At 63.6% G+C, this 54861-nt stretch carries 32 protein-coding genes and 1 rRNA gene; 19 read left to right on the forward strand and 14 right to left on the reverse strand.

Annotated features, from left to right (window positions below; all coding sequences use genetic code 11):
* Window positions 1–112 precede the first annotated feature (112 nt).
* The 3 genes from KA354_17295 (at window position 113) to KA354_17305 (ending at window position 6026) form a co-directional block, all read left to right on the forward strand.
* Window positions 113–1408 carry a hypothetical protein gene (locus KA354_17295; protein MBP7936398.1) on the forward strand — a complete coding sequence of 432 codons (1296 nt, stop codon included), beginning with the start codon at window positions 113–115 and terminating at the stop codon, window positions 1406–1408.
* A 219-nt stretch (window positions 1409–1627) separates the two neighbouring features.
* Window positions 1628–3826 (forward strand): alpha-N-acetylglucosaminidase, encoded by a 2199-nt coding sequence (locus tag KA354_17300; GenBank protein ID MBP7936399.1) that lies wholly within the window; start codon window positions 1628–1630, stop codon window positions 3824–3826.
* Between the two features lie 52 nt (window positions 3827–3878).
* Complete coding sequence (locus KA354_17305; protein MBP7936400.1) at window positions 3879–6026, forward strand: hypothetical protein; 2148 nt, start codon at window positions 3879–3881, stop codon at window positions 6024–6026.
* A gap of 378 nt (window positions 6027–6404) precedes the next feature.
* On the opposite strand, the gene KA354_17310 is transcribed toward KA354_17305, so the two are convergent.
* Window positions 6405–7373, reverse strand: a complete 969-nt coding sequence (locus KA354_17310; GenBank protein MBP7936401.1) for a hypothetical protein — start codon at window positions 7371–7373, stop codon at window positions 6405–6407.
* Window positions 7374–7579: 206 nt separating this feature from the next.
* On the opposite strand from KA354_17310, the gene KA354_17315 reads away from it, so the two are divergent.
* The 6 genes from KA354_17315 (at window position 7580) to KA354_17340 (ending at window position 16713) form a co-directional block, all read left to right on the forward strand.
* Window positions 7580–9721, forward strand: coding sequence for a hypothetical protein (locus tag KA354_17315; GenBank protein ID MBP7936402.1), 2142 nt, complete (start codon window positions 7580–7582; stop codon window positions 9719–9721).
* A 69-nt stretch (window positions 9722–9790) separates the two neighbouring features.
* Window positions 9791–10762: a hypothetical protein gene (locus KA354_17320; GenBank protein MBP7936403.1), complete on the forward strand. Its 972-nt coding sequence runs from the start codon at window positions 9791–9793 to the stop codon at window positions 10760–10762.
* 13 nt (window positions 10763–10775) lie between these two features.
* Entirely contained in the window at window positions 10776–12104 is a 1329-nt protein-coding gene (locus KA354_17325) for a hypothetical protein (protein ID MBP7936404.1), read from the forward strand.
* Window positions 12104–13285, forward strand: a complete 1182-nt coding sequence (locus KA354_17330) for an ABC transporter ATP-binding protein (GenBank protein ID MBP7936405.1) — start codon at window positions 12104–12106, stop codon at window positions 13283–13285. The genes KA354_17325 and KA354_17330 overlap by 1 nt, the downstream gene beginning before the upstream one ends.
* Before the next feature lie 6 nt (window positions 13286–13291).
* The gene (locus KA354_17335; GenBank protein MBP7936406.1) at window positions 13292–14677 is read left to right on the forward strand and encodes an ABC transporter permease; all 1386 of its coding nucleotides are present in this window, start codon (window positions 13292–13294) and stop codon (window positions 14675–14677) included.
* A gap of 2 nt (window positions 14678–14679) precedes the next feature.
* Window positions 14680–16713, forward strand: a complete 2034-nt coding sequence (locus KA354_17340) for a hypothetical protein (protein ID MBP7936407.1) — start codon at window positions 14680–14682, stop codon at window positions 16711–16713.
* 37 nt (window positions 16714–16750) lie between these two features.
* On the opposite strand, the gene KA354_17345 is transcribed toward KA354_17340, so the two are convergent.
* The 5 genes from KA354_17345 to KA354_17365 form a co-directional block, all read right to left on the reverse strand.
* Window positions 16751–17995: a hypothetical protein gene (locus KA354_17345; GenBank protein ID MBP7936408.1), complete on the reverse strand. Its 1245-nt coding sequence runs from the start codon at window positions 17993–17995 to the stop codon at window positions 16751–16753.
* Window positions 17996–17999: 4 nt separating this feature from the next.
* Window positions 18000–19085 carry a polysaccharide deacetylase family protein gene (locus KA354_17350; GenBank protein ID MBP7936409.1) on the reverse strand — a complete coding sequence of 362 codons (1086 nt, stop codon included), beginning with the start codon at window positions 19083–19085 and terminating at the stop codon, window positions 18000–18002.
* 180 nt (window positions 19086–19265) lie between these two features.
* Window positions 19266–20459: a 2-oxo acid dehydrogenase subunit E2 gene (locus tag KA354_17355; protein ID MBP7936410.1), complete on the reverse strand. Its 1194-nt coding sequence runs from the start codon at window positions 20457–20459 to the stop codon at window positions 19266–19268.
* The gene (locus tag KA354_17360) at window positions 20456–20704 is read right to left on the reverse strand and encodes a hypothetical protein (GenBank protein MBP7936411.1); all 249 of its coding nucleotides are present in this window, start codon (window positions 20702–20704) and stop codon (window positions 20456–20458) included. Before KA354_17360 ends, KA354_17355 begins: the two co-directional genes overlap by 4 nt.
* 98 nt (window positions 20705–20802) lie before the next feature.
* On the reverse strand, window positions 20803–21852 hold the full coding sequence (locus KA354_17365; GenBank protein ID MBP7936412.1) for a DNA topoisomerase IV subunit A: 1050 nt from the start codon (window positions 21850–21852) through the stop codon (window positions 20803–20805).
* A gap of 905 nt (window positions 21853–22757) precedes the next feature.
* Between KA354_17365 and KA354_17370 the strand changes: the two genes are divergently transcribed.
* Window positions 22758–25058 carry a hypothetical protein gene (locus KA354_17370; protein ID MBP7936413.1) on the forward strand — a complete coding sequence of 767 codons (2301 nt, stop codon included), beginning with the start codon at window positions 22758–22760 and terminating at the stop codon, window positions 25056–25058.
* 117 nt (window positions 25059–25175) lie between these two features.
* Here KA354_17370 and KA354_17375 read toward each other — a convergent pair whose 3' ends face one another.
* Window positions 25176–26909, reverse strand: a complete 1734-nt coding sequence (locus tag KA354_17375; GenBank protein MBP7936414.1) for a DNA topoisomerase VI subunit B — start codon at window positions 26907–26909, stop codon at window positions 25176–25178.
* 31 nt (window positions 26910–26940) lie between these two features.
* Here KA354_17375 and KA354_17380 point away from each other — a divergent pair, with 31 nt between their 5' ends.
* The 4 genes from KA354_17380 (at window position 26941) to KA354_17395 (ending at window position 31551) form a co-directional block, all read left to right on the forward strand.
* Window positions 26941–27240, forward strand: a complete 300-nt coding sequence (locus KA354_17380; protein ID MBP7936415.1) for a hypothetical protein — start codon at window positions 26941–26943, stop codon at window positions 27238–27240.
* A gap of 218 nt (window positions 27241–27458) precedes the next feature.
* A complete protein-coding gene (locus KA354_17385; protein ID MBP7936416.1) occupies window positions 27459–29165 on the forward strand; it encodes an endonuclease/exonuclease/phosphatase family protein in 1707 nt (568 codons plus the stop codon).
* Between the two features lie 29 nt (window positions 29166–29194).
* Window positions 29195–30487, forward strand: coding sequence for a Gfo/Idh/MocA family oxidoreductase (locus KA354_17390; protein MBP7936417.1), 1293 nt, complete (start codon window positions 29195–29197; stop codon window positions 30485–30487).
* A 29-nt stretch (window positions 30488–30516) separates the two neighbouring features.
* Window positions 30517–31551: a uroporphyrinogen decarboxylase family protein gene (locus KA354_17395; GenBank protein MBP7936418.1), complete on the forward strand. Its 1035-nt coding sequence runs from the start codon at window positions 30517–30519 to the stop codon at window positions 31549–31551.
* A 102-nt stretch (window positions 31552–31653) separates the two neighbouring features.
* Here KA354_17395 and KA354_17400 read toward each other — a convergent pair whose 3' ends face one another.
* The gene (locus KA354_17400; GenBank protein MBP7936419.1) at window positions 31654–33501 is read right to left on the reverse strand and encodes a hypothetical protein; all 1848 of its coding nucleotides are present in this window, start codon (window positions 33499–33501) and stop codon (window positions 31654–31656) included.
* 378 nt (window positions 33502–33879) lie between these two features.
* Between KA354_17400 and KA354_17405 the strand changes: the two genes are divergently transcribed.
* From KA354_17405 to pbpC, 4 genes are all read left to right on the forward strand, one after another.
* The gene (locus KA354_17405) at window positions 33880–35343 is read left to right on the forward strand and encodes a glycosyltransferase (protein ID MBP7936420.1); all 1464 of its coding nucleotides are present in this window, start codon (window positions 33880–33882) and stop codon (window positions 35341–35343) included.
* Window positions 35344–35369: 26 nt separating this feature from the next.
* Window positions 35370–36164, forward strand: coding sequence for a class I SAM-dependent methyltransferase (locus KA354_17410; protein ID MBP7936421.1), 795 nt, complete (start codon window positions 35370–35372; stop codon window positions 36162–36164).
* A gap of 258 nt (window positions 36165–36422) precedes the next feature.
* Window positions 36423–42050, forward strand: a complete 5628-nt coding sequence (locus tag KA354_17415; GenBank protein MBP7936422.1) for a hypothetical protein — start codon at window positions 36423–36425, stop codon at window positions 42048–42050.
* 90 nt (window positions 42051–42140) lie between these two features.
* Window positions 42141–44147 carry a penicillin-binding protein 1C gene (pbpC, locus tag KA354_17420; protein ID MBP7936423.1) on the forward strand — a complete coding sequence of 669 codons (2007 nt, stop codon included), beginning with the start codon at window positions 42141–42143 and terminating at the stop codon, window positions 44145–44147.
* A gap of 220 nt (window positions 44148–44367) precedes the next feature.
* On the opposite strand, the gene KA354_17425 is transcribed toward pbpC, so the two are convergent.
* Complete coding sequence (locus tag KA354_17425; GenBank protein ID MBP7936424.1) at window positions 44368–45741, reverse strand: excinuclease ABC subunit UvrC; 1374 nt, start codon at window positions 45739–45741, stop codon at window positions 44368–44370.
* A gap of 265 nt (window positions 45742–46006) precedes the next feature.
* Between KA354_17425 and KA354_17430 the strand changes: the two genes are divergently transcribed.
* Complete coding sequence (locus KA354_17430) at window positions 46007–46180, forward strand: hypothetical protein (GenBank protein ID MBP7936425.1); 174 nt, start codon at window positions 46007–46009, stop codon at window positions 46178–46180.
* Window positions 46181–46593: 413 nt separating this feature from the next.
* On the opposite strand, the gene KA354_17435 is transcribed toward KA354_17430, so the two are convergent.
* The 5 genes from KA354_17435 to KA354_17455 all read right to left on the reverse strand — a co-directional run bounded on the left by KA354_17435 (window position 46594) and on the right by KA354_17455 (window position 54727).
* Window positions 46594–48167, reverse strand: a 16S ribosomal RNA gene (locus KA354_17435).
* Window positions 48168–48878: 711 nt separating this feature from the next.
* The gene (locus KA354_17440; protein ID MBP7936426.1) at window positions 48879–50024 is read right to left on the reverse strand and encodes an Mrp/NBP35 family ATP-binding protein; all 1146 of its coding nucleotides are present in this window, start codon (window positions 50022–50024) and stop codon (window positions 48879–48881) included.
* Window positions 50025–50141: 117 nt separating this feature from the next.
* Window positions 50142–51068, reverse strand: coding sequence for an alpha/beta hydrolase (locus tag KA354_17445; GenBank protein MBP7936427.1), 927 nt, complete (start codon window positions 51066–51068; stop codon window positions 50142–50144).
* A gap of 75 nt (window positions 51069–51143) precedes the next feature.
* Window positions 51144–53735 (reverse strand): hypothetical protein, encoded by a 2592-nt coding sequence (locus KA354_17450; GenBank protein MBP7936428.1) that lies wholly within the window; start codon window positions 53733–53735, stop codon window positions 51144–51146.
* Complete coding sequence (locus KA354_17455) at window positions 53732–54727, reverse strand: hypothetical protein (protein MBP7936429.1); 996 nt, start codon at window positions 54725–54727, stop codon at window positions 53732–53734. The genes KA354_17450 and KA354_17455 overlap by 4 nt, the downstream gene beginning before the upstream one ends.
* Window positions 54728–54861 lie beyond the last annotated feature (134 nt).

Below are 54861 nucleotides of genomic sequence, written 5' to 3' on the forward strand. Positions count from 1 at the left end.
GCGACAACGTGCGATACATTCGTCGAATCCGTTCGATCACTGTTGCATCCTGCATCCACCCAATATCGGAACAACGCGATCGAACCTATCAACAATTGTTCAGGTTATTCTTTTGCGGGCCCTTAGCGCGGGCGGCGTCCCCGTCATTCCCGACGGACAGGTTGTGGTCCCCGCGGGACAGAACAGCGTCGAACTGGCGGTGAAGGCCCTCGACCTGGGCGGTACAAACCTGGTGGCCTCGGCTCCCGAGGCGCTGTTCGGCTGCACGGCGGTCTTCCGAGTGCGGCTGGGCGACCAGGGCATCATTATCGTCGACGATCACTTCGACGATAATCCCAACGGCATCCCGAGTCTGGACGCCAGCGCCTTGGCAGCCAACGACAAGGGTCCGGGCGGCGGATGGAGCCCGTACACGTCGGGCAAGAGCCAGCGTGAGCGGGGCACGAACTGGGAAACCCTGAGTGACGGCGGCGACTGGAGCCTGGCCGCTCTGAACGGGCTAAACGAAGACGAGTTCAAGTTCATGACCGACCAGGGTGTTCGCCTCGAGTGGGTGATCAGCAGCGTCACCGTGACGGCGGACAACCCGACGCCGTACGCTCAGCACCCTACCGGCGAGACCTCCGACGTTCGACACGAGTTCGGAATCGTCTCCGCCATCCGACCCAACAGCGGCAGCAACGAGCTGTACACCAACACCTCGGGTGGTCTGTACGTGAACGTGTATTACTCGGCCATCGGTGCTCCGCCGACGCAGAACATCACCGTGACCGGAAGCGTGCGGGTGGTCAACAACACCCACACCGGCGGCGATGAGGAGACTCTCACCGGGCTCGAGACCGTGGCGACCTTCACGCTTACCGGAATCGCCAGCATCACCCCGAGTAATCCCCTGTCGGTCACCATCGAGGCCGACAAGGACGGCTGGGAGATCGGCTTCTCATCGAACGCGAATCCGACCTACGTGATCAGTCCCCAGTCGCCCGGCGTCACGACGGTTCCGGTCGCGAAGTTGGCTGGGGGCTGGGACGTCAACTCGCTCAACGACGCGGAAATCACCAGCGAGTTCGTGAGCGGGGCCTTCGCCTACGCCCACTTCCAGAACATGGGCATCGGTCGCGGCTCCAGCTGGGTGGACCGCGCCAGGGTGTGCATCGGCTGCAAGCTGACTACAGACTGCCCCGACCCGTTTGCGGACGCCGATCGGGACGGCGACGTGGACCAGCTGGACTTCGGCCTCATGCAGCTGTGCTTCACGGGCGAAAACGGCGGCACGCCCCAGGGTTGCCGGTGCTTCGACCGGGATGAGGACGGCAGCATCACCGCGATCGATTTCGGCGCTTTCCAGAACTGCGCCACGAGTAGCGGGCCGATGATCGCGGCCGACGCGACCTGCGACGATAACTGACCCAGGTAACGAGCCCCGCTCGGCGCCGGGGTTCTCGTGAGCCTGTGCAGTTCGGCATCTCGGCTGCTCCTGAGGGTAGCCGAGATGCTTGTTTTTGCGCCCGGCTCGGCCGCAACACGGCCGGCCGAGGCTGCGGCCGGGCTTCGTTCCCGAAGGCTTGCCGGTGTGGTAAGGTAGGCGGCAACATGGACATCCGTTTTCCCTCGAGGAGTCGCCGCGATGAAGCGAGTCCCTGCAATCCTCCTGGTGCTCCTGGCCCTCTGCACCCCGACCGCGGCTCAAGCTGCCGGGCCGGAAGCGGCGGCCAGGGGCGTACTGACGCGGCTGCTGCCCGCCGAGGCCGAGCACTTCGAGCTGACGATCATTCCCCAGGCGGACGGCCGCGATGTTTTCGAGATTGAGAGCAGGAACGCGAAGATCGTCCTCCGCGGCTCCAGCGGGGTGTCGATCTGCTCGGCCCTCAACTGGTACTTGAAGTACCATTGCCACGCAAGCGTCTCCTGGACGGGCAACCAGCTCCGGCTGCCCACCCCGTTGCCCGTCGTCCAGGGGGTGATCCGCAGGCCCAGTCCGCACCTGTACCGCTACTTCTTCAATTACTGCGCCTTCAGCTACAGTCTCGCGTGGTGGGACTGGCCCGAGTGGGAGCGGATGATCGACTGGATGGCCTTGAACGGCGTCAACGCACCGCTGGCTATCACCGGCCAGGAGGCCACTTGGCAGGCGGTGTTCCGCGATCTGGGCCTCGCCGACACCCAGATCGCGGAGTTCATCGCCGGCCCGGCGTACCTGCCGTTCGGCTGGATGGGCTGCGTGGACGGCTGGGGCGGCCCGCTTCCGCAGCACTGGATCGACCGGCATCGCGAACTGCAGATCAAGATTCTCACCCGCGAGCGGGATCTCGGCATGACCCCCATTCTGCAGGGCTTCACCGGGCACGTTCCCAAAGCCATTCAGGAGCAGTTCCCGATGGTGCGGCTCCAGCAGGCCTCGCCCTGGTGCGGATTCCCGGCCACGTGGTTCATCGACCCGATGGACCCGTTCTTCCAGCAGGTTGGCAAGGCCTTCATCGAGGAACAGACCCGCCAGTACGGGACGGATCATCTCTATGCGTCCGACACTTTCATCGAGATGTCCCCCCCGAGCAACGATCCGGCGTATCTGGCGGGCATGGGTCGCGCAGTTTACGGGGCCATGGCGTCTGCCGATCCCGAGGCCATCTGGTTTCTCCAGGGATGGATCTTCCCCAACAATCCGAGCTTCTGGAAACCACCCCAGGCCAGGGGGCTGTTCAGCGGCATACCCAAAGACCGACTGGTCTTGATCGAGATGACCGGCGACACGTGGAAGAAGACCGAGGCTTTTTACGGCCAGCCGTGGCTTTGGGCTCTCATCCAGGACTTTGGCGGAGTGGTCAGCCTGCACGGCGACCTGGGCGGCTTGCTCGACCAGCTTGAGGCGGCCACGGCCGCCGACAAGGACCGCCAGCTACGCGGGATTGGCATCATCATGGAGAGCCTGGGCTACAACGCCGTCTTCGACGACCTGCTGCTGGAAATGACGTGGCGAACGGAGAAGCCGGAGATCGGCCCATGGCTTGCCGACTACGCCCACCGTCGCTACGGGCGGAGCACGGCCGGCGCCGAACAGGCATGGAACCTGATGTTGACCGGCCCTCACCGTCGTCCACGGGCGGCCACGGCGGTGATCTGCGATCGCCCGACCCTCCAGCGGAACGCCGCATCTACCAGCACCGATCCGAACAGCCACATGGTCGGACTGGTCAGCGCCATTCAGCGCCTGCTGGAGTGTGAAGGGAAGATCGGTGACCAGGACACGTTCCGATTCGACTTGGTGAACATGACCCGGCAAGCCCTCAGCAACGAGAGCTGGATCCTGCACGGTCGGCTCGTCAACGCCTGCAAGGCCAAGGACCGGCAGAGGCTGGCCGACGCGGGCCGGCGATTCCTGGAGTTGATCCGCGACATGGACGAGTTGCTGGCCACCCGACGCGAGTTTCTGCTGGGTCCCTGGCTGGCCGACGCCAAACGCTGGGCCACCCGCAGGGAGGAGCGGCGGCTTTATGAATGGAACGCCCGAAACCAAATCACTCTCTGGGGCTCGAAAGATTCTCCGCTGAACGACTACGCCCAGAAGCAGTGGTCCGGCCTGCTCACCGGCTTCTATCTGCCGCGATGGCAACAGTTTCTGGCTCGGCTGGACAAGGCCCTGGAGGAAGGCAGGGAAACCGACATGGCCGCTTGGGAACGCGACATTCGCGCGTGGGAGGAGAAGTGGACGCGCGGTACAGAGGCGTACTCGACCGAGCCCTCGGGGGATTCGTTGGCGGTGGTCAGGAGGCTGTGCGCCAAGTGGTTCATGGATCCGTCTCGGGCGGACAGCAGGCCCCCCCGTTGACGAGAAGGCAAACGGAAGCGACAACGGAGTCGAAATCGAGCGAGGTTCAAGCATGATCACCGTCCATCTGGTCTTTAACGCCCACATCGATCCGGTCTGGCTGTGGCCTTGGCAGAGCGGACTTGACACCTTGCTGGCGACTTGTCGAAGTGCGTGCGACCGGCTCGACGCTCATCCGGACCTGCATTTCGTGCGCGGGGAGGCCTGGGCTTACCGCGAGGTCGAGCGCATCGACCCGGCACTGTTCGAGCGGATCCGGGCCCACGTCAAGGGTGGGCGCTGGCACATCGTCGGCGGGTGGTGGCTACAACCCGACTGCAATGGGCCGAGCGCCGCTGGCTTCGAGCAGCAGATTGCGCTCGGCAAGGAGTTTTTCCTCGATCGTTTCGGGCAGTTTCCTCGCGAGGCCTATAACGTGGACAGCTTCGGCCACGCGGCAACGCTCCCGGCTTTCATGCGGGCCGCGGGACAGGACCGCTACGTGTTCATGCGGCCGCAGCGACAGGAGATGGCTCTGCCGGCCCGGCTGTTCCGGTGGCGGGGCGATGCGGACAGTCCCGAGATCATTGCGTTTCGGGTCGCCCGGGCCTACACCGTTCGGGAAATCACCGTCGAGCACGTCAGGGCTTCGCTCGAAGGCCTCCCGACGGGCATTGACCACACGATGTGTTTTGTCGGGATCGGCGACCATGGGGGAGGGGCCACCGAGCAGCAGATCGCCTGGTGCCGTGAGCACCAGACCGCCATCGAAGGCTGCAGGCTGGTTTTTTCTGCACCAAACCTGTTCTTCGACGCGGTGGCGGACCAGACAGACAAGCTGCCCCAGGTCGTCGGCGAGCTGCAGCACCACAGCATTGGCTGCTACAGCGTACATCGGGCGGTCAAGCTCGGCGTCCACAAGGCCGAGCGCCGGCTGGCCCAGGCCGGCGTGGTACGCAAGCTGGACCCCCACCCCGAGCCGCAAGTCGACGAGCGGCTCAAGGAAGCCTGGCGATGGGTGTGCTTCGGGCACTTCCATGACATCTATGGCGGAACGTGCATTCCATCCGCCTACGAACAGGTTCATGCCCAGCTCGGATTCGCGCAGGCGGTGGCCGACGAGACCCTCCAGCGTGGTTTGCGGCGAATCGGCACCACCCTGCCCGACGACCGGATGCAGCGCATCGTTCTGCTGAACGCGTCGGATGCGCCGTTCGAAGGCTATGTGACCCACGAGCCCTTTCTCGAAGGCTCAGCCTGGCAGCCACATTGGCGACTGATCGACGAGGCCGGGCAGCTGGTGCCTCACCAGCGCGTGGCCACCGAGTGCCTGGTCCCCAACGATCCGGCGTACTTTCTCAGGATGGTCTTCCGCCTCACATTCAAGCCCGGGCAGATGCGAACGCTGCGAATCGACCCCGAAGGCGGCCTGGCCACCACCCCGGCCAACTACTCAGGAACGAAGGTCATGGGCGAACGCATCACCAACGATCGCGGCGTGTCCGTCAATCTGATCGCCGATGACGAACTGACCTTCGAAGACCGCACCGAGCTGCCGCTGCCGAAACTGCAGCTCATCTCCGATCCCACGGACACCTGGAGCCACAACATCGATCGGTACAGCAGCGACGTCCTGGCCAAGCCGCACTGGCACGAGAGCCAGATCGTCGACGCCGGCCCGGTGATGGCCTCCCTGGTCGCGGACGGCCATGTGGCCGATAGCCGACTGCTCAGCGAGTTCCGCGTCTACGCCGGCGAACCGTTCGTCGAATGGCTGCTGCGCGTCCACTGGTGCGAACGTCGGAAACTGCTCAAACTGAACTTCCCCCTCTTGGACACGATCAGGAAGCGTTATGACGGTATCCCGGGCGGCGAGATCGTCCGGTTGCCGGACGGCAAGGAACGGCCGGTACGCGACCGCACGCTGATCGAAATGAGCGACGGGCGCAAGCTGGGGCTGGTCTTTCCCGAAGTCTTCGCCCTGGACGCAACGCCGAACCTCCTGCGACTGACCCTGCTGCGCAGCCCGATCATGGCCCACCACGCTCCCCACAACGGTCAGGATCTTCGGGCGGTGTATGCTGATCAGGGCATCCACGAGTTCCGGTTCCGGTTCTTCTGCGGACCAGACGTCAACAGCGAGCTGCTCGATGCCCACGCCATGATGATGCACCGGCCACCGCTGGCGGCGGATCTGACCCGAGGCATGGGAGTGGCCTGAGCGCCGTCAGGAAGATGCCGAGGGGGCATGCTCGGACCTCGGTGCCCGAGGAGTCAAGCGAGCCTGACCAGCCGATCCATGGGCTACAAGCGGGCCGGCATGGCCGGGAGGAGTGGATCGGGCCAACGCTCGGGGCAACTCCAGTGGGTATCCTGCCGGCCCACTCCCAGAGCCCCCCGAAGAACTCCACCCAGAGCATGGCAAGCAGAGCGATACGTTGACCGCCTCAATAACCCCTCGGACTGCTTGCGTGACGACACGGCGGCCGGAATCCACCGCCAGGCCCGCGACCTGGGCCGGACGCGAGCCGATGGCCGTGGAGGCCGGCCTCGGGGCCTCGGAGCAGAGAACCGCCCATCAGGCCATTCATCCGGGCGATCAGCCGACTTCGCGCTTTTGGAAAGCGGCGATGGCAACGAGGAGGCCGGCCATTACCAGGCACATGGCATACCCGAACGACATGCCGACATAGCCCAGCGTGATCTTGGTGTCCTGGGTGAGGGCATCGGTCACCCAGAGGAAGGCTAGGTTAGGCGAAAGCCAGTAGGCGATCCGGGCCCAGAGATGGGTGTCCCGGTACTGGCCGAACATCGCGTCGGAAAACAGCCCCAGAAAGAGCACGCCGAGGCAGATGGCCAGGGTCAACACCTGGCCGCACCGGGTCGATGCGGCCAAGGCGACGGACGTCAGCATGAGGATCATGGCAAAGACGAGGGCGAGAGCCCCGAGCAACTGCCCGTCGATGAAGTCCTTGCCGAACTGCTGAAACTGCCAATCAGGATCGATCAGAGCCACCAGGGCCAGAACCAGACCCATCAGGGGCACGGCAATGGCAATCGCGGTTGACGAGAACTGCATGTCGTACATATAGTTACAAAAAGCCGCGATCAGGATGGACAGGACCAGGGCTCCGCACCCGAAGAGGATCACCGGCAAATCGTATTGATCGCTGGCCCGCTCCATGACTTTGTGCCGCATGGTCAGCAGGAAGACAATCCCCGTCAGGTAGAAGGCCACGGCCAGAGCGGAAGCGAGCCCGATGAACTTGGCGGTGACGAACAATGGTCTGGGCACCGGCTTGCTGATGACCGTAAGAACGGTCTTATTCTCGATTTCGAGCGACAAAATCCCTGCGGCGCTGAAGGCGGACAAAAACAAACCGGAGATCAGCAACGTAGAAAGGCCAAGGTCTTTCAGGAGCTTATTGTCGTCCTGTAGGGTAAATCCGCTGATTCCGACGCACAAGACAAGGGCGCCGGCGGTCACCAGGAGCAGGACGCCGTAGATCGGCTGGCGAACTGTCTCGGTGAAGCTGTTGGTGACGATACCGAGGAATTTCGTGGGCATCGGGCTTCCGCTGATTGACAACCGTCGAGCAGGTCTATGACCGCCACCTGCAGGGACGTCCCGGCGGCTTGGCAGTCTGACCGGCTTATTGTAAAGTACGACGCTCCGTCGTCCACTGGTCGGCGGAAAAAAGGGTATGGGGCGGATGAGCCTTGTGGCAGTCCGCCCCCCGTTCTGCAGCAATCTCTCATAGAGACATGTAGCGTATGATGCAAGAGCGACCGGAAACCCGAGCCCGCAGCGTAGCCTTGATCGGCATGATCTTCCAGATTGTCCTGGCCGCCTTCTACACCATCCTGGCGGTCTGGAGTCAATCCCAGGCCATGTGGGCACTGACCCTCCTCACCTCCCTCGGCATCGTCATCTGGCTCACCCTCCTACTGGTTTACCATCAGCGTGTGGCCGTCCAGGAGGAAGCCCTGGAGACCGACCAATTGCGTCGGCAACAAGCGAGCGGCCAGGTGGGGGAGGCGATCTTCGACGTCACCAGCGAGGAAATGCTCCTGGCCCGGCGTCGGCTACGGTGGATGTACCGCTGGCTGGTTCCCGCGGCGGCACTCGTCATCATCGTGGCCCTCGTCGGGGCCGGACTGCTGGGCTGGTCCTGGGGGCTGTTTAAGCCGATCTCGGCCACGACGTGGAAGGATGTCCAGCACAGCAACGTGCTGATGTGGTTCCTGGGCGGCGCCGCCTTTCTGAGTTTCCTCCTCTCCCGGTACGCGGTTGGCATGGCCAAGTATCTGGAGTGGCAGATGCTCCGGGCTGGAGCGAGCTACCTCATGGGGGTCACGCTGGCTTCGGTAGCCCTGGCCGCCACGCTCGGAGCTATCCATTTTGTCCAGAACCCCTATCCTGAGCACGTTCTGGCCTATGCACTGCGGTTTCTGATGCTGGTGCTGGCGGCCGAGTTTGCCCTCAATCTGCTGCTGGACTTCTACCGCCCGCGCTCGCCGGACGAAGTACCCCGGCCCTCGTTTGACAGCCGTCTTCTGGGCCTGTTCACCGAGCCGGGTGGGATCGCCCGCTCGATCGCCGACGCGATCAACTACCAGTTCGGCTTCGAGGTCTCGTCGACATGGTTCTACAAACTCCTCGAGCGATCGGCGGTGCCTCTAGCGGGCTTCGCCGTGCTGAGTCTGGTGCTGGCCAGTTCACTGGTGTTCGTGTCGGCGGACGAGGTGGTCGTGGTTGAGCGATTCGGTCGGCGACTGCCGGGTGACCTCGAGCCGGGGCTGCACTTCAAGCTGCCCTGGCCGGTGGATCGAGCCTACTCGGTCGGCATCCACGGCGTTCACGAGTTGATTGTTGGGGTGAAGCAGCAGGAGGATCCCAACGTCCAGGACAACCTGATTCTTTGGACCAACCAGCATGCTCAGGAGGCTCACCTGAAGGTCCTGGTCGCCACGCCCAAGCTGGCGGGTTTCATGACCGCACCAGGTGGCGACGCGGACAGGAAGCCGGCCTCGCCGGACGCTTCGGCGAACGAGTCCAGTGCCATGAGCGAGGCCAGCGAGGCGGTATCGGTAAGTATGCTCCGCGTGGCCATGACCATCCAGTACGAGATCAAGGAGGCGTATCAGTGGATCACCACCTATCGTGATCCTGAGGCGGCCCTGAAGGCCCTCGCCCATCGGGAAATCACCCACTACTTTGCGAACGTGGACGTCATAGGGGTGTTGGGCACGCAGCGAGGACCGATCGAGAAGGCCCTCTGGGAGTCGATGCAGAAGACCGCCGATGAATCCAATCTGGGCATCAGGATCGTATTCCTGGGACTCCAGGGCGTTCACCCACCGGAGGACACCGCCGCTACCTTCCAGGAAGTCATTGGCGCCGAGCAGAAGAAGAACGCTACCATTCGTACTGCCTGGGCGGACTACAACAAGCGGCTCTCGCAAGTGGCCGGCGATGTTGGGCGAGCGGAACAGCTCGCCAAGGCCATCGAGAAGATGAACCGCCTCGATTCGGATCCTGACGCGACGCCGGCTGACCGCGAGACCGCTCAGGACCAAGTCCAGCTCCTGTTCTTCGGAAGTGAACCGAAGAGGATTCGCCCGGTCGGAGGCAGCGCCCAGAGCCGGATCGCCCAGGCAAGGTCGGAGAGATGGAAGATGGAGAACGAGGCTCACGCCCGGGCGGTGGCGTTTGCCCAGGAGATTGCCAACAAGCAGGCGGCGCCGGAGGCCTACTATACAAGACGCTACCTGCGAACCGTGGCCGAGTCGGTCAAGGGCATTCGAAAGTACCTCCTGGCCGCCGAAGGTGAGATTTCCACACGGGTGTTCAATCTGGATATCAAGGACCCGGCAAACGCACCCATGGACTTGGCCGTAGAGAAGCAGCCGTAAGGAGTGTTGACGTGAGATCCCTGCCCCCTCTGATCGTACCAGAGGAGGCCGATATGGAGAGATGCAACGATGAAACGTAGCTGGCCTTCATTGATCAGCGGCGCCGTATTGGCAAGCATGCTCATCCTGTACATGGTCGCCTTCCAAGTCCGATTCTCCGAGGTCGCGGTGGTTCGCACCTTTGGCCAGATCAAGGAAGGCGGGGTCATCAAGGAACCTGGGCTCTACTGGAAATGGCCCTGGCCGATTCAGAGGGTGGAGCGATACGACAACCGCATCCAGACCACGTCGACCACGGGCGAGGAAACGCCCACGCGGGACGGCAAGAACGTGATCGTCACGAGCACCGTGAATTGGCGGATCGACGACCCCAAGCAGTTTAGCATCCGCTGCAAGAGCATGAAGGAAGCCGAGAACTTCGTCAAACTCCGCGTCCGTAACGATCAGAAAACGGTCATCGGAAAGTACGACTTCCGCAATTTCGTCTCCGTCGAGCCGAGCGAGCTGAAACGCGACGCGATCGAGCTGGAAATCGGCAAAGCGGTAGCGATGGTTGCCCAGGAGCTGTACGGCCTCCGCGTCGAGCGGGTGGGCATCGAGACGTTCCAGGTGCCCCAAGAGGTCAGCAAGTCCGTCATTGAAGCGATGAAGAAAGAAAGGCAAGCCAAAGCTCAGCAGTACACCAGCGAGGGTGAGTCGGAAGCTAAGCAGATCAAGGACACCGCTGAGAGCATCGCCGGGACTATCACCACATTCGCCGATCGCAAGGCGGCCGCGATCGTAGCCGAGGGCCAAAAGAGAGCGGTGGAATACAACCGGGTATTCCGAGAGGACCCGGAACTGGCCAAGTGGCTGCTCCAGGTTGAGAACATCCCAGTGGCCCTGGGCGATCGAGCCACACTGGTCATTGACCAGCCGATCTTCACGGAGATATTCCGCGAGACCGGATCGGCCGGCGTGCCGTCGCCCCAACCAGCCGAGGGCCCTGCCGGCCAGACGGCCCTTCCCGCGGCGATTCCAGTCATCGTGGACAGCAAGTGAACAACGGAGCAAGATGACCTTGGCTCATATTCACGACCATCATCATGAGGATCAGCCGCTGGGCGAGTGCTGCGGCCATGGGCCGGAGAACCAAGCCTTGGCGGTGATCGAAGAACCCCTAGATCCGGCTAACCAGTCGCTCTCCGATGCGTTAAGGCTGAGCTTCTGGTTTCTCAAGCTGGTGATGTTCTGTCTGATCATCGGCTTCATGCTCAGCGGCCTGGTGTGCGTCGACCAAGGCGAGGTCGTGGTCGTCACACGGCTGGGGCAGCTAGACGGTGAACCGCGGAAGCCGGGACTGGGTTGGGCGTGGCCCTATCCGATTGGCGAGAAGACCAAGGTCAGCACCACGTTGCGCAACCTGTCGGTGGACAGTTTCTGGCTCAACCTCAGCGAGGCCGACAAGGCTAAATCCTTGAGCGAAGTTAACGCCCGTTCGCCGGGACTGGACCCGAAGGTTGACGGCGCTCTCCTGACCAACGACCTGACCGGCGATCTGGCCATCATGCACATGCAACTCAACATCCAGTACCGCGTCAGTGACGAGACGCGAATTCGAGCAGCGGAGACTGATCCCGCGCGCCGCATATCCGATGTCATTCTCTTCGTCGAGAACGTCGGCAATGAACAAGCCTTCCTGCGAACCGTGATCCAGAACGCAGCCGTAGCCGAAGCCGCCAAGACCACGGTTGACGTGTTGTGGAAGGACGCCGGTCGGGTAGCATCCGCGGTTCAGGTCCGCGCCCAGGCCATGCTCGACCAGCTGGAAACCGGCATTCAGTTGGAGAAAGTCGCGGCCCCACAGTCGTACTTTCCCCTCCAGGCTCGGGAGGAGTTCAACAGCGTAACCAACGCGATGAACCAGAAAAGCACGCTGATCAGCGAGGCCGACGGCGAGCGCACCAAGAAGCTGCTCGGCGTGGCCGGTCCGGCCTGGGAACCGCTGAGCGAGGCCATCCAGTCGCTCGACCAGGCGACCGACACCGCGGCCAGAGACAAGGCCATGAGCCAGATCGACGAGATCCTGGAAAAGAGCGCGACCGGCGAGGCGGGCGGCAAGATCAAGCTCGCCCAGCGCGACCGCGAGAAGGTCATCGCTGATACGCGGGCCGAGGTCTCCCGATTCCAGGCCTACCAGGCGGAGTACCGCAAGGACCCCGACCTGGTCCGCAAGCAGCTCCGAGCCGGGATGCTCAGGAGACTTTTTGACGATCAGGACGTCATCAAATGGTGGCTGCCGCCGGGCAACAAGCAGCTGATCATCTCCATCAACAAGGACCCCAAGGATATCCGGGACGCCGAACGGCGGAGACTGGCAGAGGAGGCGAACAAGCCCAAGTGATGTCAACTGACGGAACACTCGTCGTTCACGCGGTAGGCCTGACCAAGGTCTTCAAGGACTTCTGGCTGCGCAACCGGGTCGTGGCCGTGGATCGCCTCGATTTTGAGATCCACCAGCACGAGGTCTTCGGACTTTTGGGCCCAAACGGATCGGGCAAGACGACCACGATCAAGATGATGCTCGGGCTGCTCTACCCCACACGCGGGCGAATCAGCGTGCTGGGCAAGGCTCCGACCGAGGTCGCGATCAAGTCCCGGATCGGCTACCTGCCGGAGGAATCCTATCTGTATCGTTTCCTGGATGCCCGGGAGACGCTGGATTACTATGGCCGCCTTTTCCAGCTCCCGCGTCCTGACCGCCGACGGCGGGTCGAGCAGTTGCTGGAGATGGTCGGCCTCACCCGCGAGGCCCGCCGCCGAGTGGGTGAGTACTCGAAGGGAATGGCCCGCCGTATCGGGCTCGCCCAGGCTCTGATCAACGACCCCGATCTGCTGATCCTGGACGAACCCACCACCGGCCTGGATCCGATCGGAACGCGCGAGATCAAGGACCTGATCCTGTTCCTCAACCGCGAGAAGCGTAAGACCATCCTGCTGTGCAGCCACCTCCTGGCCGATGTGGAGGACGTCTGCCAGCGGGTCACCATCCTGTACGGCGGCCGCAAGCAGGCCGTGGGCAGTATCCACGAGTTACTCAGCCAGGAGAATCAGACCCAGATCACGACCGAGCGGTTGAGTGCCGACGCGATCGAGCGCGTCCGCCGGATCATCGAAGAAGAAGACGGCAAATCCCTGCTGAGCATCACGACCCCGACGACCAGGCTGGAGACGTTCTTCCTCCAGACGGTCCGGGCGGCACAGGTGGCCCAGACCAAGACCTCGGGGGCGACCTCCGGCGGTCGCATTGCCGGCTTCCTGGGCGGCGCCGAGAAGGCCGAAGGCGAGGCGGTGGTCAGCTCGCTCATCGCCGCCGCATCGAAGTCGGACCCCGGCCAGGAGATCCCGACCCGAGAGCCGCCTTCGCAGGCGCCGTCCTCGGAAGTGATCGATCAGCTGGTCTCTGCCACCCGGGAGCGCCCGGCCGAGACCGCGCAGGAGAAGACCGAGACACCGCCCGTCACCCAGCCCGACCGGACGGTCATCGATGATCTGCTCAAACGGGCTGACCGGCCCCGGGAGTGACCTGCCATGTCGCGGATCTGGGCCGTCGCTCGCCACACCATCGCCGAGAGCATCCGGACGAAGACCGCGCTGGTCTTCATGGCCATGATGGTCGCTCTGCTGGTCATTCTCCCCTTCAAGTTCAACGGGGACGGCGTCACTCTGCAGAGCCGCATCCAGGGCGTCCTGGATCTGGCGATCACCGGCACGTCCGCGCTGCTGAGCATCATGACCGTCTTTCTGGCCTGCTCCTGCCTGGCCAATGAGATCCGACTGCATCAGATCTACATGATCGTGACCAAGCCGATTCCCCGATGGCAGTTCTTCCTGGGCAAGTGGCTGGGTATTTCCTTGCTGAACTTCACGCTGCTTATCCTCGCGGGAATCACGGTCTGGAGTTTCACCTGGCTCTACCTCCGTAACCTGCCCACCTTTGAGGAAGACCGAATGGCGGTCAAGTACAACGTGCTGACCGTCCGCTACGGAGCCAAAATGGAGGAGCCAGACTTCGCGAATCAGGTCGAGGAGCGGTTCCGCAAGCTGCGTGAAGAGGGCCGACTGGACAACGTCAATCAGAGCGGCCAGGCGGAGTTGCGCAGCCAGATTGACGCCGACCTTCGCAAGAGTTGGCGCAGTCTGGGGCCGGGCGAGTACAAGGATTTCACTTTCAGCAACATGCTGGTGGATCGCAGTGACGAAGAAGGCGTGCTCTACATGCGCTTCAAGCCGATGAGCCCCAGCGGCGCGGACGGGGCCGAGTTCCAGGCGGCCTGGCAGGCGGGCGACCACAACGACAAGGATACCCTGGGACCGGTCCAAACCGGCAGCTTCCGGGCCGAACGGTTTCACGAGGTCCCCATCCCGGCCTGGACGGTCAACAACGAGAACGTGCTGCATTTGCGGATCCAGAACACCAGTCAGCGGGAGACTATCCTGTTCGAGGGTGCCGACAGCTTCGAGGTCCTTTTCGATATTGGCACGTTTCACTGGAATATCACCCGAGCCTTCTCGATTGTCTGGTGCCGGCTGGCCTTCCTGGCGGTCCTGGGACTGCTGTGTTCGACCTTCCTGTCGTTCCCGGTGGCGTGCATGGGAGTCTTCATCGTCCTGTTCATCGCATCGAGCACCACCTTCCTGGGCGAGGCCATCGAGTGGTTCTCGCCCAAGCCACTCGAACAAGGAGCTTTGGCGATGCTGAAGACAGCCTTCATGTACACCGTGCAGGGGATTCTCTGGCTCATCCCTGATTTCGGCCGGTATGACCCGGCAAGCACGGTGGTCGCCGGCCGCGTCGTCCCGCTGAAGTGGGTCATCGAATCGGTGGTCGTCCTGGTGGCGATCAAGGGATTCCTGATGGGGTTGCTGGGGACCGTGATACTCACCCGGCGCGAGCTGGCTCAGGTGACGGTGTAGCCATGGCAGACCAGGCGGTGGTAACCGAGCAGATGCTGGAGAAGCGGATTGTCGCCCAACGGTCGGCTACGCTGGTGCAGGCCCTGGCTCTGATTGGAGCCGGTGCGTTCATCGCTCTAGGCGCCTGGCTGCAGGCCCCGATCAACCGGGCCCGCGTGGACCTGCAGTTGGTCACGCAATCCAACGTCTACAAGGAGCTGCCCCCGGTCTACGGAGCGGCCAGTGCCGCCGGCGGCGTGGTGCGCGGCATCGCGATCCTGAATCTCTGGATCACCTCGGAGAAACTGAAGGAGGAAGGCAAGTACTACGCGGCCCATCAGTATGCCAACTGGATCTGCACGCTTCAGCCGCGCTTCCCGGCGGTCTGGAGCTTCCAGTCGTGGAATATGGCGTACAACATTTCGGTGGCTACGCACACGCCTCGCGAACGCTGGCAGTGGGTCTACAACGGCATTCGGCTGCTGCGGGACGAGGGTATCCCCAACAACCCGAAGACGGCAAGCCTCTATCATCAACTCGGCTGGACCTGGTTCCACAAGGTTGGCCAGAACACAGACGACAAGCACTGGTACTACAAGCGCAATTGGGCCGCCATGATGGAGATCCTGCTCGGACCACCCCCGGCCGGGCTGAGCAGCGCGGCGACGATCGACTGGTTTCGCCCGGTCGCCGAGGCGCCGACCACGACGACCGATCTGCTCGCAAAGCACCCGCAGCTGGCCAGCGTAATCGCCGTCCTGTCCGAGGCGGGCGTGGATCTTGCAGCCGAGACCGACAGCCAGCGGCTCTTCCATCCGCTGGAGGAGACCTTCTTCCGCCCTTACACCGCCTGGCGCCTCGACCAACAGTTGCACGGCCTCCGTTCGCCCGAGGCCGTCAGGGAAGCAAGGGCCAAGCTGGACTCGAAACAGGAGAAGCTCTGGGGTGTTTTTGACTCCAACCCGGATGGCTTCGACACGATGCTCGCCCATCTGCGAGCCAGGGTGCTCCGCGAACAATACAAGATGGACCCGAAGTACATGCTCGCCCTGACGGGCCAGCTGAACACCGACCAGCCGATCCCGATCGATTGGCGGACGCCCTGGGCCCAGTCGCTCTACTGGACCAAGTGGGGCACGGAGCAGGCCGCCCAGTACAAGGCCACCAAGGAATTCGACATCCTCAACACCGACCGGATTCAACTGTTCTCCCTGGCTACGCTTGCGCGACAAGGGCGATACACCTTCAGACTCCGGCTCGACGAGTGGGACAAGTCGTTCCTCTGGACGTCACCCGACATCCGCTTCGTCGAGGCCATGCACCGCAAGTACCAGGAGTTAGGCAAGAAGCACGCCGAAGAGGGCGAGGAAATCGGCGAGACGGCCGGTGAGACCCTGAGGTCCGGGCATGTGAATAACCTGCACGCCGCGGTCGTCAATTTGTGGCTGGCCGGCAAGAAGGACGAGGCCGGCCGATACCTCGACTACCTCGCGAAGAACTACAAGGACCCTGGAACCACGAACACCAAGGCCATGTACCTGAAAGGTCTGGACGATTTTGCCTTCGGCGAGCTTCGCGAAATGGTGGGCAGTTTCACTGACGCCATCTACGCGATCAGCGGCCTGCTGACCTCGGCCTACGTCAGCCTGGGCAACGGTAACGGCGAAGAATATGCCGCCAATGTCCAGAACGCAGCGTTACTGTTCAAGACCTATCAGGAGGAATACAAGGACAGCGACGAAGGCCGCATGATCCTGCTGAAATTCCCCGACTTACGGGCTACCGCCCTGGCCAACTTCGTCACCGACGTTGGGTATCCGCTGCTCTACCGCTCCTTGGCCTGGAGCGGAGAGCAGAACGAGATCAAGCAGCGGTGCTACGACCTCATCTACTCGGACCTCGCCAACCAGTGCAGGATCCTGAATCTGGACGTGAACCGAGCCTTCCCCGAGCCGGAGGGCATGGCCCAGTGGCGCAAGGAGAATCCGACGCCCGAGAATCCCGAGGACGTCCAGAAGGGCATCATGAAACAGGAGAACGAAGCGAAAAGTCCTTAGTCCGTCGCCCAGTCCGGCGGCGGCGCGACGAGCGTGGTTAGAACATCATCCCATGCTGGAACGCGGGATCCGCCGCGATTCCCTCGGGAAGCACCAATGCCGGGGCGTTGCGGGCCCGGCTCTCGAAACCCAGCTCCCAGAACAGCGAACGGTAGCTACCCCGCCCCGCGGTCGCAACCAGGTAGTCAGCATCCAGATCCACTGCGGCGCGCAGCGCGGCGATGAGCAGGGCGCGCACCAGAGGTATCTCCCCGTCTCCAGCATCCGTCGCCATCTCCTCCGCACCGCCCGGCGGAGCTTTAGATGACAACAGCGGAGAACACCGGGGGGCGGCCAGTTCCTCAACGAACGCGATACGCCGCTCATCCAGTCGCTCACAGAACACAACCGCCCCTCCCAGGGCACGGCCATCGAACCGGCGAAGGACCAGCACGCGGGTATCTTTCCACTCCGGATGGCGAGCGTATCGCCAATCCAGATAATCGGCGGACCAGTCAATCGAGCACGTTGCACCATAGGAAAGCCGCATCGACGCGAGGTACTCCAACTCCTGAATCGCAGGCGCTTCCAGAACCTCGAGTCGGCAGCCGGCCGGTAGCGGCAGCCGCGGTCGGATCCCCAGCAGTCGGCAACATCCGCCCGCCGCACGGCCGAGTATCGCCCCTGCCTTGGCTCGTAGCAGCCGACGGACAACCCGGCTTGCGCCCCCCAGGCAGGACCGTATCTCCTGTTCGGGCGTTGCCGGGGCACGCCACAGTTCGCGGGTCCATTCGACCGGCCGACATCCGTAGCGACCAAGCACCGCCCCGGTCTTGTCATTGGCTGTGGTCGCCAATGGCACCTGACCCTCGGCGGCGGCCATGAACGCCTGGGCCAACCTGAGCCCAGCGAAAAGACCACCACGAGCGGTCGCTTCAGGACTCACCACGTAGTCGGCGACGACCTGGCCGATGCGCCGCCCTGCTCCGACCCGCAAAGGCAAATACACCACCCCGATATGTCCAACCACGGCCTCGCCGTCCACCAGGACCCAACCGGCGGGTCGCTGCCCACGGAAGGGATTGTCCAGACACTGCCAGCGCCAGCGGCGAAGCCAGCGCTGCAGATCGGAAAGCGTGCCGGGAATCGCGGCGCGCAGCCTGGCATGAACGGCCGGCCCGTCTTCGAGCCGGACCTCTCGGAGATCAAGTGGCGGCGCGGCTGGATGCGTAGCCGGAGCGACGCCCGAGGCGACATCGGCATTTGATTCCGGGGAGCAGGTTTCAGCAGCCAAAGCGCTCATGGCATCACCGGATGAATCGCTGCCAGAGGACGAAGAGTATCCGACCGACCGATGGGCCGACGATGAGCCGCGGCAGACGCATCAGGTTCTGCTTCTGACAGTAAACGGCGTTCTGCTCAAGCGTCAGTGCACAGTGATAGCCCATATCGAGGAGGAGCTGCTCGGTGACGGGTGACATGCTCGCTTCACGGCCATACGGATACGAGAAGTGCGGACTGTGAGGACCCACTCGCTGCATGAGCAGCTCGCGAGCGCCGACGACTTCGTGCAGAACAAGATCCGGGTCCTGAGGGGCAAGGGCTATGTGGCTCAGCCCATGACTTCCGACATCGACTCCGGCGACAATGAGATCCTTGACCTGCGCCCAGGTCATCGGACTGAAGTCGGCGTATCGGGCTCGGAGGGTCTGAAGCTCGTCGAGCGAGTACTGGTCGTAAAGTTCCTGGAGCCTGCGCACCCGCATGGGTTCGGGCAGATACCGGCAGGTTTCGCGAATCCTGAAGACCGCGTCCTGACGCTGCTGAGGTGTGTGCAGGTCGAAACGGATCATCAGGTTGTCCCAGCGAAAACCAATCTGACGCTGGCTGCCCCGGTGAATCAACAGATAGAGGTCGTCAGTCCACTGCCGCCCACCCGTCTCAATGAGCATGGCGGGCACGAAAGCCGACCAGGGTATTCGCATCGCGGCCATCTCGCCGGCCACAACGCTGTGATTGGTGACGTAGCCGTCGTCAAAGGTGATGATCACGCTTCTGGGCGGTGGCGAACGCCGTTCGCGAATGGCGGCCACCAACTCGGCCAGACTGATCACGTTGAACGAGCGACGGAGGAGCTTGAGCAACCGGCGGAAGTGGTGGAGTTCCATCGCCTCCGATTCCACCTCGGGGTCACGGCTGTGCGCAATGACGCCGTGCAGGCAGAGAATCGCGGCACGATGGGTAATATCCGGCAGGGAGTTGTGTGCTCGCGTGAGTTCCATGGCCCGACCCAGCCCCTGGCGAATGAAGCGGCCCTGCCGCGGGGGTAGGGCCGCGGCTCGACTCTCGGCTCGCCAGGACAAAGCAGAGAAGACTCGGTGTCGAAGTCGCATAAGGTCTTGTGAAGACGTACGTTATACCTCGCTGGTCCAAGGCCGGCCGTCGCTGGCCGGCGATGACACACCCAAACGGCACAGACCGACCCAGGCTCCATGCTTGTTATCGGATGATGCGGATCGAAGGTCGCGATCACGGAGGATGGAATCGACTCGTACGGAACGGTCACCCAGTTATCAGACGTCGAGGCTCTCTAGAGCAAGCCGGGCGGCGTCCAAGGCAGCGGCAGCCTCCCAGCCGTCCATCAGACCGTGGTCGTAGGATAGGCACAAGGTCATCTCCGCCCGGACGGCGAGTTGACCGTCGCGAACCGTGGCTGTCTGATGAACCGCTCCAGCGGTCAGGATCGCCGACTGATAGGCGTTCTGCAGCCCGACGTGGAACCTGACCGGCTGATCGGCAAGGACGGACACGGTCATGCATGCTCCAAGCTGGTCGGCGGGCTTGAGCTGGCCGCGGAAGACGGCCATGCTCAGAGCAACACACTGGCGAGCGAGGTCTTCAAGGGACTGGCTGTCCACCGACCGAATGACGGGCGTGAACAGGCGGCCGTCGGGACTCCGGGCCGTAAAAGCGATTGCCGGAGTATGGTAGCTGAACACCTTTCGCCCGAGCCGAAACGACGCCAGTGGGGGGACGGCGCGAACCGCGGCGGCGGCCGCATGGAGCAGGAGCGGAACAGGCCCGGTGACAAGCCCTGCCTCGCGCCCGGCGCCCAGCCAGCGTCCGGCCGCGGTCATATCCACGTCCATGTTGACGAAGGCGCTTACCAGCCGGGACTGGGTGACGGTCAGATGGCGGGCCACGGACCACTGGTGATCCGACAGGTCGGGGCCATGATCGACGAGCGGCGCCAAGAGCGGTGGGAGTTCTCCCCTGTCCGGCCGAGTGGACTCAACCCCGGGGGCTGGGTGTTCGGCCAGGTAACGCTCGACATCCTCGCGACGGATCCTGCCCGGGGCGCCAACCTGGGCCAAGTCCACACCGTGCCGGCGAGCCAGTTCAATCGCTCCGGCTGTGGCATCAACGGGGGTTTCCAGGCCCCGAGAACCAGCGGTCAATACCTCCGGGACCCGAGGGTGGGTGGTGAGATGCTGCTCGATTGCCTCCAAGGAGGGGCCAAGGAAACCAATCGTCTGGCCAATGGCGACCACCTCGCCGACCTCCACCATGGGCCGGAAGACGCCGCTGGCCGGTGACGGCATATCCCCTACCGATTTACTGGTCTCGACCTCGCAAAGGGGCTGCCCTTCGACCGCCTGTCCCCCGTCGGGCACATGCCAGCCCAGCAGTATCACCTCCTCGTCATTAACGTTGACCTGCGGCATGGTGACCGCGACGACGCCGGGAACCGAGTCAGCTGCGCTCACTTGACCCCCTTGGCTGCCAGCCGCTCGAGGATCATGGCCACACTGCCCAAGGTCACGATCTCGTCGTTGTCGAAGGTGATCTTGAAGGTCTTCTCCAACTCGAGGATCAATGACAGGTGGGTCACCGACGTCCACGCGGGCAACTGGGCGGCAGTGGTCAGCTCGGTAATCGACGAGACTGCGGCAGCATCCAGCTTCATCGCGCGGGCCATGCACTGGCGGACAATGTCGAGATGAAGAGTCATGGGCAGTTCTCAGCGTTCAGCCATCAGTCATACTGGCGAACACGCGTCCACCCCGGTGGCCGTCAGTCACTGGAAGACAATTGGCCTTGGACCGCTTCTCAATCCAGCCACTGCTTGCGGTCCTTGATCTTCATCGGCACGTACTCTCCGGTCAAGTAAGTCAGCCGCTTGTTGAGCAGGGCTTCGACCTCCATCTTGAAGCCGTTCTGCATCATCTTGCGGATCTCCCTTTCCCAGTCGCGCTTGCCCTTGAACCAAGGATAGGAGAGGATCTGCTTGGCCCGCTTGACGTCCTGGTCGTTGAGGCCGATCTTGACGTCGTCGCTGAGACCGCATCGTTCATAGTCAAAACTGGAGACGCCGATGAAGACCGCCTGGGGCACGGCCATGCGTTGGCTCTCGTAAGCCAGGTTGATCGAGCCCTGCTTGATGACCGAGTAGATGTAGTAACCCCAGGGATCGTTATCCAGCAGGCAATACAATGGCAGCTTGAGTTCATCGTGCATCCGACGAAGAAGTCGACGCATGCCCCGCGCGGGCTGGCCGCCGCCATGGGTCACGATGCAGTGGTGCTTCTCGTGGTAGCGATCCTCGTAGAAACGGCGCCAGACGGTGTCCTTTTCGACATGGAGGATGTACTTGGCGGTACACTTTCTGAATTGAATCATGTCCGGCTCGACGATGCTTGGCACCGGGTAGCCGGCCGAGCCCATCTTCATGCAATCGAGCGTGTTGCCGTCATCGACCAGCGTAATCGGCCCGACCAGGTTGCCGCGGTTGCTGGCATAGACGTGCAGTTCCTCGCGCAGCGTGTCAATGCAGACCTCGAGATCCTCGATAATCGGATCAGACTCTTCCTGGTCGTTGAAGGTCTTCTCCTTGGTTCCCGCGACGTCGTGCTTGGCAAGGTAGTAGAGTGAACGAATCGAGGCGGTCTTGTTCTCCTCAATCAAGGTCTTGCACTGGGCGGCGATAAGCAGAGTCTGCATGAACTTCTTGGCCATGCTCTTGTCGAAGAAGTGACGCGACTGCGTGGCCCCGCCCATCTCGATAATCGCCCGCTTGGGATCGAATCGGACGTTGGAGAGAGCCCGGATGGGGATGTCGAAGTTCGGGTCCTTCTTCCTGGCTGCGGCGGCGATGACCATCTCGGCAAGGCTCTCGATCTTCTTGGTCGTAATCCCAGCCTCGGAACGAGTACGAGCGGTGCGCCGATCCGTGCCGGTTTTCCCGGGCGTCGTCCGTTTCTTCGCCAATGGGCTCCTCCTTGAGCGTTAGAGCTCCTGTCACACCCTGGGTACGTTATTGTCCGCCGTCCGTCCGGAGGGCCTCCTCGTGCCCGCTTTGGACCGCGCGTTGTGCGCTCACCGGCCACCCGAATGGTGCGGCCATCGGGCGAATCGCGATCCCGACGATCACGCTCCCGGCGGGTATTATACCCACCTCATCACCAGGGTGAATGAGCCCGGAATGCCCGAGGCAGGCTCGCTCAGGAAGCACTCCTCTCCACGGCCATCAGCCCCTCCCCAGGCATGCGGACAAGGAGCGGTATCGGAGCATGTCCCGGGGGTAGTCGCGAATCCACGGTCGGGCAGAGGGCGTTCACGGGTCCGCATTCGCTCCCGCTCCTGGCGGAACAGCACCCCCCAGATGTCGAGAAAGAATGATGCACCTTGACTCAATCCGGTCTGGCTTTATAATGCGGGAAGAGTAGGCTGGCTGTTTGAGGCTGACAGCCTAAGGCGGAGATAGTGACGGCAGCGTCCTGGAGGCATTGCCGGTCCCTTGGCAGGCCGGCAAGCGAGGGGGCAGCGGCCGGCGGTCTTTCGTGCTGTTCCTGTGCGGCGTCTCGTGCTGGCCGCGTGGGGTGTTTTCTGCCAGATGGGCGGCGGCCATGCTCGGCCACCGTCCGTGACCGGGCATGTCGAACGCGACGCCCGGGCACGGGCAGGTCTGCGCGGACGACTCGCGGCCACGGCGCCGTCCGGCAGAACTGGCCCGCCAGAGGATGGGCAACCTGCACCTCGACGACTCCCCGCGTGGAGGAGATTCGATGAATGGGGCGGCAAGAACAGCCGTGTTCTGCGGTCTGATGGCTCCGCTGGCTTGTGCGGCAACTGCCTGGGCCGCACCGCTGCTAACCCCCGGCGATTTCGTCATCGCGATCGACCTTGATCCGGACGGCACGACCAGCAGGTATCCGGCCAAGGAAGCGCCGGCGATGGCGTGCGACGCCCTCCTGAACACAAAGTATCTGAACTACTCTATGGAGAACTCGGGGCTCATCATCACACCGGCATCGGGGCCGTCAGTTGTCCAGAGCATCCGATTCTCGACCGCAAACGATCATGAGGAACGCGATCCCGCCTCCTACGAGCTTTATGGGACGAATGCCGCGATCGCCAGCACCGACAACAGCGACGGTGAACAGGAAAGCTGGACATTGATCGCGTCGGGAACGCTGGTACTTCCCAGTGCAAGACAGGCGGTCGACCGGGCGATGGACTTCGCCAATACCGCCAGCTATACCTCGTACAAGGTCATCTTTCCCACACTCAAGCGCGTCACCACGCCCAACTCCATGCAGATTGCCGAGATCGAGTTGTTTACCGGCGCCGGAGGAACGGGCACCCCTGTGCTCGGGACCGGCGGAACAGTCCTGGCCATCGACCGAGACCTCGTGCCACAGAGTTCATACCCGGCGGGCGAGGCTCCGGCATTCGCCATCGACAATCGCCCCAACAAGTACCTGAATTACGGCAAGGCTAACACCGGCCTGATCGTGGCCCCCTGGGTCGGTCCGACCGTGGTCACCTCTCTGCAGATCATGACCGCCAACGATGACGCCAACCGAGACCCCTCGACTTACGCTCTGTACGGCACCAACGAGGCGGTCCTGAGCACGGACAACAGCCGGGGCAACAAGGAGAACTGGACGCTGATCGCCTCGGGTGATCTGGCCCTGCCGGCCGATCGCAACGTCCTGGCGCCGGCAGTGACGTTCGAGAACGCCATGCCCTATCTCGCCTATCGCCTGGTGTTCCCCACGCTGCGCGACGCGGTGACCGCCGATTCCATGCAGATCGGCGAAGTCCGGTTCTGCGGAACAATGATCGAGGCACCGCCCATCCCTCTCCTGGCCCCCGGCGATCCGATCCTCGCAGTCGACTCCGACCCAGACACCTCGATGAGCAATTATCCGGAGGTCGAGACGCCCGCGATGGCCTGTGACGGAGACCTCGCCACCAAGTACCTGAACTTCGCCAAGGAGAATTCCGGCCTGATCGCCGCGTCGACGCCCGGCGCTTCCATCGTCCGAAGCCTGCGGCTGATCACCGGCAATGATGCCCCGGAACGGGACCCCGTGATTGTCGAGGTCTACGGCACGAACGCGCCGATTGCCAGTGCCGACAACAGCTGGGGGACTGCCGAACCGTGGACGCTGATCGCGTCCAGCGGACTGGAACCGCCCATCGACCGGACAACCGTCTATCCGGTGTTCAACTTCGCGAACGAAACCAGCTATAACTTCTATAAAATTCTATTTTCATCGATCAAGGACACCGCGACCGCCAACGCGATGCAGGTCACCGAAATCGGACTCTATACCGAAGCAGACGCGGCGGGCACCAACGTGCTGCTCGGCAGTCCCGCGGTGCTGGCGGTGGACGCCGATGTCCTGCCGGTGAGCTCCTACCCCGCGGCCGAGACACCAAGCTGCGCCATCGACCGCTCGCTGGCCAAATACCTGAACTTCGGCATGGAGAACTCGGGCTTCATTGTCACGCCTGCGGCCGGCCGGACGATCGTCAACGTGATTCGGATGACCAGCGCCAACGACTGGAACGTCCGCGACCCCATCTTGTGGACACTGTACGGTACCCTGGACGCGGTGGCCAGCACCGACAACAGCCAAGGCGACGCAGAACAATGGACGCTGATTGCATCCGGTGCCAGCGGTCTGCCGACCGACCGCAACCGCCTGGGAGCACCCGTCTCCTTCGGGAATACCGCGGCATACGACTCCTACAAGCTGGTGTTCAGCCGATTGCGCGACCCGGGGACGGCCAACGCCGTGCAGGTGGCCGAGATCCAGTTCTACGGCGCCATCCTGGGCTGCCCAGCACCTTTCGCCGATGCCGACGGGGACGGCGATGTGGATCAGGTGGACTTCGGCGAATACCAGGCCTGCTTCACCGGCCGGGGCGGCGCCAACTCGACCTACGAATGCCGGTGCTTCGACCGGGACAACGACGGCGACATCGATCTCGTGGACTTCGCTGAGTTCCAGAAGTGCGCGACCGGACCGGCGGTCACCTGGACCCAGGATCTCCTGCCGGACTGCGCCCCGTGATGATCGGGCCGGCCGACAGCGGCTCGGCGGGCAGACGAAAGATCACCGGCGGTGTGTGCCTCCCGTGGCTTGTCATCATGGTCTTCGATCACCGAATCGGGGTACCCGCACCCGGCTTCAGCCGGCTCGCTGGAACAACTCGCCGGCCGTCTCGACGTCGCGGTTGACGACCACGGTGTGCTCGCCGAGGTCTTCGCCGTCGTCGTCATCTCGGATCGGCCGGCCGTGCTCATCCAGCCGCTCGTCCGCCCGGCAGGTCACCTTCTGAGCGATGGCCACGAGATTGCCGGTCAGTTCCTCGCGATTGATCCGCTTGATGACCGCGCAGGCATCGACTACTTCCTTGATGTAGCGCTCGAAGACGCTTCGCCGTTCGCCCTCGTACTTCTGCTTGCGCCGGCGGTTGAGGTAGCTCGAGAGTTTCCGCCCGCACTCCTGCAGGCCGAGCCTGATCTCCTGGCGAATCTCGTCGTAGTCGGCAATGGCCTCCTTGGACTCGGAAGTGAACGGCACCCAGACGCTGGCCATGTGGACCATGACCACCAGGGGAGCCTGGGGCAGAGCCCCGCTGCTCTGCGACAGGCCGTAGCGCCGCCAGTCAAGGTCGAGCACGGCCTTGTAGATGCAGCACGCCGACTGCTGATAGAGCAACGGCACGCGATTGGCGAACCGGATCACTCGGGTGGTGGGAACGTTGCGCGAATCGTTGCCGTTGACGACCTTGCCTCGGCTGACCTTGACTTCTTCGACCGGGGCCGCCTCCGCTTGTTTGGGATCGGCCCCCAACTCGCCGCCGTAGGCCAGACCGACTTCCATCTGGAACGGGTTGCCCCGATAGACGGCCGGCGGACGGGTCGAGGCGGTGAAGAACTCGGCTCTCACGCCCTTGAGCAGGCCGGCCAGGATCTGCTCCGCCCCGATCGGCGAGAGGCAGTTGGTCGGGGGGCCCATGAACCTGGTCTTCTGAACGGCTTCGTACAGCTTCTCCGCCTCCTGGCGGGCAATCCGCTTGGGGTGTGCCCGGGGATTGAGCTTGGCGGCATGACAGATCTGTTCGGCGGTCTGAGACCCGACTCGACAGAACTCGCTCTGCAGGAAACCGCTCAGCCAGTGCGAACCCGTCTCGTGAAGCATCTTGATGAGCATGCCCAGCTCCACCCCCAACGGATGTGGCTTGATCTCGGTGGGCTGAGTGGGAACGGTGAGCGTTCCCCGGTCGAAGAGCTGGCGCTCGCCAACCGGGGGCGTGTAGATGAACTTCGCGTGGGGGTTGGCAATCGCGGTCTGTTCCATGTACTCTTCGACCGACTGGCGGCCCTTGTTGTAGGAACCGACCAGCTCGATCTCGACCTGGGTGCCGTGGTCCCATTCGACCTGCCGGTTCTCGTCCTTGACGATGTTGGGCTCGTTCTTCTTGGTGTCAATCTGAATTTCGTAGTAATGAGCCTCCTTCTTCGGTGAGGTCCGCGAGGTCACCTTGATGCTCTTGCCGGTGGTCAGCAGGCCGTACATGCCCGCCGCGGAAATACCGATGCCCTGCTGGCCGCGCGACATCTTGAGGCGGTGGAACTTCGACCCGTACAACAGCTTGCCAAACACGTTGGGGATCTGCTGTTTGACGATGCCCGGGCCGTTATCCTTGACGACGACCCGGTAGCGTTCCTCCGCGGTCTGAACGAGGGCCACCTCGATCTCGGGCAGAAAACCGGCCTCCTCGCAGGCGTCCAGGGCGTTGTCCACCGCCTCCTTGACGCACATCAGCAGGGCCTTCCGCTTGTTGTCGAAGCCGAGCAGGTGCCGGTTCTTGGCGAAGAACTCGGAGACGCTGATGTTCCGCTGTTGCTTGGCCATACTCTCGGCCGTCGCCCGGGCAGCGCCCGCCTTGCCGGACCGGGCCAATACCGACTCGACGGTCAGGGTCTCAGGTGAGGTGGATGCAGGCGAAGTGGACCCGGTCGCGGCAACGGCATTGGAAGCTGTCGCCGACTTGCCCGAGGTCGGGCCACTCCTCGCCGGCGCCGCAGCCGGCTTGCCGGCGGGCCTGACCGGCATCTTCTTCTCGGGCTTCTTTGCGGATGCCGTGGACCTGGAGCCGGCCGATTTCCCGGCCCTCTCCCCCCCTGTAGCGAATGAAAACGACAACTGTTTACCTTCGGTGGATGCCATCTCTGTCATAGTGTAAACCCGCCATCCATGGTCACCGGGCCCAGCCTTCCTGGCACGCCGTCAAGACACTATGATACGCCCGGCCGGGCAGTGTGCAAAGGCCAGGCACGAGCGCCACGGACGAACAGGGAGCACCCGGTCTCCCCCGGAATGTCGCGAACACATCCGGTTCTATATCGTCCGTAGGGTGCTCTCCGCTTGACCCTCTTCCTGCCCGCGGAAAGGCGCCCCTCGATGCGACCTGTGGCTCCCTCTCTCGTGCTGTTCTGCGGTTCGTTACTGCTCCTGCCCTCTTCAGCCACCTTGCTGGCCCAAGACCCCGCCACCATCCCGACGATTTCCTGGAAAGACGCGGGCAATTACGTGGACCAAGAGGTCGACGTCATCGGCCGGGTCGTTCGAGCGACGCGCGGTCGTTCCGGGCAGTACTACCTGAACTTCGTGGAAAACTGGAAGGGCACGCTGTCCATCTACATTCCCAGAAACGCGGCCGCCCGATTCGACCCCAACCCGGAGGACCTCTTCAAGGGCAAGACCATCAAGGTGCGCGGGCTCATCTACCTGTTCAAGGAGAGCAACACCGAGGATCTGAATCTCAGGGTCGAGGACCCCAAGGCCATCGTGGTCGTCCCCGACGACACTCCCTCGGCCAGTGAACCGGCGGTAGCGGCTCGTCCCTCCAATGGATCCTCCAGCGCGAACACCCCCGCCTCCGCTGGCAGCAGCCAAGCGATTCGGGCTGAGGAGTACCTGCCGACGATCGGCGTGGCCCATGCGGGCGACTTCCTGGAACAGGAGGTTTTCGTCGTGGGCAGGATCGGGGGCGGCAGACAGGTCGCGGCCGGCCATCTCAACCTGCACCTTCATGACGAGCAAGGCCACACCCTGAAGGTGTTCATCCGCAGGCAGTATCTGCCCAACTTCCCCGCGTCCCCCACCCAGCTGTACACGGGCAAGATGGTGAGGATCCGCGGACGGCTGTATCTGTTTGAGAACAAACCGGACCTTCCGATCACCCATCCCGGCCAGGTAAGGGTCTTGCCTGACGATGCCAAGCCGCCCACCGAACCGCAATGGCCCATTCGTATCAAGCCCACAATCAGCACCGTGCCCGGCACGGAGATCACCGTCGGCTCCTACAACCTGCTGAACCTGTTCGACGACGTGGACGACCCCTACTACGCGGATGACATCCTTGACGCCAAGCCCCGTCATGAGCTGGAAGCCCTGGCCACATCGATCCGCAAACTCAACGCCGATGTACTTGCGGTGGCTGAGGTCGAGAACCGCGGCATCCTGGAGACCTTCGCACGGAGGTTCCTGCCGGACATGGGCTACGAACCGGTATTGATCGAGGGCAACGACGACCGGGGTATCGACGTCGGCGTCCTGTCGCGGCTTCCCGTCGGCCGAGTCATCAGCCACCGCCATCTGCGATTCAAGGAAGCCGACGGCAAGGCCTCCCGATTTCGACGCGATCTGCTGCAAGTGCGGATCGAGCCACCGGGCGGCACACCGTTCGACGTGTTCGTCGTCCACCTCAAGAGCAAGGGCGGTGTGGAGGAGGGTGGAATCGAGACCCGGACGGCCGAGGCCCGCGAGATCCGACGGATCCTCGATGACCTGCTCAAACGCGACCCGCAGGCCCTCTTCGTGCTCTGCGGCGACTTCAACGATACCCTCGGTAGCGAGCCACTCATGAGTATCCTCGGCAAGGGCACCACCCAGTTGGCGAACTTCGTCAACGATCTGCCGCCAGACAACCGTGTGACCTTCAACCAGATGCCCCACCTGTCGATGATCGACTTTATCCTGGCTTCGCCGGGCATGGCCGGCCAGTACGTCGCCAAATCGTACGGCATATTGCCGGGGAGCCCTGAGACTAGCGGATCGGACCACAACCCGGTGTTCGCCCGCTTCAGGGTCGGACACCCCAGGTGACGGCCGCGAAAGTGCGCAGTGAAGTGACGATGAAAGCGAACCGGCCTCTGAGACTCGCCTGCATCGGGTGCGGCGCCCGCGCCCAGACGTACACGCAACTGGCCGCGGGCCATCCCAACCGGTTTCAGATCGTCGCTGCCGCGGATCCGGTGCCGGAACGCGTTGAGAAGATCCGGCGCACGTCGGCCAACCCGGCATTCCGCGGCTTCCCCAGCGCCGAGGCAATCCTGGCCGCCGGCAAACTCGCCGACGTCATGATCGTCGCCACGCAAGACAACTCCCATTTTGAATACTGCCAAGGCGCCCTGCAGCTCGGCTACGACGTGCTCCTCGAGAAGCCCATTGCCACCCGAGCGGCCCAGGTTCTCGCCATCGAACGGCTGGCCAGCCAGGTTCGCAAGCGCGTGATGGTCTGTTTCGTCCTGCGCTTTGCCGCGTTCTATCGCAAAGTGAGGGACATCATCGGCTCGGGCGCACTGGGCGAGCTGGTCTCCATCCAGGCCAACGAAGGCGTCAATCCGTGGCACCAGGCACACTCTTTCGTGCGCGGGCACTGGTCGGTCGTGGACAAGAGCTCGCCGATGATTCTCTCCAAGTGCTGCCACGATACCGATATGGTTCACTGGCTGGCGGGACGGCGTTGCACCCGGGTTGCGAGCTTCGGCAGTCTGGAGTTCTTCCGTCGGGAACGCGCGCCCGCCGGGGCACCCGCCCGATGCACCGACGATTGCCCGGCAGGCGACTCCTGCCCCTACAACGCCCTCCGCTATACCAGCGACCTGCGCTTCCCCTGGCTGCCGATGGTGTATGACCGGGCACAGGAAGCGAGTGTCGAGGAGATCACCGCCTGGCTGCGGACCAGTCCGTGGGGCCGCTGCGCGTATCGCTGCGACAACGACGCGGTGGACCGGCAGGTCCTGGCGATGGAGTTCGGCGGCGGCGTCACCGGCACGTTCACGATGACGGCGTTCGCCACCGGGCGGCATGTCGAGATCTGCGGCACACGCGGCGTACTGAAGGGTGGTGAGAGCTATCGGCAGCATTTTGGAACCCACCTCGTCCTGCTGCCGCATGAAGGCGAACCGGTGCGGTACACCGTGCAGGCCGAGGACGGTGGTTATGAGTTGCACGGCGGCGGCGACGCGGGGCTGGTCAATGCCCTTTACGACGAGATGACCAAGCCGCGCGACGCACCGCTGGAGGCCGGGCTCGATTCGACCGTCCACAGCCACATGATCGCCTTCGCGGCGGAGGAATCGCGGCTCGCAGGGCGAGTTGTGAATCTGGAGGAGTTCGAACGGACCCACGGCAAGGATGCATGACGTCTCTCTGCCGAAGCCGAACCGGCACCATGAGCAGCGAGCGACTCACCTCGAAACAGCTCGTCCAGCGCGTCCTGCAGGGCCTCGAAACCCCGCGCGTGCCAACCGGGCCGCTGGCGGTGCATTTCTGCGCCGCCCAGGCAGGTTACACGCTCCGGCAATACACAACCGACCCACGGGCCCTGGCCGGCTCGGTCATTCGCTACCACGAGCGATTCCGACCGGACGCCGTCTGGCTTTCCGCCGACACCTGGGTCAGCGCCGAGGCCATGGGCGCACGGGTGGGCGCAGCCAGCGACGACCAACCCTTCGGCGGGATGGGCGAACCACGAATCCGAACAGCGGCTGACCTCGACCGCATCCCGGCGCCGAATGTCGCAGCGCAGGGCCGTTATCCGCTCATGCTCGAGGCCCTGACCCGCATTCGCGACACGCTCGGCGATCGAGTGTTCCTTGTCGCCTGTCTCGATCAGTTTCCCTTTTCGCTTGCCTGCGCGCTCATGGGCCTTGAACGGGTCCTGCTCATGCTGAAGGACGATCCGCGTATGGTCGAGGCCCTGTTGGAACGATGTCTGGAATACGGCTTGGCCTACGGGCGTGCCATCAGCGATGCCGGCGCCGACCTGCTCAGCGGCGGGGATTCGCCGGCCGGGCTGCTGGGACCCAGGCTCTACCGCGAGTTCGCCCTGCCCTACGAGCGGCGGCTGATCGCCAGGCTGAAATCGGCGACCGGAAAACCCGTCTCGCTCCACATCTGCGGCGATGCCACGCCGATCCTGGCCGACATGGCCGCGTCGGGGGCTGACGTGCTGGAGATTGACCATCGGGTAGACCTGGCCAACGCGTGCCGGATCGTGGGTCCCGACATGGCGTTGTGGGGCAATCTCGATCCGGTCGGCGTGCTCTTGCAGGCCAGCGCGGAGCAAGTCCGGCAGGCCGGCCGCCGGGCGGTGGACGCAGTTCGGGCTTGCGGGCATCGGCGCTTCGTGCTGAGTTCGGGCTGCACGCTGGCGCCAGGGACGCCCAGCGAGAACCTCCACGCCATGCTGCATCGGATCGCTTGAGCGACCGCGACGCACGCACAATCAGAGCCGATGAGTGTCCTGTCGGATCTGCGCGTCCGCAGATCGGGCCCGCTCCTGAGCGCATAGTGCGATCGAACGTATCTACTGGACTGCGTCGCGAGGGGAGAGAACCATGGATGCGTCACGAGTCGCACATTGATCGCCCAGGAAATAGACGAAGAAGTCGCTCTTGCCCACTTGCCGCCATCCGGACGGAAACTCCGCCGGCTGGCCCCAGGGGCTCTCCGATGATCTGAATCGCCGGGTAACGATCGCGGAGGCGCCCGCCTTGGCGAAAGCACCGTTGATTCTTGATCGCACGCTGTCACCAGCCAGCCAGTAACTGTCGCGGGGTCGGACCTCGGCGATGATGCGTGCCTGGGCCAGTCGAGCCCAGTAGGAGTACCACGCGATCGACGAGCCCACGTGGGCCACCCGGTCTCCCGGCCGGAGACCCATCGCCTGCAGACCCTGAGCGACGTGCCATTGCGAATGAGCGATCGCACCGCCATCCCCTCTCAGATCACCCAGCGCCGATTTGAACGGAACCACGGACCGCCAGCCCAGGCCGATGCCGAGCACCACCAGAGCCAGCACGCACACCACTCGAACCAGGCTTCTGGGGAGACACGAATCCCTGAGGCTGATTACCACAAACAACCCACCCCACAGCAGCATCACGAACCCGCCCAGATACCGCGTCTCGACCACGACCAGTCCATACATGGCCATGGCCGCCAACGGCGGAGCCAGAATCCACCACTGCCGGATCAGGCTTCTCACCACCGCCAGACCGGTCGAAGACAAAGCCAGCAATACGATGACGCCGAACGTTACCACTCCCATCTGAGCCACGAACATGTCCGCATAGGTCTCAAGCGATGCCTTCAGCGTCGCGATTTGACCGGCCACGTTGACGAAGGGAACGACTCCGCCCCACCAATGCGAGGGATCGTACCATAACGGAAACGAGCCGGGCAGTGGGGTAGCGAACTCGTAGGCCACGAGCCGGCAGTCCCCCGGCCGCGCAGGCGGCCGATCGTAGATCAGACGCGGCGCCTCCGGCACTTCCGACGACGCCGAGTGGCCGTGCCAGAAGTCCCATGAGGGCACGTTGTCCACATAAAGGACGTAGCTGGTTCGGCCGGCATCGCCCCAGGAAAGCCGCCCCTTGGCGCTCGACAAGCCCCAGATCCAGGGCCCGGCGACGAGCACGAGTCCGAGCAGGCCGACCGCGACGCGCGGAAAGACCCGCCGCCGCGGCCGAGCGCAGAACACCGCGGCCACCAAAAACACGACCGCGAGGGGCAGCATGGCCGCCTTGGTCAGGTACCCGAGACCGAGGAGAATGCCCAGAACCAGAAACCGGGCGATGCTGCCCCCGCCGTCGCGAATCCGAACGAGGACGCCGGCGGCCAGGTAGATCCACACGGTCAGACACAGATCGGGTGTCACGCGGTGCATCCCGATCAAGACCAGGGAACACCAGATAAACAAGGTGTAGCCGAGGGTCCACCAGGCCCAATCTGGCAAACCATCGTCCTGGCCGATAGGCTTGGCCGAGCACCTCGCCTGACCGTGGCGCACCAACCCGGCCCAGAAGTAGTGAAATCCACCCATCGAACAGGCCAGGAGCACCACGCCGAGCAGGTGGGCCAGGGTTGCCTCCGCGTACAGCGACGGCCGCATGATCCACTTGGTGATGGCGATCAGCCAGGGGTAGAAGGGGCTCCAATGACCAGTCCAGATGTGGGCCCAGTCGCGACGGAGATAGGTGTCGGCGATCTCCATGTAGGAGATGCTGTCGGTGTCCATGGCATGGCGAACGGACCAGGCGTGGACTGCGCCCAGGGCCAAAGTGACGATCCATATCGGGATGACGTATGGCCAGCAGCGGGCCCACGATGCTGCGGGCAATGACGGCCTGGTCGGGTTGACGGGATCCGTCATACTCACTCCGCCGCCTCTCCCATGACCTCGTGCGCGGAACGTGGAACCATGCAGACTTTATCGGCCGGACGCCTGAATCACCGCACCTGCCGCAGTCTCGCAACACACGGCCCACTCTCTGGCCGGCAGGCAACCCTCTCGAAAGCATAGTCCGATAATGGATCGCCTCGCGCGAGACAAGACAAGCGTTAAACTGCGGGCCTTCCGATGATCGCCCGGCGGCCGGCGCCTTCGGGCTTGCCGTCCAAGGTCCGTTAACTCAAGTCGGCGATCGCCCTTTCCGACAGACTACGCACGCTTGCTGCGCGCGCTGCATGGCCGGGCCGAGGATCACTCGGGAAACGTCGTTTGCGGCACCAAGTGCACCGCGGAACCATGATGTCAGTCGGTACCGTTGCCAATGTCACCCTGTTCGATCCGGCTCGCGGAGCGCCCTCCGTGATCAGGAGCGAGCAGCTCGAAAGCGGGATTCGAAGCCACCGCGCCTGGGATGCTCGAAGTCGCTACTATCATCAACAGCTGCACCGCCTCTTCCAGACGCATATCCCTCCCGGATCGCGTGTTCTCGAGATTGGCTGCGGTATCGGTGACCTCCTGGCCGACCTGAGGCCGGCATGCGGTGTGGGCGTCGAGTTCTCTCCGGTGCTGGTCGATTGTGCCCGCAGGGCCCATCCCGAGCTCGACTTTTGTCTCGCATCTGAGGATCGGCTCGAGTTCTCCGAGCAATTCGACTACATCGTCCTGGCGAACTCCATCGGATCGCTTAAGGATATCCAGTCCGTGCTGGGCCGGCTCCGATCGGCATGCGGTCCTCACACCCGGCTCGTCATCGCCTACTTCAACGCCCTCTGGGAGCCGATCCTCAACCTTGCGACTCTCCTCGGTCTCCGCCGGAAAGCCAAGGGGCTCAACTGGCTGTCGGTTCAGGATGTCCGCAACCTGTGCGGACTCAGCGGTTTCGATATCACTCGCGAAACGACCGAGATCCTGATCCCCAAGGGAATCCCGCTCCTCTCGACACTGGTCAATCGCGTCCTGGCACGGCTGTGGCCACTGACCTGTGTGAATCTGGTAACGGTGTTTGTCGCCCGCGCGGTGATGCCGCCGGAACACGCCGACCGGTTGACCGTCAGCGTGATCATTCCAACCCGCGACGAGCGCGGCAATATCCGCGACGCCGTAGAGCGAACTCCCGACATGGGTGCGCACACCGAACTGATCTTCGTCGACGGCGGCAGCACCGATGGAACGGTCGCGGAAATCGAGACCCTGCGGGCCGGCCATCCCGACCGAGACATCAAGCTGATCTATCAGGGCTCAGGGCGCGGCAAAGGGGACGCGGTCCGCAAAGGCTTCGCCGCCGCCCGCGGCGACGTCCTCATGATTCTCGACTCCGATCTGACCGTCGCCCCGGAAGACATGCCCAAGTTCTTCGAGGTCATCGCCTCCGGCCAGGCCGAGTTCGTCAATGGCAGCCGGCTCGTCTATCCGATGGAAGCCCAGGCCATGCGCTTCCTCAACAAGTGCGCGAACCGCTTCTTCGGCATCCTGTTCTCGTGGCTGCTGAACCTGCGTATCCGCGACACCCTCTGCGGGAGCAAAGCCCTTCTGCGACGCAACTACCAGACCATCGCCCGCAACCGCCACTATTTCGGCGAGTTCGATCCCTTCGGTGATTTCGACCTGATCTTCGGAGCAACCAAGGCGGGCCTGAAGTTCATCGAAGTGCCGGTACGTTACGGAGCACGGCGCTACGGCCAGATCAAGATCCGTCGGTTTCGCGACGGTTTTCTGCTCCTGAGGATGAGCCTGGTGGCCCTCAGGAAACTCAAGATGTACTGAACTGATCACCGGCTTTGGACCCCGTCATGGCGTGCACGTGTACAGAGAATCGGTCCTCCGCCGAAGCGCTGCCCGCTCTTGCCTCCGGCCGTCTGTACCTCGACCAGCTTCGCCGACATCGCCGGATGTGGGACGGCAAGCCCGCCGTGCGGGCCCAGTATCGCTACTGGTATCGCCTGGTCACGAGCCAGCTGGCCGACCTGTCACCTTCCATCGAGTTGGGCTGCGGGTGCGGCAACTTCAAGGAATGTCATCCGGAGGTGCTGGCCACTGATGCTATACCCACGCCATGGTGCGATCGCGTGGTCGACGCCTGCCGCATGCCCTTCGAGGATGATTCGGTCGGCAATCTGGTGATGTTCGACGTCCTGCATCACATCCCCGAACCGCTCCGGGTTTTCATGGAAGCGTCGCGCTTGCTGCGGCCCGGCGGACGAATCATTGTCGTCGAACCGCTCCTGACCGCCTGGTCGCGCATCGTCTACCGTTGCCATCATGAGGCCATCGATGAGACCGGCGATCTGTTCAACGTGCCCACCCCACCCCCCTCGTCTGCCGACTACGCAAACACCGCAACGGCCACCCTTCTCTTCCACAGACACCGCAAGGCCTTTCTGCAACGCGTCCCACGACTCCGCTGGGTCTTTGACCAGGAGTTCTCCTGCCTGGCCTATCCCCTGACCGGAGGTTTCCAGCCGTTCTGCCTCATCCCGGCATTTGCGGTGAACACCCTGAGCCGAGCCGAGGATTTTGTGATCTCGCGCTGGCGCTGCCGCTTCCTGGCACTCCGAACCTTGATCGTGCTGGAGAAGCGGGAATGAAGCCACCCACGGCGGACAGCGACCCGAGTCTTACTGCACCTTCAGCGCTTTCAAGCCAGAAACGCTGTTCCGCGAGGACCGCGACCCGGCGGCGATCCCAGAAGCTGTAATCCATTTCCGCACATGATCTTAGGAGGAAACGAATCCCCCCCGACCAAGGGATGTCGTCCGGCCGCAGGCCTCCCCGCCCGCAAACATTGCCCTCCCCGACGGAAAGCGGTATAGCCATGGACAAGCCCTGTTCAAGGAGGAACACCCGTGGCTCAACGATCGTTCAAGGCACTTGCCGTCGCGCTCATCATTCTGAATGGTCTGGGACTGCTCTGGATCCGGCACGAGCTGCTCGGGCGCGGCTCCGGCCGGGCCCGGATCCTGTCCGCTCTGCCCGGACGGGACGTGGCCAAGGCCGACCGGCTCAGTCTGGTTTTCGATGAGCCCATCGCGGTGGCCGCGCTCCTCGGGCAACGACTCGAGCGGCAGCCGTTCGCGATCTCGCCACCGGTCGCCGGGCACTGGACGTGGTCACAGCCGGACCGGCTCGACTTCGTGCTGGATAAACCTCTGGCACCCGGTCGGGTGTTCAAGGTCAAGGCGGCGAGCGACCTGGAGAGCCAGATCGGCCGCCGGATCATCGGACCGACAGAATTCCGCTACGAGACCGGGGCACTCGTGGTCACCTCCTGCGACTTCTACAGCGCGGACAAGGACAGTGTCTCGCTGCAGCTGACTTTCAACCAGCCGGTGAATCCGAAAGACCTGGCCAGGTACCTGCAGCTCAAGCCGGTCGGCAGTCTGAATCCGTACGCGGCGAGGTCGGAACTGCCCGGCGCGCCTGGCGAGGCGATGAAGCTGACCATGCTCACTCGCGAGACCACCGATCGGATCATCGTGCGCTGCCCGCGCTCGCGAATGGACAAGATCGAGGCATCGGTGAGAGCGGGATTGACCGGCTCAGGAGGGGAGTTGCCGCTGGCCGCGAACTTCACCCGCCAAGTCGATATTCCTGCCGTCTTCGCTCTCATGCGGGCAGAGGCTGGCACACCCACGCTGGACAATGCACCCAGCGTGCGGCTCGATTTCTCCTCGCCGCTGGCCCGGCGCCAGCCGACGCCCAAAGTCCACCTCGAACCACCAGTCCCCGACCTGCGGGCGAGAATCAACTCCTATGGCGGAGGGATGCTGCTGACCGGTTCATTCCAGTGCGGCACACCATACCGGGTCACGGTTGGCGCCGAGGCTCAATCTGAGAACGGCCTCCAACTCGGCCACAACCAGACGGTCTCATTCCAGATCCCCGAGTATGAACCCGGCGTGGTCTTCGCAAGAACACGCGGCATTCTGGCCCCCGGCGGCAACCTGGAACTCGATCTCGAAGCGGTCAATGCCGCAAATCTCGACATTGCCGTCACCCGTGTCTACCAGAACAACCTCGTGAGCCACGCCCGCGGCGACAACCGGGACGCGACCTCCAAGAGCGTGGCCCGTAAGACGCTCGCCCTTCAACTCGAACGTAACAAGCCCACCAAGCTGGCCCTGGAACTCCGGGCCCTCATCGACGGATGGCCGGGTGTATACTGGATCTCGGCCACCGTCAAGGAACGCGCCTGGTCACATGCGTCCAGCATCGTGGCGATCAGCGACTTGGGATTGACCCGCAAACGGGACCGTGACGGCTACCTCGTCTGGGTCACTTCGCTTCAGACCGCTCGGCCGGTGCCCGGGGCCGAGATCGCGGCCATGACCTACAACAACCAGGTGCTGGCCACGGCCACGACCGGCCCCGACGGTCTCGCTCGACTATCCATCAAGGAGAATCACCCCGACGGACAACCCTGGCTGCTCACCGCCCGACTCGGCGATGACCTCAACTTCATGACCCAGGATGACCATGACTGGCTGCTCGAGCAGGCCGATACCAGCGGGCGCGAATACCCGGTCAACTACGACGTCATGATGTACACCGAGCGAGGCGTCTACCGGCCGGGCCAGACCGTCCACCTTACCGGCCTGGTTCGTGACGAATCCGGCCAGATACCGCCACCGTTTCCCCTCGATGTCACCGTCAAACGCATCGATGGCAAGGTTGTCAAGGTGCTCAGGGTGACTCCCGACCCGCAGAAGCAGGGCTTCTTCCAAGTGGACTTCGTCACCCGAGATGACGGCATGCTCGGCAGGCACACGTTCACGGCCACCTTGCCGGGAGCCGCCAAGGCCCTGGGGCAGGCCGACACCATTGTCGCAGACTTCGCCCCGGTCCGGATGGAGGTCACCGCCCGACCATCCAAAGAGACCTTCCTCGCTAATGACGTGCCCACCATCGAGGCCCGGGCCCGCTACTTGTTCGGCCAGCCGGCCTCCGGTCTGCCGATCACCACATCCGGCGAATACCGCCGCGTATCATTCCGGTCCAAGAGTATGCCCGATTACACGTTCACCGACCCGAACGAGGGCAGAGAGATGCGAGCCCGCGAGATCGAGGCCCATCTCGACAAGGAGGGACAAGCCAGAATCGAAGTGCCCCTCTCACGCCGGAAACCCGTTGCGGCCACGTCACCCGCGATTTCGCCGCCCGCCGATCCAGGCGACACGGCAGCCGGTGACCCCGCAGAGGACAGGGAGACCGAGCCATCCGACGGTGACGGGGGTGACTCCACAGATCCTGATACCGAAGACAAGTCCGACAGCGAGGGAGGGGATCAGGCCGGGCCAGGCTTGATCGCCGGCCTGTGGGAAGGCTCCTTCGCCGTGACCGTCACTGAACCCGGGAGCCGCTCCGTTTCCGAGCACGTCACCCTGCGGCTCAACACGGTCAACCGGCACCTCGGCCTCAAGCTGCCCGGCAAGCTGGTGCCGACCGGCAGGCCGGTTCCGGTCAGCTACGTTCTGATGACCGGCGACGACAAGCCCGCCGAGCCTGCCCCTCTCCGCTTCACGCTCCATCGCATCGAGCGCGACTACGCCCTGAAGATTGTCAATCACCGGACTGTCTGGCAAACGACCGAGCATCTCATCCAGGTAGCCGAGGGCGAGATCGACCCGTCCAAGGGTGAGCCGAACGACTCGAGCTTCTCGATCACCTGCGCGTCGCCAGATCCCCACCGGCTCATCGTCGTCGACAGCCGCTCAGGTTCCACCACGCGGCTCGATTTCCACGCCACCGATAGCGCCTCCGCGGATCAAGTCATCACCAACGCCAACCCCGAGCAGCTCGATATCGTGCTCGATCGGCCCGACTACACGCCCGGCAGCGAGGCCCGGATCCTGGTCAAGAGCCCGTTCACCGGAACAATGCTCATCACCCTCGAAACCGACCGCGTTGTCCGCCAGCAGGTCATGACCATGGCCAGCCCGAGGGCAGAAATCCGCTGGCAGATCCCGACCGACGTGCGCGGAGGAGCCTTCGTGACCGCCACGGTCATTCGACCGATCGATCCGTTCCGAGCGCAATGGCTCCCCCACCGGGCGATGGGCATGGCCCGACTACTCACCGACCACCAGATGCAGGAACTGCCCGTGGCCATCGACGCCCCCGCCGAGATCTTGCCCGCCGCCACGACCACCGTGACCGTGAAGTCACCCACCTCGACCGATCCGTCGCGGCCGGCCATGCTGCATCTCTGGGCGGTGGACGAGGGCATCCTCCTGGCCACGAAGTACGAGACACCCGATCCGCTGATGCACTTCTTCGAGCCGCGAAGAACGGCCATCGCCTCCGCTGACCTCTTTGACCAACTGATGCCGGATCACCGGCGAGCGGCAAGCGTCCTCCGCATCGGCGGCGACGGGCATCCGAACCCCCTGGAAAAAGACGCCGCATCTGCACCCCTTCCCCTGCGGACGGCGGATGTGCGGTCCAAGACTCCTGCCGTCGTCTGGCGGACGGTGGCCTCTGTAGGCCCGGATGGTCTCACCCGCGTGGAGATGGACACCCCCGACCTGACCGGCGAACTCCGCCTGATGGCCGTCGTGGTCGATGGAGACCGCTACGGCAGTGCCGAGCGTGGACTGAGACTTGCCGCCCCGGTTCTGGTCGAGACCGGCTGGCCGCGATTCGTGGCTCCGGGTGATCGCTTCGCCGTGCCCGCCAAGATCTTCAACTCGACGGGCAAGCCGATGAAGGTCGATCTCGAAGTCACACCGGCCGACGGCCCGATTGCGGTCGCCCAACCCAAACAGCCGGCTATCATGGTACCCGCGAGCCAGCCGGTGACGATTTGGCTCGACGCCGAAGCCAGGAGCATCGGCCAAGCCGCCATCCAGGTGCGAGCCGCGGGCGCCACCGAGGACGGCCAGACTCTCACCGCCGAGAGCAAGTCCGAGTTCACCATCCGCCCGGCAGCCGCATTCCACAGCCAGTCGCAGCTGCGGAGGATCAGGGCGGGCGAGACTGTGAGCCTCAGCCCACCGAAGGAACTCATCGTTGGCTCGGTGCGAGCCATGCTGGGGATAGACGCCCGCCCGTCGGTGCAGCTGCAACCCGCGCTTGAACAGCTCATCCAGTATCCCTACGGCTGCCTCGAGCAGGTCACCAGCCAACTCTACGCTTTGCTCTACCTGCCTGATCTGCTCGCCCAAAACGACCGGGGCGGCGAGCGTGTCCAGGAGGTCGGCCGGATGATCGATGCTGGTATCGCCCGCCTGTGGTCGATGCAGACCGAATCCGGCGGCCTGGCCCTCTGGGCGCGCGAGATGGACCCCTATCTGTGGGGCAGCGCCTACGTGGGCACCTTCCTGCTCCAGGCCCGCCGCACGGGAGTCAAGGTGGACTCCCAGTTCACCGATGCCCTGGTCAGCTACCTCCAGCAGGAGTTGCAGCAGCCTTCAGGCGAGCAGGGACCAAACATGGATGACAACATGCGTGCATTGCTCTGTCATGTCCTGGCCGGCTTCGAGCGGCCCCCTCAGGGCTGGATAGCCCGCTTGACCGAGAAAGCCCCAAGCCTGGGCATGGCCGGCCGGGCCGATCTGGCCGCCGCCTGGATGCACAACGGCCACAAGGATCGGGCCAGGACCATCCTGCTCGACGGCACGATGGACCAGGTCGTCACCCTCAGCACCGGCGGACGGCTCACGTCCCAAGTCCGCGAGCAGGCCGTCCTGCTCAACGTGCTGATGGACCTCGATCCCAGTCATCCATGGATCCCCACGCTCGCCCAGAAGCTTGAAGCCGCCCGACGGGAGGGAACCTGGGGCACGACATTGGAGAACGCCAGCGCCCTGGCCGCCCTGGCCCGATACCAGTCACAAAACAAGCACGAGGAGACGAGCTTCGAGGGAACGCTGCGAGTCGGCAGCGACAGGGAAACGGCATTCAGCCACCGCAGGCCCCTGGCGATGAGGGTTGACGAGAACGGATGGCCGGTGCAGATCATCACCCAAGGCAAGGGCGAGGTCTATCTGTCTGTGGTATTCGAGGGTCTGCTGCCGCCAACCGAAATCAAACCGTTCGATCGACAACTCACCGTCCGCCGCAAATGGCTGAATCGTGATGGCAAGCCGCTCGACGTTAAGACACTGAAGGTCGGCGATCTGATTCACGTGGAGGTCGAACTGGCGGCCCCAACGCTCACACACGGCGAGAGAATCGAGAACGTCTGTGTTGTCGATGCCCTCCCGGGCGGCACCGAGGCCGAGGACCCGCAGCTGGCCACGTCCGCCGTGTCAAGCGCCGACCAGGACAAGGAGGAGGCCGAGTGCCGCACTGAGATCCGCGACGATCGTGTGCTGCTGTTCACGACCGCCAGCAAGAAACCAACGGTGCATCACTACGCCGTACGCGTCGCCACCGCCGGCACGTTCGTCGTTCCTCCAATCGAGGCGTCCTGCATGTACGATCCGCGATTCGGATCACTGAACGGAGGTGGAACGATCACGGTGCGGAAATGAACGCGTCTTCGGGCATTGGGGGGTGGCGCCGGCATTCCGCCGGGGGTTCCCCGTGGCTTCGGGACACCCTTCCAGTAAAGGACGATCACCATGATCCGGCGGCTCAAGCGGTTTCTGATGGCGGCGGTGGTGCTCAGCACCTGCGGCGTGCTGCTCATAGCCGCGGGGTGGGTGCTCTGCCCCTTCCCGCTGAAACGGCTGGAGCGATGGCCAGCCAGCCCCCTGGTCACCGATCGCCATGGCCGGGAAATGCTCCGCGTGGTCGGCGACGACGAGCAGTGGCGATTCGTCGTTCCATTGGAGCGGATCTCGCCTCAGCTGATCCAGGCCACCATCGCCGTCGAGGACGAGCGGTTCCTGCTGCACGGCGGCATTGACCCGTTGGCCGTGATCCGGGCAATCGGCCAGAATCTGGGTAGCTTGCGGGTCGTCTCCGGGGCAAGCACACTGACCATGCAGATCTGCCGGATGCTCGACGATCGGCCGCGCACCTTCGCCGCCAAGATGATCGAGGCACTCCGGGCCCTGCAGTTGGAGTCGGTCTACCCCAAGCAGCGGATCCTCGAGACCTACCTGAACATCGCCCCCTACGGCCACAACATCCGCGGCGTTGAGGCTGCGGCCCGAGCCTACTTTGGCAAGTCGGCCGAACAGCTCTCGCTCGGCGAGGCGGCTCTGCTGGCCGGCTTGCCGCAATCGCCCAATCGCTTCCGGCCGGACCGCTCCCCGGAAAAGGCACGGGGCCGGCGCGAGGTCGTCCTGCGGCGCATGGCCGAGCTTGGCATGATCGACGACCGGCAGCGTGCCCTGGCTTCGTCGGAGCCGATGCCGACGACGCGGTGCAAGGTCCCCAAGGCCGCCCCCCATGCCGCGTGGATGAGCCTCCAGCGACGACTGGGCGGGGGGCGAACGACCCTCGACCTGAGCTTGCAGTCGGAGATGGAGCGGATCGCCGCCCGACACCAGCCCAAGCTGCCGTCCGGCTGCGACGTGGCCATGGTGGTGATCGACATTCCCAGCGGCGATATCCTGGCCATGGTCGGCTCGGCCGATGTAAACCACCTCCGCCACGGCCAGGTCAACGGGTGCACGGCCAAGCGCAGCCCTGGTTCGACGCTCAAGCCCTTCATTTACGCCGCGGCCTTCGAGGAACGCCGGCTGTCGCCCCAATCCATCGTCCACGATATCCCGATCGAGCGGGCTGGCTGGTCGCCCTCCAACTTCGACAAGACCTTTGTCGGCGATCTGCCCGTCGCGGATGCGCTCCGCCGGTCGCTTAACGTGCCGGCCATCCTGGTGGCGGAAGGCGTGGGCCTGCCCCGCTGCCTGGGACTCATCGAAGCCGCCGGCGTCCGACTGCCCGCCAACACGCTGGCACGCGGCGGACTGGCCGTTGTCGTCGGGTCCGTCGAAATCACGCTCCTCGACCTGGCCAACGCCTACGCGACGATCGGCCGGGGCGGCGTCCGACGCTCGCCACGCCTGCTCATGGATGACCCGATCGACGAGAGCCCCGCGATCGAAGCCAACGTGTGCACGGCCATTGACGAGATCCTCTCCTCGCGGGTTCGAAGGCCACAGGGCATGGCCGAGTGGCCAGCTCATCAGGTCCCCTGGTTCGCATGGAAAACCGGCACCAGCTCCGGCCGTCGCGACGCCTGGGCCGTGGGCCACAACCGGCGATTCGCGGCCGGCGTGTGGGCCGGCCTGTTCAGCGGCGCGGGGAAGAGCAGCTTGGTCGGCGCCGGGGCGGCCGAGCCTCTGCTGGCGGACATCTTCGCGCTGCCCGCAATCCGCACAGACAAGGATCCCCTGCCCGCCAGGCCCTGGCTCGTGGAACGTCCTCTGCCGCCACCGCGCGAACTCCGCGCAGAGCTGGCCATCACATCCCCGCGGAACGGAGCAACATTCCTGGCCATGACCGGCCAGGCCGTCATTCACCCCCGGGTGAACCGCAAGGAGAACATGACCTGGTTCCTCAACGGACGGCTCATCGGCGAGAGCGTCAAACGGCTGATCCTGAATCCCGGTCGGTACGAGCTGCGTTGCGTGGATGCTTCCGGCAAGTACAGCGCGGTGGAATTCACCGTGCGATAGCGATGACTACCCAGCTACGGATGCGAAGCCACCCCAGAGCCTGTTGGCCAGTCTGGAGAGGTCGGCGCCGACGAAGCCCGAACAGGATCGTGGGTCCCAGCTTAACGAAAGGAAATCGAACCATCAGCTGGCCGGGAAAGGGTAGCCTGCCCTGCTGGCGAACTCAAACCAGATTCCGAGTGCCTGAGAATGCCGGCGCCGCTCGCCCCCGACCTCGCCGTTACCGTCGGTCGTTTTCCCCCCTACCATGGGTTCCGTTGGTTCCGCGTTTTGCGGCGGGCGGACGCTTCCCCGCGGCCACGTCCTCCTCAAAGACCTTCTTGCGGCGAAGGATGTGGTGATAGTGTTGAGCGAACCGGTGAGCTTCATCGCGCACCTGCTGGAGAAGGCGCAGGGCGGGATCATGGCGCCGCATGCGGACAGGCTGGCTCCGGGCCTGGATGAACAGCTCCTCGTCCCGCTTAGCCAGAGACACAACCATCGGCGGGCGGATGTCCATGTCGGCGAAGGCGGCCTGGGCAGCGTGAAGCTGGCCGAGCCCACCGTCGATCAGGATCACATCCGGGTACAGCTCCTCGCCCATGGCCGCATATCGGTAGCGGCGGCTGATGACCTCTCGAATCATCGCGTAGTCGTCGATGCCTTCGACGGTCTTGATCTTGAACCGCCGGTATCCGCTCTTGAACGGCTTGCCGTCGATAAAACAGACCAGTGAACCGCATGATTCGCCACCCTGCAGGTTGGCGATGTCGATCCCTTCGATGGTCCGCACCGACCGCTCCAGTTCGAGGATCCTGGTCAGCTTGGCCAGCCCGTCTCGAGGATCGACGTGAAAGACCTCCGGCTGAACGTGGGTCTCGGGATCTCCGGCCAGCGACAGCGACTCCATCGCCCGGAGTTGATCGCGAAGTCGAGCTGCCTTCTCGTACTCTCGATTAGTGGCCGAATCTTCCATATCCTTCTTAAGCTGCCGCACAACCACGCTTCGTTTGGAGGCCAGGAACTTCTTGAAACGCTCGATGTCCTGGCGATAGTCCTCCCTGGACACCAGGGCGGCGCACGGGGCGGAGCATCGCTTGATCGCGTGCAGCAGGCAGGGACGAAAATGACGGCGGCTTTCATCGCCCTCCACGATGTCCATCTCGCAAGTCCGAAAACGAAAAACCTTCTGCAGCCCATTGACCGCTTCGCGCAGACCGGCCGTTCCAACGAAGGGCCCGTAGAGCTTGCTGCCCTTAAGGTGGGGTTTGCGGGTAATGTAGATCCCTGGGAAGTCTTCAGAGGTGGTAATCTCGAGATACGGGAACGTCTTGTCGTCACGGAGGCATTCGTTGTAGTACGGTTGAATATCCTTGATCAGCCGGCTCTCGGTTAGAAGGGCGTCAACCTCGGTCTCGCAATCCAGGAAATCGATGTCCGCCACCAGGCCGACCATCTGGACGATTTGCGGCCCGCGTGTGCGGAGCAGGTCGGCCGAACCCTGGAAGTAACTGCTCACCCGGCTGCGAAGGTCCTTGGCCTTGCCCACATAGAGGACCCGGCCCTGGACGTCTTTGAACAGATACACCCCCGGCGTTTTCGGAAGATGCCGGATCTTGGCCAGGAACGAGCCGCCCGCAGGCGCGTTCGCCCCCTCCGGGTCACCGGCCCGGGACCGGCCGATCCGACCGTCCGTCCCGCCTGGCCCTTCCCGGGGAGCAGGTTTCCGGTCGTCACACGATTCGCCCATAACCGCTCATTATAGCTGGTCGCTCTCCCACCGCCCGGTCCCAGACAAACCAGCCTCAACGAACACCTCGACCCGGGGCGGCGGCCATATCGTACACTCCCTGAGCCACTACTCCGGAGGTCGATACACAGTGCCCGAGGACCCCGTCATCCTGCTGGCCTGCCCTTGCGAGGTCGAACGCAAGCTGCTGCAGCATCTGTTGGACAACGATGGCTTCAGCATTCGCGAGGCGATCGGGGCCACAGATACCTTGTCCGACGCGGTCAACCGGCCGGATCTCATCCTGCTGGACACGCTGCTCTGAGAGAAGGCCGCCATCGGGACCGCCGCGACCCTTCGCCGCGATCCTCGCACCAGCACGATTCCCCCTATCCTCTTCGGCGACCCTCCGCCGGAAGCATACGGGTTGATACACGGCGGTTCGATCGGATTGACCGTGAGCTTCGGCCCTCCGGTGATGAACTACGCGACGCCGGACTTGACTCTGACCAACTCAGCCTGAGTCGCACCTCCGAGTTGCCACACATGCTCGGCGCGCAAAAAAGACGAGCCGGCCGCAAAGCCGACTCGTCTCGATATCAAGTAACAGTGTGTGCCACCGGCCGGGGGATTGCTCCGTCCGGCGTTTCGGGCGACAAGCCGTCCGATCCTGTAAACGTTCTGACCTGAAATCCACAGCGGCTCGAGGCCGCTTTGGAGATCTAGGTTATCCCCTAGAAAGGAGGTGATCCAGCCGCAGGTTCCCCTACGGCTACCTTGTTACGACTTAGTCCCAGTCACCGGGCTTTCCGTCGGCACTGTCGAATCACAGCGACTTCGGGAACTCCCAGCTCCCATGACTTGACGGGCGGTGTGTACAAGGCTCAGGAACTCATTCACCGCGCCATGGCTGATGCGCGATTACTAGCGATTCCGACTTCATGGGGTCGAATTGCAGACCCCAATCTGAACTGAGGGACGTTTTCTGCGATTTGCTCCACCTCGCGGTCTTGCTTCGCTCTGTACGCCCCATTGTAGCACGTGTGACGCCCTAGGCATAAAGGCCATGATGACTTGACGTCGTCCCCACCTTCCTCCGGCTTAACGCCGGCAGTCTCGCTAGAGTTCCCGGCATGACCCGCTGGCAACTAGCGACAAGGGTTTCGCTCGTTAAGGGACTTAACCCGACACTTCACAGCACGAGCTGACGACAGCCATGCAGCACCTGTGCACGTTTCACCCGAAGGCAGATTACTCGAGTTTCCCCGAGACCATCCGTGCATGTCAAACCTAGGTAAGGTTCTGCGCGTTGCTTCGAATTGATCCACATGCTCCACCGCTTGTGTGAGCCCCCGTCAATTCCTTTGAGTTTTAGCCTTGCGGCCGTACTCCCCAGGCGGCGCACTTAGCGCTTTTGTTTCGGCACGAGAGACGTCAGAGACCCTCGTACCTAGTGCGCATCGTTTACGGCGTAGACTACCGGGGTATCTAATCCCGTTTGCTCCCTACGCTTTCGCGTCTCAGCGTCAGGACAAGCCCAGTTACCCGCTTTCGCCCCTGGCGTTCCCTTAGATATCTACGCATTTCACCGCTCCACCTAAGGTTCCAGTAACCCCTACTTGCCTCAAGAACGACAGTATACCGAGCAGTTCCCGGGTTGAAGCCGGGGATTTCACAAGGTACTTACCGTCCCGCCTACACGCGCTTTAAGCCCAGTGATTCCGAACAACGCTCGGGGCCTCCGTCTTACCGCGGCTGCTGGCACGGAGTTAGCCGCCCCTGTCATATGATGGTCAACTCGCCGACGTATTAGGTCGGCTCGCTTCCTGGCATACTATTGAAGTTTACATCCCGAGGGACTTCGTCCTCCACGCGGCGTCGCTCCGTCAGGCTTTCGCCCATTGCGGAATATTCGTTGCTGCAGCCACCCGTAGGTGTCCGGGCAGTGTCTCAGTCCCGATGTGGCCGGTCGCGCTCTCACGCCGGCTACCCGTCATAGCCTTGGTAGGCCGTTACCCCACCAACTAGCTGATAGGACATGGGCCGATCTCGAACCAATAGGCCCCGAAGGGTCCCCATCTTTGAGCCAGAAGCCATGAGGCCCCTGGATGTCATCAGGTATTACCGGCACTTTCGCTAAAGCCCCTTGCGGGGCGCCGCTATCCCTGTGTTCAAGGTACGTTACCCATGCATTACTCACCCGTCCGCCACTCAACTCCCGTAATATTGCTACCACAAGAGTCCCGTTCGACTTGCATGCCTTAGCCACGCCGCCAGCGTTCGTTCTGAGCCAGGATCAAACTCTTCGCTTTATATCGTTGCATCAGGCTGAACCCCTCGGACCCGTTAAGGCCCCAGTTCGCCAACCCGCTTGCTTCGATGGGTCTCTACACACCTTGCCAACCGTTCTGTCTGGCTAGACCAGTTCGGTCGACTTGCGTTGCTTGAGCTGATCGCACGCCCCGTGGCAAACCACGCGACGCCGATCGCTCGTACGTTTACACGGCGGTTGTTTGTGTCACACACTGTTCACTTGTCAAAGAGCTTGCGGTCTTCTCGCCCCGCGAGCGGCTTTCGCCTTCCCTCGACGCGAGCCCCTTATGATAACAACCTTCAAAGGGCTGTCAACCCCTTCCGCCGGCAGTTTTTCGGGATTCTCGAGATTATCCCAAGCCCTTAACTACCAGCGACTTAGTCGGGCTGTGGCGAAAAAAAAGCCGGTTCGCTTCGCCTTGCCGCGACACCTTCTCAGGGCCAGTTCCAAACCCGGGTGTCTCACCCGAGCACCACCCCAAGCCGCGGGACCAAGTAAAAACCAACCGGTTCGTCCACCCACAACACCCACTGGGCAAGAGTCTATATATCACCAGTTCCCACGCCTGTCAAGTCGGAACAGCCATTAATGGGCACGCCCCTCGCCCCACCCGTCCGCGACGACCAAAACCCTTCGCCCGCTCCCTGCTGTTCCACCCTCCCCCGCGCTTCCCGCCGGCGACTCCAGCCAGACACCAACCCGGCGCTGGTCACGGATGAACCGTAAGCGACACGTGGGTGTTGGGTCGCAACTGACGAGAAACCACCTGGGCAACGATGGCTGTCACCATTCCATCGACGGCCATGGCTACCCCTTCCGGATTCCGTTCGAAAACGTCCTCCGGCGTACCCGCATCCCCGCTGATCCGGATGGCCACGTTGACCGGAATCGAGCCCAGAAACGGGACCCCCAGGCCGGCTGCAGCTCGCTCCGCTCCGCCCTTGCCGAACAGGTCGTACGCCTTGCCAGTGTCGGGGGCGATGAAGTAGCTCATGTTCTCAACCACACCGAGAACCTCGACGTTCAGCTGCTGATACATGCGCGCCGCCCGGACCGCGTCCAGCAGGGCCACCTCCTGCGGCGTGCATACCACCACCGCACCGGTCATCGAAATCGACTGCGACAAGGTCAGCGGCACGTCGCCCGTACCCGGCGGGAGATCCACGATGAGGTAGTCGAGTTCGCCCCACTCGACCTGGCCGAGAAACTGGCGAATGGTGCCGTGGATCATCGGCCCGCGCCAGACAACGGCCTGCTGCGGCCCGATGAGAAAGCCGATGCTCATAACCTTGAGCCCGTGAACCCGGACCGGCTGAATGCGATCGCCGACCAGTGCCGGGCGCTGGTCTTCGACGCCGAGCATCTTGGGGATCGAGGGCCCGTAGACGTCCGCGTCGAGCAGGCCGACTTTGGCCCCTCGGCGAGCCAACCCCACGGCGACCAGCACGCTGATCGTACTCTTGCCCACACCGCCCTTGCCCGCGCCGACGGCCACCACGCTGTGGACATCCGGCAAGCTGACCTGCTCGGCAACGCTCGCCACCCGGTGACCCGCTGCAGAGCTATGAGCATGCCCGCAGGTCTGCCCGCCGCCGGGAGCACTGAACTCCACCGCCACCCCTCTGACGCCGCTAAGGGTGCGCACGGCGGCCTCGATGTCGCTGCGGATACGGTCCTTGAGGGGACAGGCCGGCGTGGTCAGCTCGACATGCACTCGCACCTCACCGTCGACCACAGTCACATCCCTGACCATGTCGAGCGATACGAGGTCCTGGTGCAGTTCGGGATCGTTCACTGCGCGCAGAACGTCAACCACCCGCTCGCGCGTCACCACATTGCTCTTGAACAACGCCATGGTGAGATCTTCCCGCCTGGTTGCTCGACCCCGCCGGGGCCGACGACGCTCGCCGGCCTGCACCTCCGGCAGAGCGACTGTAGGGGGCGAATGCGAGGGTTTCAATCGGCCGGCCCGCTACTTCGCGACCGGAGCGCGAGCCGCCCGGGCGATCCCCCGAAGCCGCAACCAGTCGGCGCAGTGCCCCGGCCAAGTGGCGAGCACCGGGTCGCGCGGACCCTTCATCGCTCCCAGACCGAATCCGTGGGGACCCTTCTCGTAGATGTGCATCTCCGCGGGCACGCCAGCCTTGCGCAACGCCAGATAGAAGTTAATACTGTTTTCAGGGGGTACACCCGTGTCCTCGTTGCTGTGAACCAGGAACGTGGGTGGCGTCCGGGCGGTTACCTGCTTCTCGTTGGACAGGCTCTCGACCAGCTTCGGATCCGGATTCTCGCCCAGCAGGTTGCGCTTCGAGCCGCTGTGCATCGTCGGCTCGGTGAAGGTGATCACCGGATACACCAGGATCGCGGCGTCCGGCCGGCAACTGACCCGCTCGATCGGATCGGAGGCCTGGGGGTCGCCGTCGTCGAAGTGCGTGGCCACCGTCGAAGCCAGATGCCCGCCGGCCGAGAAGCCGATCACGCCGATCTCCTTCGCGTCGACGCCCCACTCCGCACCACGGGCCCGCACCGTGCGAATGGCCCGCTGGACATCCTGCATCATGGCCGGGTGACGATAGCGCGGGGCAAGCCGGTACTTCAGGATGAAAGCGGCCACGCCCATGCAGTTGAGCCATTCGGCCACCTGCTTGCCCTCATGGTCCATGGCCAGCATCACATACGCCCCGCCCGGGCAGACGACCACCGCCCCGCCAGTTGCCATGTCCCGGGGCGGCAGGCAAACGGTCAGCGACGGCTTGTCGGCGTCTTCCATTCCCACCGCTCCTGGAGCGCCGTGCGGCCAGAGAAGCTCGACTCTGGGCTCTGCCGGGACCGAGGAGGTCGGTTCCTGGGCCCACGCCCGGTGAGAACCGCCAAGAGCTACCAGACCAACCACAACCATCCGCGCAATGTTCGTTCGCATGATCCTCTCGCTTGGCAATGAAAACCCTCAACCTGGCATTCGTGTCCACACGACTCAGCCACCCACCGCCGGCCGTGTGGCCAGATCTCCTTCGATGATCGAACGCAGCAGGACGAACTCGAGTTCGAAGACCCGCCTCAGTTCGGCGTTCGGCACGACGTCGCCGGTGACACCCATCTGGGCATCGCTGAAGCGCGAACCGAAACCGACAACCGTCACCGTGCCCCGACCGTAGCTTACACGGGCGGCGACCGGCCTGCCATGGAGCGTGACGAACGGCTCACCGCCAGCTACCGCGACCGCAGATTGGACGGCGACTTCGGCGGGCCAGCCCTTGGGAGTCACCAGCGTCCCACGGCCCACGTCCGCGTGAACAACCTCCATCTTGTACGGCCCCATGAGCCGGTTGGCGGTGGAGTTCGTGTTCTCCGGGGAATCGATGATGAGCAGCTTGCCACCGTTGCGCACGTAACTGCTGAACTGGTCCTGGACCCGGCGGCTCACCTGGACGTGGGGATAAAACAGCACAACCAGGTCACCGTCGAAGACGTCGTCTCGCGTGGTTCGTTGCGTGAAGTATCCCAGTCGTAGTATCCATCGCTCGAAAATGCCGAAACCGTCATCCGCAGCACTGATGAAGCCTCCCTTCGAGAGCGGCCCCCTGCAGTAGGTACGATCGATGGCTACTCGTACCATTGGCCCCACCGGCTTGGGCAGCGGCATCTGCCCACGATGCACAACGCCAACCACAGTTCCGGTGGCCGCCCAGCTCAGCATGCCGGCCGCAACGAGCGGCAGCCAGGTGCCCGACCGACCCCGAACCAGGAGAACACAGATGACCGCCGAAACCGCGCCGCCCAGCGTCAGCGGCCACCGGGGATCGGGTTGCGTGTCGCGGTGATTCAACCATTCGACCATCCCCAGCATGAGCTCCGGCTTGCCTCGCTCGAAGGCTGCGAAGTTGGAGAAGATGGTTGAATCTGTGAATGCCAGGACCCGCCCAGCGCCGCTTCTTGTCGACCAGAGTTGGATAAAGGCCCCGTAGCGGGCCTCGGCCCGGTCTTCGATCTGCGGGTAGAAGTTGCTGGCGTGGTAGTCGGCCGGCAGACTCTTCAGGCCGGTCGAGCGAATGACCGCTCGGCCGCCGCTTCCGGACGGCTCGATCGAACACGAGACGGCGAAATCCATCTCCCTGAGGCGCTGAACAACGGGATGCGGAAAAACGGATGGAACGTAGCCCTGCTCGAATGGACTCGCCGAAATGCGAAACAGGCAGTCGTACCGATAGCGGAATCCGAACCGCTCGGCGACTTGATTCAGGTACATGCCGGTCCCGAACACGTTGGTGTGCTCGCCGATGAGCAACACGCCGCCGCCGCGCTGCACGAATCGGCCAATCGCGTCCACTTCGCGCGGATTCCCCTTGTCCGCGTACGACTTGGTCGGCGTCTTGAGCACCAGGACATCGCAGTTCCGCAGCGTCTCGTCGCTGATCGGCGACTCGAGGCGACCCATGTCATAGAACCGGGAGAGATAGTCGTAGACACACGCATAGTTGTAACCTGACTCGTGGCCATACCATTCGGTGTCGTAGGGCCGGTCGGTACGCTCCCATTCAGAGTGATACTCGTCGACCAGAACACGGCCGGCCTTGCGCTCGCCGACAGGGCTCCAGACCGTCGCGGCCGTCAAGAGAATCACCGATACGATGCCGAACAGAACGGCCCCGAGACCACGCGGCCAGCCAGCACCGGGCCCCTTGGCCGGGGCAATCCCTGGACGATCCTGCCTGGCCAGCTCGGGGCGGACATCCACGAAGCACCAGAACAGCACGACGGGAGGAATGAGCAGCAGCACATGCACCCAGCGGCTCCAGAACTGCGTGGTTAGACCCAGGTCGGTGTCGTAGTCGGTACGCAGCGCTCGATGGAGAAAGAGCGCCATCAGCAGGCCGGCCCGCACCGGCAGCCAGACGGCCAGACACGCAGCCAGCCTCAACATGGCCGAGGCCAGACCCTTGCCGCGCGTGCCGGCCTCAAGTCGCCCCGACCTCACAGCCAACAGCGCGAAGCCACCTGCCAGCAGACACAGGGTGGCAGGGTCGATCAGCAGCTCCCACGTCGCCCCGAGCATGTGCGTCCGCCGCATCGTGCCCAACGCAACGTCCGCCTGGGTGGCCGCCGCATCTGCCCCGGCCAGTGATGCGATCGCAGCCAGTACTCGCGGCAGAGGCGACGGAAGATCGTGCGAGCGCGAGGTCAGGACTTCGTATCCCAGCATGACGAGTTGCTGGGTGAGCACGATAAGCCCCGCTGTGAGTCCGGCGCCGCCCAGGCCTCGCCGGACAACACCGGGCAACGGAAGCAGAACGAATACCGAGCCCACGACCAGCAGGATCGGAGCCAACCCAAGCGGGAGCGGGCTGCTCTGCAAGCACGGCAGCAGCAGCCCGAGGCACACCAGGAGCATGAGCAGCGCCAGTGCGGCCTGTCCCCGCCGCGGGATTCGATCGGCCCCTCCAACCAGGAACAGCGAACCCAACACCACGGCACACAGCCAAGAGAGCGGACGCACCGATTCATAGTACTCCTGGCCCAGCAGCCAGGAGCCGCTCAGTACGGCCAGGCCGACCCAAGCCAGTCTCATGATCCGCCCTCCCCACCGGAGCCGGGAGGTGATGTCAGAATCCTCTGCGTGGCCGGGAAAGTCGAAGAAGATGTTCTCTGTCCTTGCAATGGGGGAGCGGACCCGCCAACGGCCGAGCGTGGATTCGGAGGAACCCGGAGTGGCTGGCCCGTCCAGTAGGTTATCGCCCATCGCCAGAAATCAGCGTTCTCGCGCATGCCTTCGAACGGCTCGCCGCCTTCACGCTCGAGGTTCTTGTTCTCCGCGAAGCACGTGTCACCAACCAGGACGACCTTGCCCTTGCCGATCCGGCGCATGATCATCACATTCCTGTCGCCCGGGCCGTAGGCCATCACCCGGGCGTCGGGCTCGGTGCTCACCACCGGCCAGGCAGCATGGAACCGCACGTAGTTCATGAAACTTCCGGCGTTGTAGTACGGCGACTTGAAGTGCCCGAGCGGCGGCGATTCGGGAATGCGGCCCTGCGCATCCGGCGGATGCTCACCCAGGTATAGACCGTACTCGGCCATCAATGCCGGCAGGGCGGGCTTCCGCGGGTCCTCGTCGCCCACCGTGCCCACCAGGATACCCCCGTTCTCCACAAACTTGCGGATCGCCCGCCGCTCATCGGCGCTGTAGTCCCGCGAAGGCCCAATCGTGATCAGCAGGCCCGCGAAGCAGAAATGGATGAGGGCACCTGCGACCGGCATGTTCCAGGGTATCGCCAGGTGGATCACTTCCGACCAAGACCACGCCGGCAACCGGCCGAACGGCGTCTCCCCCGCCGGTGGCGGCCCCAAGCGTCTGTCCACCAAGCTCAGAATCGCTGGAGAACAATCGAGCAGCACCAAGTAGCAGAGATGGCCAACGAGGATCGCCAACAGGCCGAATGCGGCCCGAGCCAGCCGGCGGGACGGCGAGCTCGCAATCCAAAAAGCCAGCAACGCGAGCATAAGCGCCAAATAGTCCAGCCCGGCAAAGGTCGCTCCGACCTGCAGAGGAGTTCCGGTCAAACGCGTGGCTAGTACTACAACGCTAAGGATTCGGCCATCGGCAAGGCGTTATTTCGGCCAAGTATATGCCAATCCTGTGTAAACGACGCAGTGTTCGCTTGCGGTGCGAGCATCGGGCTGCCGCATTGCGGGCT

The sequence above is a fragment of the Phycisphaerae bacterium genome (assembly GCA_018003015.1).
Lineage (GTDB): Bacteria > Planctomycetota > Phycisphaerae > UBA1845 > PWPN01 > JAGNEZ01.

What these genes read in the sequence shown, in the direction of transcription:
- KA354_17410 (MBP7936421.1), top strand. Translation starts at nt 35,370, where the DNA reads ATGGCGTGCACGTGTACAGAGAATCGGTCCTCCGCCGAAGCGCTGCCC.
- KA354_17310 (MBP7936401.1), bottom strand. Translation starts at nt 7,373, where the DNA reads ATGCCCACGAAATTCCTCGGTATCGTCACCAACAGCTTCACCGAGACA.
- KA354_17440 (MBP7936426.1), bottom strand. Translation starts at nt 50,024, where the DNA reads ATGGCGTTGTTCAAGAGCAATGTGGTGACGCGCGAGCGGGTGGTTGAC.
- KA354_17400 (MBP7936419.1), bottom strand. Translation starts at nt 33,501, where the DNA reads ATGACGGATCCCGTCAACCCGACCAGGCCGTCATTGCCCGCAGCATCG.
- KA354_17405 (MBP7936420.1), top strand. Translation starts at nt 33,880, where the DNA reads ATGTCAGTCGGTACCGTTGCCAATGTCACCCTGTTCGATCCGGCTCGC.
- KA354_17395 (MBP7936418.1), top strand. Translation starts at nt 30,517, where the DNA reads ATGAGCAGCGAGCGACTCACCTCGAAACAGCTCGTCCAGCGCGTCCTG.
- KA354_17350 (MBP7936409.1), bottom strand. Translation starts at nt 19,085, where the DNA reads ATGCGACTTCGACACCGAGTCTTCTCTGCTTTGTCCTGGCGAGCCGAG.
- KA354_17370 (MBP7936413.1), top strand. Translation starts at nt 22,758, where the DNA reads ATGAATGGGGCGGCAAGAACAGCCGTGTTCTGCGGTCTGATGGCTCCG.
- KA354_17345 (MBP7936408.1), bottom strand. Translation starts at nt 17,995, where the DNA reads ATGAGCGCTTTGGCTGCTGAAACCTGCTCCCCGGAATCAAATGCCGAT.
- KA354_17375 (MBP7936414.1), bottom strand. Translation starts at nt 26,909, where the DNA reads ATGGCCAAGCAACAGCGGAACATCAGCGTCTCCGAGTTCTTCGCCAAG.
- pbpC (MBP7936423.1), top strand. Translation starts at nt 42,141, where the DNA reads ATGATCCGGCGGCTCAAGCGGTTTCTGATGGCGGCGGTGGTGCTCAGC.
- KA354_17335 (MBP7936406.1), top strand. Translation starts at nt 13,292, where the DNA reads ATGTCGCGGATCTGGGCCGTCGCTCGCCACACCATCGCCGAGAGCATC.
- KA354_17360 (MBP7936411.1), bottom strand. Translation starts at nt 20,704, where the DNA reads ATGACTCTTCATCTCGACATTGTCCGCCAGTGCATGGCCCGCGCGATG.
- KA354_17300 (MBP7936399.1), top strand. Translation starts at nt 1,628, where the DNA reads ATGAAGCGAGTCCCTGCAATCCTCCTGGTGCTCCTGGCCCTCTGCACC.
- KA354_17330 (MBP7936405.1), top strand. Translation starts at nt 12,104, where the DNA reads ATGTCAACTGACGGAACACTCGTCGTTCACGCGGTAGGCCTGACCAAG.
- KA354_17340 (MBP7936407.1), top strand. Translation starts at nt 14,680, where the DNA reads ATGGCAGACCAGGCGGTGGTAACCGAGCAGATGCTGGAGAAGCGGATT.
- KA354_17325 (MBP7936404.1), top strand. Translation starts at nt 10,776, where the DNA reads ATGACCTTGGCTCATATTCACGACCATCATCATGAGGATCAGCCGCTG.
- KA354_17390 (MBP7936417.1), top strand. Translation starts at nt 29,195, where the DNA reads ATGAAAGCGAACCGGCCTCTGAGACTCGCCTGCATCGGGTGCGGCGCC.
- KA354_17450 (MBP7936428.1), bottom strand. Translation starts at nt 53,735, where the DNA reads ATGAGACTGGCTTGGGTCGGCCTGGCCGTACTGAGCGGCTCCTGGCTG.
- KA354_17385 (MBP7936416.1), top strand. Translation starts at nt 27,459, where the DNA reads ATGCGACCTGTGGCTCCCTCTCTCGTGCTGTTCTGCGGTTCGTTACTG.
- KA354_17305 (MBP7936400.1), top strand. Translation starts at nt 3,879, where the DNA reads ATGATCACCGTCCATCTGGTCTTTAACGCCCACATCGATCCGGTCTGG.
- KA354_17320 (MBP7936403.1), top strand. Translation starts at nt 9,791, where the DNA reads ATGAAACGTAGCTGGCCTTCATTGATCAGCGGCGCCGTATTGGCAAGC.
- KA354_17445 (MBP7936427.1), bottom strand. Translation starts at nt 51,068, where the DNA reads ATGGTTGTGGTTGGTCTGGTAGCTCTTGGCGGTTCTCACCGGGCGTGG.
- KA354_17365 (MBP7936412.1), bottom strand. Translation starts at nt 21,852, where the DNA reads ATGGTCATCGCCGCCGCAGCCAGGAAGAAGGACCCGAACTTCGACATC.
- KA354_17315 (MBP7936402.1), top strand. Translation starts at nt 7,580, where the DNA reads ATGATGCAAGAGCGACCGGAAACCCGAGCCCGCAGCGTAGCCTTGATC.